Genomic DNA, 42178 nt, shown 5'->3' with positions numbered 1-42178 from the left:
GTAGCTGGTGCATTAGTAGCTGCTGGAGCTTCTGTTTTTGATGCTTCTGGTGCCGCTGTAGGAGTTGTAGCTGGAGCTGCTTCTCCACCTGCAACCTCAATCGTACAGATAATTTCACCTACTGCTAAAGTTTGATCATCTTCAGCAAGTAATTCTTTAATTACACCTGTAAATGAAGATGGGATTTCCGCATTTACTTTATCAGTCATAACCTCTGCGATAGGGTCATATTTGTTTACGTGATCTCCTGGAGCCACTAGCCATTTGCTGATTGTGCCTTCTGTAACACTTTCACCAAGCTGTGGCATTGTCATTTGTTCAATAGCCAATGCTGTAACCTCCCTGAATTAATATTCCGCTAGTTCTCTCATAGCTTTTTCTACTTTATCCGGATTCACCATGAAGAATTTCTCCATAGTAGGCGCATAAGGCATAGCTGGAACGTCTGGACCAGCAAGACGCATAATCGGAGCATCCAATTCAAACAAGCAGTTTTCAGCAATGATTGCAGCTACTTCACTCATGATGCTTCCTTCTTTATTGTCCTCTGTAACAAGCAATACTTTACCAGTTTTAGAAGCTGCTTCAATAATTGCTTCTTTATCAAGTGGATATACCGTTCTTAAATCAAGAACATGAGCAGAAATACCATCGCTTGCTAATTTTTCAGCTGCTTGTAGTGCAAAGTGTACACACAGACCGTATGTAATAACAGTAATGTCTTCACCTTCACGTTTTACATCCGCCTTGCCGATTGGAAGTACATAATCATCAGTTGGAACTTCTCCTTTGATTAAACGATAAGCACGTTTATGTTCAAAGAAAATGACTGGGTCTTCATCACGGATTGCAGCTTTTAATAATCCTTTTACATCATACGGAGTAGAAGGCATAACAATTTTCAAACCTGGTTGACCAGCAAAAACCTTCTCAACGGATTGAGAGTGATATAAAGCTCCATGTACTCCACCGCCGTAAGGAGCACGAATTACCATTGGGCAACTCCAATCGTTATTTGAACGATAGCGGATTCTTGCAGCCTCAGAAATAATTTGGTTAACAGCTGGCATAATGAAATCAGCGAATTGCATTTCCGCAATCGGTCTCATTCCATACATTGCAGCCCCGATACCTACACCCGCGATAGCAGATTCAGCAAGCGGTGCATCAATTACTCGATCTTCACCAAATTGATCATATAGACCGTTAGTCGCTTTGAACACGCCACCTTTTTTTCCAACGTCCTCCCCTAAAACAAACACACGGGAGTCTCTTTCCATTTCTTCACGAATGGCCATCGTTACTGCATCAATATAAGAAATTACTGGCATTCTTCTTCCCCCTTACTTATCACCGTATACGTATTTCAATGCATGTTCTGGTTCTGCGTACGGTGCATTTTCTGCATAATCCGTTGCTTCGTTAACGATTTGCATTACTCCATCGTTAATGCTCTTCTCGATTTCATCATTCATTATGCCAAATTCTTTTAAGTATGCACCAAATGTAATGATTGGATCTTTTGATTTAGCCTCTGCTACTTCATTCGGAGATCTATATGCTCTGTCATCATCATCACTGGAGTGTGGAGTTAAACGGTATGAGATTGTTTCAACTAAAGTTGGACCTTCTCCTCTTCTACCACGGTCAGCAGCTTCTTTAACAGCTTTATATACTGCTAGTGGATCGTTACCATCTACTGTTACACCAGGCATTCCATATCCAGCTGCTCTGTCAGACACATTTTCACAAGCAAGTTGCTTTTCGATTGGAACTGAAATTGCATATTTATTATTTTCACACATAAAAATTACAGGTAATTTATGAACCCCAGCAAAGTTTGCACCCTCATGGAAGTCACCTTGGTTACTTGAACCTTCACCGAAAGTAGTGAATGTTACAAGGTCTTTACCTTCCATCTTCCCAGCAAGTGCAATCCCAACTGCATGTGGAACTTGTGTTGTTACTGGTGAAGAACCTGTTACGATACGGTTTTTCTTTTGACCAAAATGACCAGGCATTTGGCGACCACCAGAGTTTGGATCTTCAGCTTTTGCAAATCCCGAAAGCATTAGTTCCTTTGCTGTCATTCCAAATCGTAATACAACACCTACGTCACGGTAATATGGCAACACATAATCTTTTTCTCTGTCCAATGCAAATGCTGCACCTACTTGGGCAGCTTCTTGTCCTTGACAAGAAATAACGAAAGGAATTTTACCAGAACGGTTTAATAGCCACATACGCTCGTCGATACGACGGGATAGTAGCATGGTTTCATACATTTCTAATAGTGTCTCATTGCTAAGACCTAATTCTTCATGACGGTTTTGTACCATGAATTTCCCTCCAACTAAAGGATTATCTAATTTTATTTAAAGGCCGTTTTCGTTAATACAGTTACTATTGAGTATAGATGAGTGGTTGATTTCCGCTTCAGGCTGCTCGCTTTCCGCGGGGCGGGGGGTGAGCTCTTCGGCGCGCACTGCGCCTGTGGAGGCTCGCACCTTCCGCTCCAACCACCCTCTCTACAAAGTTTTGCTTTTAAAAACCTACTCTAAAAATAACACTCTAAAAGAAACGAGCCTATTTAAATTAATTTTTTATTAAGAATGAATTGCCAGTCCATCTACTGCTAAAGCAGCTTCCCCGATTGCTTCAGATAAAGTAGGATGTGGATGGATCGTGTGAGCAACTTCCCATGGAGTCGCATCCAATACTTTTGCCAGCCCTGCTTCTGAAATCATATCCGTAACGTGTGGACCGATCATATGAACTCCAAGGATGTCATCAGTATCTTTATCAGCTACAATTTTTACAAATCCATCTGATTCACCATATACTAATGCTTTACCGATGGCTTTGAACGAGAATTTACCAACTTTGACATTATGTCCTTTTTCTTTTGCTTCATCTTCAGTTAATCCAACACTTGCGGCTTCTGGAGATGAGTAAATACATTTCGAAATCAATGTGTAATCTAATTTGTGAGGCTTTAAGTTAGCAATATGCTCCACAGCAGTAATACCTTCATGAGAAGCAACATGTGCTAGCTGTAAACCACCAATTACATCACCAATTGCATAAATGTGGGATTCTTTCGTTTGATAAAACTCATTTGTTAGAATAAAGCCTTTATCAATTTCAATGGTTGTGTTTTGTTCGATCCCAATTCCTTCAACATTCGCTTGTCTACCAACAGAAACAAGCATTTTTTCAGCTGTAAATGATTTAATATCATTCTTTACTTCAGCTTGGATTACCACACCTTCTCCTTCACCTTTTTGTAAAGTTTCCGGCATAACTTTTGCACTTGTAACAAAAGTGATTCCTTTTTTCTTTAATACTCTCTGCATTTCTTTTGAAATCTCTTTATCTTCAGTAGGAATGATACGGTCTGAGTATTCAATGACAGTTACTTCAACACCGAAGTCATTTAGCATAGATGCCCATTCAATACCGATAACCCCTCCACCAACAATAATAATTGATTTCGGTAAATTTTCCATCGCCAAAGCTTCATCAGAAGTCATAACGTATTGTCCGTCGATTTCTAATCCTGGCAATGTGCGTGGACGAGATCCAGTAGCAATAATGACGTTTTTAGGAATCAACATTTCATTATCCGTACCATCATTCATTTCAACTGAAACAGTTCCTGGCATAGGAGAAAAAATAGACGGACCTAAGATACGACCAATTCCTTCATACACATCGATTTTACCTTGCTTCATTAGATGCTGCACACCGCGATGCAATTGGCTTACGATAGTTTCTTTACGCTCTTGAACCTTTGTAAAATCAAGGGATACTTCACCAGCGATTACACCAAATGCTTCACTATTTTTCGTTTGATGGTAAACTTCAGCACTTCTTAAAAGTGCCTTTGAAGGGATACAGCCTTTGTGAAGACATGTTCCACCCAATTTCCCTTTTTCTACAATTGCTGTTTTTAAACCAAGTTGTGAGGCACGAATTGCAGCTACGTACCCCCCAGTACCTCCACCTAATATGACCAAATCATATTCTTGAGCCATTTTGTCCCCTCCTTATTTCGTTTCTATCACTTTAGATATAGCATTTGGATATACCTTTGCTTCTTCTTCACCACGTAGAACTCGTAAAGCACCTTCTGTTAAGGCTTGCAATTCATCTTCTCCAGGTTGGACGATAACATCTGCTATCCAATTAATTCTTGATGAAATTTCGGCTACAAAATCCTTTCCGTAAGCTAAGCCGCCTGTAAGAATAATTGCATCAACTTTCCCTGCAAGGACTGCACTAGCTGCTCCGACTTCCTTAGCTACCTGGTAAGCCATAGCGGAATAGATTTTTTTAGCTTCTTCATTTCCATTTGCAATCATCTTTTCAACTTGAACTGCATCGTTTGTTCCAAGGTAGCCTACAAGTCCACCTTGACCAACTAACATCTTCATTACTTCTTCACGGAAATAATCACCAGAAAAACATAATTTGACTAAATCACCAGCAGGTACTGTTCCAGCTCTTTCAGGGCTGAAAGGACCGTCACCATTTAAACCATTGTTTACATCAATAACCCTGCCGTTCTTATGGGCACCAACTGTAATCCCGCCACCCATATGAACAACAATCAAATTTAAGTCTCTATATTTTTTGTTTAGTTCCTTTGCAACTCTTCTAGCAACCGCTTTTTGATTCAATGCATGAAAAATACTTTTCCGTTCGATTTTTGAAAAACCAGAAATTCTCGCAATATCGTCCATTTCATCTACGACTACTGGGTCAACGATAAATGAAGGAATATTTAGGCCTTGAGCAATTTCAAATGCCAATATTCCACCAAGGTTAGAAGCATGCTGTCCATTATAGCCAATTCTTAAATCATGAAGCATTTGATCATTAACGGAATATGTACCGCCTTCAATTGGACGTAATAATCCGCCTCTGCCACAAACAGCGCTTAATTTGGAGATATTGATACCTTCCTCATGCAGTGCCTCTAAGATGGTGTTCTTTCTAAATTCATATTGATCAATGATGTTATCGAAAGAACCGATTGTTTCTGCATCATGTCTAAGCGTTTTTTCCATAACGGACATTTCGTTATCAAATACACCGATTTTCGTAGATGTTGATCCGGGATTAATGACAAGGATGCGATGTTTTGTATCTTGCAACTTCTAAACCTCCAATATTTACTACCAATTTCTTCTGAAAGACCATTTTTAAGACCAAGAGCCAGGATTTCTTATATGCTCCATATTGAATTTTCAAAAGATGATTCTTCAATATAGTTGGGCAAATGAATCCTGGCACTCTTGTCATAACCAAGTTCATTCGAACTTAGCCTGGATTATTATTCTTTTTACTTCATGTTTTTAAAGACAGTTTATCTTTGGTTTAAGATATGTCTTGGGTTTTGTAAGAATTGGCTACGAGAATTTCTCATTCTTTCGATTCTTTCCTCAGCCATACGATCAGCAGCTACATAAGTAGGAATGCCATCACGTTTTGAAATTTCAATAACTTTCTCGATGTTATTGTAAATTCCTTCTACCTTTTTCAAAGCACGCTCTTTGTTATAGCCATAAAGCTCGTCAGCTACGTTAATAACACCACCAGCGTTAATTACATAATCAGGAGCGTAAACAATTCCCATTTCATGAATTAGATCACCGTGAGTAGTATCTTTTAACTGATTATTAGCAGCTCCAGCGATAACTTTTGCTTTAAGTTGTGGAATTGTTTGGTCATTAATAGTAGCACCTAATGCACATGGTGCATAAATGTCACAATCAACACTATAGATTTCATTAGGCTCAACAGCTTTAGCTCCGAATTCATCAACTGCACGTTGTACAGACTCCTTGTTAATATCTGTAACAATTAACTGAGCTCCTTCTTCGTGTAAGTGACGGCATAGGTTATATGCAACGTTACCAACACCTTGTACAGCAATTACTTTACCTTCTAAAGAATCAGTACCGAAAGCTGCTTTAGCTGCTGCTTTCATACCGCGGTAAACTCCATAAGCAGTTACAGGTGAAGGATTTCCTGAAGAACCGAATGCAGGTGAAATACCCGTAACATAGTTTGTCTCTTCATGAATCAAGTCCATGTCAGCAACAGTTGTACCTACATCTTCTGCAGTGATGTAGCGACCATTTAAACCTTGGATATATCTACCGAATGCACGGAACATTTCTTCGTTTTTATCTTTACGAGGGTCACCGATAATAACGGTTTTCCCTCCGCCTAAGTTAAGACCAGCTGCTGCATTTTTATATGTCATACCTTTCGCAAGACGTAAAGCATCTTCAATTGCAGCTTCTTCCGATTCATATGTCCACATACGAGTTCCACCAAGAGCTGGTCCTAGAGTAGTATCATGAATGGCAATGATCGCCTTTAAACCTGATGTTTTATCCTGACAAAATACAACTTGCTCGTAATCATATTTTTCTAAGTACTTGAAGATTTCCATATTGTATTCCTCCCTAAGATAGACAACTAATGTATTTATATTTAGACTGGCGGAACGCTTGGCGAACGAACCAGAAGTATAACCCTATTTATGCTTTTTTGAAGTGGAGCATACAGCCAACGCAAGAGAGTATAATTTACTTTCTGCTGAATCAGCTCTCGAAGTTAATACAATCGGCGCTTTTGCACCTGCGATTACTGCACCAACTTTAGCATTAGCAAAGTACATTAATGATTTATATAGTACATTTCCTACTTCAATCGTTGGCACAACCAATATGTCAGCAACACCAGCTACATCACTCTTAATCCCTTTGTGATGGGCCGCCTCTAAAGAAACTGCATTATCCAGAGCGAGTGGGCCATCAACAATACAATTCTTGATTTGACCCCTAGCACACATTTGTGTAAGGTTTGCAGCATCTAATGTAGCCTGCATCGCAGGATTGACCACCTCAACGGCTGCCAGTGGGGCAACTTTCGGTGTCTCCACACCCAATGATCTAGCTACATCTACTGCATTTTGAATAATTTGTGCTTTTTGTGTCAAGTCTGGAGCTATATTCATGGCAGCATCGGTTACAAAAAGAAGTCGATCGTATCCATTTACCTCAAATGCTGCTACATGAGAAAGTACAGATCCTGTTCGAAGACCATATTCTTTATTAAGTACAGCTTTTAAAATTTGTGCTGTTGGAATATTTCCTTTCATCAACACATCTGCTTCATTTAATCGAACAGCTTTAACTGAAAGCTCTGCAGCGGAAGGCGCGGAATGAGCATGTATAATCTGAATCTTTTCGTGTTTTGATATACCAGATTGTTTTTCATCCAATAATGCAGAGATTTTTTCTTTGTCTCCAAAAAGCTTAAAACTTGCAATTCCGAGATTCACTGCTTGAACAACAGCATCAATAACTTCTTCATCTTCAGCTGCTGCTACTGCGACAACTTTTTCTTCAAATTGGGTTGCTTGTTCTACTAGCAGTTGTAAATCCATATTATGACATCAACCCTTTCTACGAATGTTACTTTATTCAACATATTTCTTATATGCAAGTATCGTGCCAAAATGAAAAACTTATAAAATAAAACGTTTTCATAAATTACAGGGAGATAAAATTTGCAATGAATTGCATGGTATGAAATTTATTGCATGCTATTTTCTTCAATGTTAAATTTTTCGATTTTATAATAGAGGTTTCGTAGGGATAATGATAATTCTTTAGCAGTAGCTGTTTTATTTCCCTGATTTTTACGCAAGGTTTGTTGGATGATTCTTTTTTCATAACCTTCAACTAAATCTGCTAATGAATGACCTTGATGATCCAGTTCAAAGGTTTCTTTTTTCTGTTGTGTATCTGACGAAGGCAAGAAGTCAGGAATATTATGTTCATCAATTACCATCTCATTATATTTCATAAAGATCATTGCTCTTCCAAGTACATTTTCTAGTTCCCTAACGTTCCCTGGCCAATCATATGCCTTTAGTTTTCGTAATGCCTGCTCTGTCATGCCTTCAATATTTCTTCCATACTCCTGGTTTAGCTTGTGCAATAAATGTGTACACAGGGAAGGAATGTCTTCTTTCCTTTGGCGCAAGGCCGGAATATGAATAGGCATTCTACTAAGACGATAATATAAGTCTTCTCTAAAACTCCCGTTCATAATCGCTTTTTCCAAGTTCAAGTTCGTAGCAGCAATTACCCTTACATTAACAGGAACCGGTTTCGTTCCACCTACACGGACAATCTCATGCTCTTGAAGAACCCTTAGTAATTTTACCTGAATGGTTAAAGACATTTCTCCAATCTCATCTAGAAAAATACTTCCATTATGAGCTTCTTCGAATAAACCTCTTTTCCCGCCTCTTTTAGCTCCTGAAAATGCCCCTTCTTCGTATCCGAACAATTCACTTTCAAGTAACGTTTCCGAAATCGCTCCACAGTTTACTCTTACAAATTTGTTGAATTTCCGGTCACTTCCGTTGTGAATAGCATGTGCAAACAATTCCTTTCCTGTACCTGATTCCCCTCTTAGTAGAACAGTTGCTGGTGTCCTAGCACTTAATTTCGCTTGATCCTTTGCTAATTGCATTTCTTCTGAATCCCCAACAATATCTTCAAACGAATATTTAGCTTCTAATGTTCGAATGATCTGCCTAGCACGGTTCAATTCTTGTGTAAGTTCTTTAATTTCAGACATATCATGAACGACACCGACACTTCCCTTTAATTTCCCATTGACGATAATCGGGGCAACGTTTACGATAACTTCCTTTTTATACGGCCCAACCCGCATCTTTACCCCACGAACAGCTCTTCTCGTTTGTAGAACTTGCATATGCATACTTTCACCTTCGGATATATCTGCAGTTGCCGGTTTTCCGATGACCTCATCTTGAGTGAGTCCAGTTATCCTAGAGTAAGCAGGGTTAATTAAAATTCCTCTCCCTTGTTCATCTACTACAGAAATGGCATCATCACTCGATTGTATAATAGCTTCTAACATAGTTTGGATTTCTTTAAGGTTCGTTATTTCTTCTGCTAGGTTCACGACTTCGGTAATATCCTTAAACACAGCGAAAGCACCAATCACATCGCCATCATCGTTCAAAATCGGGAATCTTGTCGTTATGATTTTCAGCCCATTATCTAGGATTTGTTCTTGGTTTGCCTCAACCCTTTTAGTTTCAAGGATTCTTGGTAATTTACTGGATGGGATAATATCTAAAATATTTTTACCCAAAGCTTCATTTTGGTTTTGTCCAATCATTCTTGCTGCACTTTTATTGAACAAGATAATTTTACCTTTAACATCGATGACTACCATCGCATCTTCTGTTGAGTTAAAGATTAAATCTCGTTTATGGGATTCTTCTTTCAACTTTTCAATCAAGTCTTCTTTTTCTTCAACAAGTCTTGCTAATATGAAAGCTACTGTGCCAGGTACCAATACTGTATTTTTGTTTTTTGTAGCTCTAATTTCCTCAAATACAGTCATATTTCCGGTCACTTCAATGACGATATCAAAGCTGTCATCTAAAATCCCTTTCCATTCAACATCCGTCCTAATGCCTAGTTGATTAGCCAGGGTGACACCTTCAGCATCACGGTTTCGATCTATAACTGCATCAACTTTTAAAAAATCAGTTTCTAATAATATTTTTAATATAGCTGTGCCCCCTTTACCAGCACCAACTATCATTACTTTTTGCACATTACACCCCTCCAAAAACGGGTATTTGAAAAAAATTGCACATATAGAATGAATTTTTTTTCATAGCAATTTAACTATATAGCAAACCTGGTTCCTTGACAAATATAGATATTAATTTACAATTTCGATTAGGAAGTTTGTCGAAAGGGAAATGAAAATGAATAGATTGATTGCGTTTTTAATTTTATTTGTACCAGGAGCTCTTGCTGCTTTTGGAATTAAGCTTATGAGAGATATGTTATTCGGGATATTACAAAGTCCCTTTCCTGCACTATGGATCCAATTCCTTGCTGGACTTTTTTTCTGCATTGGTGGAATAGGGTTTATAGCTGGATTTGTTTTACACCGCGACCGAAAACGAAATAAAGTCCAGGATAGATTTAAAAAGTAAAAAAAGCTGTGTCAATCCGATTGGATTTTGACACAGCTTTTTTTACTTGAGATTCATTCCATTCTATTTCCGCAAATCGATAGCCTTTTTAGGAAAGTCCGTAATAATTCCCGAACATTTTATATCATAGAGAGCTTTCATTTGTTTTTCTTCATTAATGGTATATGGACGAACTTTAATTCCTGATTCCATTCCCTTTTTTATGATATCGTTTGGTGCTGCTTTAATAGACGGATGGATTGCCTTCGCCATGATAGATTGCGCGTAGATCCAAGGCATAAAAAGACCATCCCTATATAGCGGGGCTGTTTCAACATCAGGAGAAAGTCGGTAACAATACACAAGACTATAATGATTGAACGAAGACCATGTTACTCTGTCTTGCATCGAATATTTCCTTACTAAGGCAATCGCCTTTTCTTCCATCCCCGGATACGGGAAACGAGTATTCTTCAACTCTATAATCAATTGCAAACTATTTCCTTGCATCCATTGAAGGACTTCTTCTAAAGTCGGGATAGATGTTTTTCCCCACTTAGATGTAAAAGAGAAGCTAGCGTTAAATTGCTTCAGTTCATTCAGGGTATAATCTTTAACAAAACCTTTACCGTTCGTGGTGCGATCTATCGTTTCATCATGGATCACAACTAATTGGTTATCTTTAGTTAGTTGGATATCTAACTCTATCCCATCAGCACCGACTCGTGCTGCTTCTTGGAATGAAATCATCGTATTCTCCGGATGCGTTCCTGCCGAGCCTCTATGGGCGAAAATCATTGTAGTGTCCATCGGCTTCCTCCTTCGAAAGCTGTCAATTTATCTTAAACACTAATTTATATTTCCGCATAGGGATATTGAAGAACCTCTATTTGATTTTCCGGATTGATAATTACCTTCCAACCATCTCCCTCAGGAGGCTGATGATTCGTACTTAGAAAAAATTCATAACCCGAAAAACTAAAAACATTTTCGTTTTTATCAGCATCGGATTCATCAAATGGAGAGTTTTGTTTTTTTCTCCAAAAAACGAATAATTCCTCTTCATTGACTTTTCTTCGCATCAAAGAAGACTCTAATTCATCTATAAATAAATCTTTCTCACTTTTTTTCGCTATTGATGAAAGTTCCATATGATGAATGATTGGACGCATATTTTGTATCAAGGTATCCACAATCAATAACTCTTCTTCATTCACCACTTTAGAGGTTTGAGTGATTACTAAAACGTATGAGCCACCTTCTTCTTCTGGTTGACAGATCTTTTGTTGACTTGTAAATGGCACAACAATTAGGCAGTTCATCCCATCTCTTTCTTTGTCTATCCATTGCCCCGCCATATAGCGAGTAATTGCCGATGATTGATATTCTACAATCATTTGATTAATCTTCGTTTTAAAACAAAAACGTTTTCCGATCAAATCTGTTGAAATAGACTGTTCAATGCAAAACGAATCATTTTCATCTCTTTTCGCAAAAAATGCTTCCTGTATTCCAAAGCCAAGTTCTAAAGTCTGAAGAGAAAGTTCAAATAGCTCAGATAAACTTTCACAAGTATTGATTGTTCTTGAAAGTTGATTAAATAGATTTAAGTATTCAAATTTCTTCTCTGCTTGTCTTTGTTTTGTTGATATTTCTTCAAACAGCATTGCATTAGTTATTCCTATGTAAGTGGAGGCAGCAAGGGTTTCAATTAGCTCAAATATCGAGTCATCATAAGGTGCTCCATTTCGAGTTTTACCGATTGTCACTAGTCCTAAAATTGAATCTTTAACAATGAGAATAATATATTCAGTTCCTAATTCCTCAAATTGTTCCCAATTAGAAAATAAATCCTTAATAATCTCGTTATCCTTCTTTATATGAAGTACGATTTTCTGACTATGATACACTTTTTTCTTCAACTTAATTTCTGCATAGATTCTATCGAAGGAATTCACATTTTTATAACCGATAATTTTGATATGATCGGATATGGAGTCATATAGCCCGAACGAAGTCACGTTGCTTCCTGACACTTCACTAAAAACATCAGTCGCGATATTACATAGATTTTCTAAATTTAACTGGGATAAAAGGGCTTTAGTACTTTGGTTAATGACAAACAAATTAAAAATTTTATTATCGAGATTATTACAAACTTTTCTAAAATCAATCAACCTTTGATTTGTTTCAATTGAAACATTCATTAACTTCATGAGTGTATCTGCGTAAACTAAATCTTCTTCAGTTAGCACTCCATTCTGTTTTCCATTAGAAATAATCAGTCCAATAAGGTGGGTATCATTTATTAGGGGAACAGCAATCTGTGCATCGTAGTTATGAATCATTTCGAGCGGCAGGTAGGATTCCATATCATTGGTTAGAATTCTTCCGTAATACAGGGGTAGATCATTTAGCTTCTGGCTAATTGCGTAGGATTCACTTACATGCGAATCCTCTTTATTAAAAGGGACCAAATCCCAATCTTTTCGCACAAAAAGGATCGCTTGATCTAGTTCCAACAATCTTCGCATAAATGAGAGACTGTATTCCAAAATTAAATCTAAATGGAAACGTTGGGTAAAGAATTCAATAGCTTCAAGGATGATATTGAATTTTTCTTTTGTATCCTCTTGTTTCAACATCTTTACCCCTCCATTCTACTCATAATGTAATGAATTTCCTTGCGCATAAAAAGTACCTTTAGTCGCATGGTTCAGCCTTTTATTTAGATTTTTTATATTGAACAATGTTTCTGGGAAAGCGATTAATCCTATTGAAATTTCACCTTCTCCTTTTGTTTCAAGCAACTCTAATAAAGATTTTTTTCGTTCTTCGAATTGGAAAATTTCAATCATATTTTTATCAAATTCTCTTTTCACTTCTATGTATTGGCTATGTTGAAGTGCATTTAATTGCTCTAAAAAGCTTTCAAATATATCAAGTTTTCTCTTCAACTTCTCAACAACTTGAACGATTTCTTTATACGAGGAAATAATATTTTCTAACTCCAGTTGGATTTTTTCCCGATCAAATCCACTAACATTGAGTATAGTTTTTCTTTCTAATTTATTTCCAATAACACCCGTACGGATTCTCCCAGTTGCTTCAATTATTCCACCGATTAATTTCCCATTTTTATCATCAGTAAGAATATTTTTGGCTTTTAGCACACTTCCCACTGAGTAATATCCAATATTGATATTATCCCCGGCTTCTAATATCGCTTCGTTCGTGTACTTCACGAATATATTCTTGGCTGCTTTGACTACCGAGGAACCTTTTCCAAAAATACCGCCTTTTATAAAAACATCCCCGTTTAATGACTCAATTCTGTTAATACCACTGACGCCTAATTCACTCATAATTGAGATATCTTTAGTTGCCTTTACTGAATAGCCCTCTTTAACAATCCCCTTAATTGTGATGCTGCCTTGAAACTCAATATTCCCCGTTTCAACCCCTACATCCCCCTGAATAATCAGATGGTCACCTACAACTAAACGGCCAGCTTGATAATCAACTACTCCATCAAGAAGAGCACGAAGGATAACCTTCCCCCCTTCCTGATACTCCCCTACGGAATGTGGGTCATAAAATAATTTTTTGTCCCTACCTTTTTTAGGTACAATGATTTCCCCAGTTACGGTTTTACCAGGCTTACCTTCAGTAGGTGGTATCTTTTCACCTAAAAAGTCTCCCTTTTTAACTTCATCTATGAAATTCATATCATAATAATCGGCTTTTCCGTCATCCTTAATTGTCGGTTTTCTTTCAGAACATTGATAAAGATTCACAATTGCATCTTCTCCATCTTGGGGTTCAATTCCCTTGGCAATTACAATCTCTTTAACTGAGCATAATTCTTGTTGTAAGACATCAGCTAAAATTCCTTCTCTTACATTGTTCGAGTGTAGGATATCCAGCACTTTTGATACAACATTTGCGTAGTTCTGATTTAGTTCATCTTGATTAATATTGATTTTCACCTTCACCGTCATCGCATCGTTGGAAATGATACATTCTATTTCAGGTTTAAGTTCCCCGACTTCCACCAATTCACCACTCGCTTGCGTAATCGCTTCTTTTAGCTGCATGAACTTTGTAATAGAGACCCTAGGATGATTATTTAAAACTGCGTTTAACAATAATAGTGGATATCCAGCTTTAAATACATTTATGTAAATTTTCTCTTTTTCTTCATGGAGAGAAAAGTGTTCATTTTGTAATATTTCCACGCGCGCTCTTTCCTTCCTAAAGAAAAATAGTTTATTTTTATAGGCTCATTCCGTAAAGATTTTTTAATGTTTATTATTGGATTTAGTTCGCCGGTTGATCTCCACTCCAGGCAGTTGCATGTCTCTTTTCGTGAGAGTCTGTGCCATCTATACAATCAAAGTCAGACGTTTAAATTTAAAAGGAACAAAGTTTACGAAAAACCTCTATCATATGAATATTATAATGAAAAAATTAACATTTTTGTGGCTAATTTTTAAAAAAACTGAAATTTTGTTAACTATGAGCTCTGTTATAATGATTCTCTATATATTAAAAAGACACCACTAAATTGGAACTTGTAGTATCCAATGGTGGTGTCTTGATCATATATAGTCGAAATCAGGATTCCTTACCCTCTCATGAAGCTTTATGCTCTAATCTTAATTTATCGGCAACCATTGCGATGAATTCTGAATTGGTTGGTTTTGCTTTAGACATGGATACCGTGTAACCAAACAAAGAGGAAATTGAATCAATATTCCCACGACTCCAAGCGACCTCAATAGCATGGCGGATCGCTCTTTCAACACGGCTGGCCGTTGTATTGTATTTCTTAGCTATATCCGGATAAAGGACTTTAGTAATAGATCCCAATAATTCAATATCGTTATATACCATAGAGATTGCTTCTCTTAAATATAAATATCCTTTAATATGGGCAGGTACACCAATTTCATGAATGATGCTAGTAATACTCGCATCAAGATTTTTAGTTTTCGGTTCAAAAGATGATCGATACGAGGTAGAAGTGGCCGATTTCTTTTGCATAACAAGCTGGGATCCCTTGTTGCTGACTTGACGGATATGATTGCCTAGGTTCTCCATATCAAATGGTTTAAGGATGAAATATGACGCACCCAATTCCACAGCTTTCTTAGTCACATCTTCTTGTCCGAACGCAGTTAACATGATGACATTTGTAGTAGAAGCTCTATTTAATTCACGAATTTTGCTCAGTACTGCTAAACCGTCCAAATGTGGCATGATAATATCTAATACAAGGACATCTGGCTCACAAACCTGTAGCATACTTAAACAGTCCTGACCATTGTACGCTACACCAATAACTTCCATATCATCTTGGGAAGATATGTATTCTTCTAATAAGCTTACTAGCTCTTTATTATCATCAACAATGCAAACTTTAACTTTGTTCACCCAGATTTCCTCCTCGAAAGCTCATACTTTTTCTTTTTTTCTCTGTGTATAAAATTTTCGACAACGCCGGAATAATTCCTCTTTATTTTTTAAAAAATATCCAAAATCTTTAATTATCTCTGTTTTCCTTTATTTTTCGACGAAATTCGCCCTATTACGTATTATTGAAAAGTATTTGTCGAAAAATCATTATTCCTATTGTAACATATCCTTTCTAAAAATATTGAGGACGTATTGATTATTTAAATATTTCGGAGGTAAAGTACAATTTTAACTTATACTATACTTGCAAGAAGAAAAAACTCAAAAGGCCGATAGCGACCCTTTGAGTTGTTAGCTAGCTTTTGGTATCGTTGATTTTTCATAAATATTAATTCCAGCTTCGTTTAGCATCCATTCAATATGAACACCATAACCACTTGTAGGATCATTAACGAATACGTGAGTTACTGCTCCTACTAGTTTTCCGTTTTGGACAATTGGACTTCCACTCATCCCTTGAACGATTCCACCTGTTTTCTTTAATAATTTTGGATCAGTCACTTTAATGACCATTCCTTTTATTGCTGGGAATTTTTGCGGGATTGTGCTTACAATCTCAATATCGAACTTCTCCACTTGAGATCCATCTACAACAGTCAGTATTTGTGCAGGTCCTTCTTTAACTTGATGAGAAAGCGTGATTGGCATCGCTTCATCCATAATACCATTTGGAATGGATTGATTTAATTTTCCAAAAATACCAAACGGGCTGTTCCTATTAATGTTCCCGATAATTTCTTTATCAGGGGAGAACCTAGCTAATTTTTCACCAGGGTCACCATTGCTACCTTTTTCAATTGAAGTGACAGTTGATCTTACCACTTCGCCATCTTTAACCACTATAGGCATTTTTGTATCCATATCTGAAATGACGTGGCCAAGTGCGCCATATTTTTTCGTTTGGGGATGATAAAATGTCATGGTTCCAATTCCAGCCGCTGAATCACGGATGTATAAACCAAGCTTATAAATGTTTTCATTTTTATCTTTTAATGGGGTTAATTTTGTTTCAAATGACTTGTTTTCTCTTGTGATGATAAGGTCAAGAGGCTTACCTTCTTCACCAGCTTTTTGCACTAATTCCGTAACTTCATTCATTCTTTTCACTTGATGTTGATTGATTTCTGTAATCATGTCCCCAATTTGGACACCTGCAATTTCCCCTGGTGACTTCTTTCCTTTAAGTGTATCCACCAAATGATGCCCTACTACTAAAACACCCTTTGTATTAAGTTTTACACCAATAGATTGTCCTCCAGGTATCACTTTAAAGTCTCTAAGGACTTCAACGTCTACTTTTTTAACCGGTAAACCTGCAAAATCAAGAAGTAATTGATTGGTACCAGGTGCTTCGGCATCAAGTGTTAAAGAATCACCGCCACTTTGAATAGCTAGTCCAGAACCAGTTTTTAGTGAAGCGGATACAGGTGCTGCTTTAGGAAATTGAATGGTCTCTCCTTCAAATAAAACCAATTTTTTAGGGATACTAATATATTGTTGAAATGGTTTATTGAAACCTAAGAAAAGGAGCGAAACAAGGAGAACTCCACCGATGATTTTTTTGATCCAAGTAAGTTTCAAACTATTCACTCTCCTCGCTTCTAATCCACACACACTGTTTATGGCTACACTTTTAATCTTGCCTTTCAAAACCTCATTTATAACCCTAGAAACAAATAAAAGCTATCCGTTTTTGGATAGCATTTCATTTAATCTGTTAGTATAAATTTGATTTGGTGGATTATACTTTTAAACGGATAGGTTGGCAAAACGCTCTTTGAGCAATCCCGCTTGCTCAAGAAGTTCCTTAGCATGTTGTTTTGTCAATTCAGTTATTTCTACACCAGAAATCATCCGACCGATTTCTTTAATTTGTTCATCTTCATTTAAAGCCTTAACACTTGTTCTAGTTCTACCCTTTTCCATTTCTTTAGATATGAATAGATGCGTGTCCGCAAGTGCGGCAACCTGTGGCAAATGAGAAATACACAGGACTTGCGAATCAACAGCAACTCGGTAGATCTTCTCTCCTATTGACTGAGCGACTCTTCCACTGACACCAGTATCTACTTCGTCAAAAATAATGGACGTAATACCTTGATGTTTCGAGAATATATTTTTTAAAGCGAGCATGATACGCGAAAGCTCACCACCTGAGGCTACTTTGGACAAAGGTTTCAATGGTTCACCAGGATTGGTTGAAAGAAAAAACTCCACTTCATCTAAACCATTTTTTCTGATTTGGATGTTGTCTTCATTCTTATCACTTCCCTTTTGCAAGAAGCGAACCTCAAAAACGGTCTTTTCCATATATAGCTCTTTTAATTCTTGATGGATATATGTCGTCAAATTATCTGCAAATGACTGTCTTAGCTTCGATAAAGTAGCTGCTTTAAACAATAAATCGCTTTTCACTACTGAAATTTGTTTTTCTAGTTGACTAACATGCACTTCACGGTTTTGAATGGTTTCCATTTCACTTTCTATTTTATGGAAATAGGCCAAAATATCCTCAATACTTTTCCCATATTTTCTTTTTAAGCCGTTTAATTCATTTAATCGGCTTTCAATCATTTCTAGACGCTCCGGATCATATTCCAAAAGATCTAGATTGGAACGTATAGTTGACGCAACCTCTTCTAATATGTAGAAGCTATTTGAAACCTGCTCAGAAGAACTTTTATAATTAGGGTCAAGTGCCGCTGCCTCGTCGAGCTCTTCCATAGCTCTTGCAAGCCAATCCATCGCACGTTGATCACCCCGTAAAGATTGATAGGCAGTAGTCAACCCCTCATAAATCCGTTCAAAATTATTAATTTTCTTTTTTTCTTCAAGAAGTTCATCATCTTCATTTAATTTCAAGTCTGCTTTTTTTATTTCTTCCACTTGAAATTTAATTAAATCCAATCTATGGGCCATTTGTTGTTCATTTTGATTCAAATTTTCCCATTGCTTTTTCAGTTCATCATAATTCCGGTACAACATTTGATAATCTTGTAGCGCATCTGTGATTTTCTCTGCTCCAAATTGGTCTAAAAGTGGCAAATGGAAACTATTGGCCATTAACTCTTGGTGTTCATGTTGGCCATGAATATCAATAAGCGATCGTCCAATTTCACGTAAAATGGAGAGTGTAACTAATTTTCCGTTTATACGACAAATACTTTTTCCTGACTCTGAAATATCTCGACGTAAGACGATCATTCCTTCTGATATATCTATGCCAAACTCATCCGCTTTATCTTTTACCTGATGTTTCGATTCATCAATTGAGAAGAGTCCCTCTAATTCAGCTTTTTCTTCTCCATGACGGACAAATTCTGATGAACCACGTCCACCAGCTAACAAATTGATGGCATCAATGATAATGGATTTTCCGGCACCTGTTTCACCAGTCAATACAGTTAAACCCTTCCTAAAAGAAATGGAAAGGGCCTCAATGATAGCAAAATTTTTGATCGATAGCTCAATTAGCAAATTATATCACCTCTATTTTTTAGAGCATGTCTAGGAAACGTTGTGAAATGATTTGTGTGTCCTCGGGTGTCCTACAAATGATCAAGCACGTATCGTCGCCACAGATTGTCCCAAGGATTTCTTCCCAATCTAAATTATCAATCAAAGCTCCAATCGCTTGTGCGTTTCCTGGCAATGTTTTCATAACTAATAAATGACTTGCATAATCAATACGAATAAATGCATCAATTAAGGATCTCTTTAACTTTTGCAGTGGATTAAATCTTTGATCAGCAGGTAGACTATATTTGTATCTACCGTCCATTAATGGTACTTTCACAAGATGCAGTTCCTTAATGTCACGTGAGACGGTTGCCTGCGTAACGTTAAAGCCCGCATTCTTCAGTTCATCCACTAAATCATCCTGTGTTTCAATATCGTTATTTGCAATAATTTCACGTATTTTAATATGGCGTTGTCCCTTGTTCATTAAGCACCTCTAAATATGGCATGTTTGAAGAAAAATTATCTTGTTTCGCATAAAATGATACCCTTTTTTTCATACCTTGTATACGTAATTATACAAGATTCAACCTTAAACGTCATATTCCGGTTATTTTATGAAGTAATCAAAGATAAAATTAATATCGGAGTGATAAGAAAATCCGGGTAATCCCTGCTCATTCTATTTTGATTTGGGGTTAACCCAAGCCGTTTTCCCTCATTCGCTTCAATCAACAGTATGCATAAATCAAAATATTTTTTGGTTTTAATGGAATTCCGAAATTTTGTACTTTTAACATATACGCTCCTGTAGAACTTTGGATTCACTTGTCCTCCAAGACACGAAAAAATGGGGAATTTGGACGCTTCCCCTTCATACATCAAACCAACTATATAAATTCTGTTATTATGAAAAAGGCCTGATTCTAATTAGAATCAGGCCTACTACAATGTTATGTTTCGCTTGTCTCTTTTTTTAATTGGGCATGGGCGCTATCTACAACTTCCTCAATAGAAGCTGGTATTAAAACGGCACCTTGTTCTTTATCGCCTGTCCATGAAAGGTGAACTAAGAATTCTATATTGCCATCTCCACCCGTAATAGGGGAGAAAGAAAGATTTTTCACATCATACCCCAACCCGACAGAGAAAGTGATGATTTTATCAATAACCTGCCGGTGAACTTTTTTATCCCTGACAATCCCCTTTTTCCCTACTTGATCCCTACCCGCTTCAAATTGCGGTTTGATGAGGGCTACCACATCACTATTTGGGACTAGTAATGTCTTCAATACAGGGAGAATTAAGGTCAAGGAAATAAAAGAAACATCGATGCTTGCAAAATTAGGCATTTCTCCAGCCAAGTCCGCAGGAGTAACATATCTGAAATTTGTCCGTTCCATTACAACTACACGTTCGTCTTGTCGTAATTTCCATGCCAACTGGTTATATCCCACGTCTAATGCATAAGACATTTTCGCACCATTTTGCAATGCACAATCAGTGAATCCACCAGTTGAAGCACCAATATCTAATAGTACTTTGCCATCTACCATTAGGTCGAATTCTTTTAATGCTTTCTCAAGCTTAAATCCACCTCTAGACACATAAGGCATCACTTGTCCTTTTACAGTAAGGATGGAGTCAGCCGGGATTTTTTCTCCCGGTTTATCTAAGCGCTCTTCGTTACAATAAACTAAACCAGCCATTATAGCTCTTTTAGCTTTTTCTCTTGTTTCAGCAAGACCTTGCTCAACAAGTAATATATCAATTCGTTCCTTTTTTACTTTCATTGAATTATGCCCTTTGTTGTTTTTTCTTTGGAACCATAGCTGTAATTTTTTCACTAATTGCTTTAGATGTTAGATCAATTTCTTCTAAAAGTTGGTCTACATTGCCATGTTCAATGAAACGGTCAGGAATTCCCATTCTTCTAATCGGATGACCATATACTCCCATTTCTTCAGCATGTTCTAAGACACCACTTCCAAAACCACCTTGTAGGCAAGCCTCTTCAACAGTTAATATCGGAAGTCCTTCAGCAAAAATTGATTTTAACATCTCTACATCCATCGGCTTAATAAATCGTGCATTAACAACTCTGACTGAAACCCCTTGTTTTTCAAGGAGCTCTGCGGCTTCCATACACATCGGAATGGTTGTTCCAAAAGTTAGAATGACAGCGTCAGTACCTTCTTTTAGCACTTCCCATGTACCAATAGGAATTTGTATTAATTTTTCATCCATTTTTACGCCATAACCATTACCTCTTGGAAAGCGCAGTGCGATAGGTCCATCATCATAATTAACAGCTGTGTTGACCATATGTTGTCCTTCATTTTCGTCTTTAGGCATCATAAGAACAAGGTTAGGAAGATGTCGCAAGAAGGCAATATCAAATACACCCTGATGCGTTTCTCCATCTGCTCCTACAAGACCTGCACGATCAATACCTATAAATACATTTAAGTTTTGCCTACAGATATCATGAACAACTTGATCATATGCCCTTTGCAGGAATGTGGAATATATTGCAAGGAATGGTTTCATATTTTGGGTTGCAATTCCTGCTGCAACTGTTGTAGCATGCTGTTCAGCAATACCTACATCAAACATACGATCTGGAAATTCAGATGCAAACCCTTCTAATTTCGATCCAACTGGCATAGCAGGTGTTATAGCTACGATTCGGTCATCTTCACGCGCAAGCTTTCTCACGGTTTCACTTACCAATGAGCTCCATGCTGGAGGTGCTTGTTTCGGTTTAACAAAATCACCTGTTTCAATCTTGTATGGACCGGTACCGTGCCATGTACCTGTTTTGTCCGATTCAGCAGGGTGATAACCTTTTCCTTTTTTCGTAATTACATGTAAAAGTACAGGACCTGATGTTTTCTTTGCATAATGAAGATTTTCAAGCAAGTCTTCATAATTATGTCCATCAACAGGCCCTAGGTAGGTAAAACCTAATTCTTCAAAAAACATTCCAGAGACAAATAGGTATTTCAAACTATCCTTTACACGTTCAGCAGTTGAAGCTAGTTTTCCTCCTACAGCTGGAATTTTCTTCAACAAGTACTCAAGTTCATCCTTCACCCAATTGTATTTCCCTGCAGTCCTCAGTTGACCAAGGACATTATGCAAGGCTCCAACATTAGGCGCAATCGACATTTCATTATCATTCAATATGACAATCATATCTTTCTTTTCATGGCCAATATGATTCAGAGCTTCTAATGCCATTCCCCCCGTTAAGGCACCATCTCCGATGACAGGCAAAACATAGCTCTTTTCATTTTTTAAATCTCTTGAAATGGCCATTCCCATGGCAGCAGATAAAGAGGTTGAACTATGACCGGTTTCCCATACGTCATGTTCGCTTTCGTTCCGTTTAGGAAATCCGCACAACCCTTTATATTGGCGAAGTGTATCAAATTCGCATGCACGGCCAGTCAGAATTTTATGAACATAAGATTGATGTCCAACATCCCAAATAATTTTATCTCTTGGACTTGTAAATACTTTATGTAAAGCGATTGTCAGCTCTACAACACCAAGATTTGGACCGATATGACCCCCTGTTACGGATAACTTTTCAATAAGGAACTGGCGAACTTCCTCACTTAATTTTTCTAGTTGTTCTATATTCATGTCCTTTAAAAAGCGCGGGTCTTTTATCGACAGAAGATCCAATAGGATCACTCACTTTCTATTTTTCTTAATATGTAAGAAGTTTTTAGTAATTGGGTTTATATGTTTATTACATTAGTTTGATAGAGTAAACTAAACTAAAAGGCTTGCTTTATTGCAAGCCTAAAGGGAAATTTATTTATTAATATAACATATAATGGATTTCTTCTCAAACCATGCCTTTTAATGATCACGCTCTGCAATTAAATCGACTAACGAATGAAGTAATGGAGCATTCAGACCAGTATTTGTAATATGATCTTTTGCTGATAATACTTCACTCACAAGCATTTCCTTAGCACCTTCCAAACCTAATAACGATGGATAAGTACTTTTTTGATTAGCGATATCACTGCCGACCTTTTTACCTATTAATTCTTCCAGCCCTTCTATATCTAGGATGTCATCCTTTATTTGAAAAGCTAGTCCTACATGCTCAGCAAACCGTTTTAAGTGATAGACTTGTACGTCGGAAGCCCCCGCTAGAATAGCCCCAGCCATAACTGAAGCAACAAGAAGCTGGCCGGTTTTATGCTTATGGATATAACGTAATTCTTCTAAGGTAAGCTGTTTATTTTCACCTTCCATATCAGCAACTTGTCCACCAACCATGCCCGATGCACCAGCTGAGTTAGAAATTAATTGAATAAGTTTGATTTGAATTTCTGATGTAAGAGCGCTATCATTTTTCGATAAAATCTCAAAGCTTTGGGTTAATAAAGCATCTCCTGCGAGGATTGCCATCGCTTCACCAAAAACGATATGATTGGTCGGTTTACCTCTTCTCAAATCATCATTATCCATGCTAGGCAAATCATCGTGTATTAATGAATAGGTATGAATCATTTCAATAGCACATGCAGCTGGAATCCCGAGTTTTAAATCCTTCTGGAAAGAAGCCAAGACTGCAAATAATAATAAAGGACGAATTCTTTTTCCCCCTGCTTCAAGAGAATAGATCATGGCTTCTTTCAAAGTCTTGGGAATTGAAAGTTCATTAACAAAATTCAGCAATTCCTGATCCACTGTTTTTTTACAATGGTTTGCAAAATTAGAAAAAGAAGAAAAAACCATGACTTTCACTCCTCTTTCATGACAAATGGCTGTAATTCACCATCTTCATTCATTATTTCAACCAATTGCTTTTGGACAGATTCAAGTTTTTGGTGACAAAGCTTAGATAAATCCATTCCTTTTTTATATATGGCAATTGCTTCTTCTAGAGGTACATCTCCTTCTTCTAGATGATCTACGATCGTTTCTAGCTCTTTTAATGCTTCTTCAAACGTTAATTTTTTTTCTTTATTCATATATTACACTCTCCTTAATATCCATGACCTCACACTCAAGTTTTCCATCTTTAAGGACCACTTCGATTGTATCACCTTTTGAAACTTGTGATTTACTTTTGATTAATTCTTCATTTTGCTTAAAAACAACACTATATCCTCTTGCCATTATGCTCAGTGGATTAAGCGTGGATAGCCTACTTACAATATGGATTAAATCTTTTTCTTTAGATGTGGTTATCGATTTAAAATACTTATCTAAATTTTTACCTAATGTTTCAACATTTTGTTTGGCAGTTTCAACGGATGCAAGTGGATGATGACGCTTAAGAGTAGCTTTAAGAGTTTCAAACTGCTCATTTTGCTGTTGAAAATACCTTGTACTCCCTTTTATTAACCGTTCTACTTCTTTATCTAACTGTTCTAACTTCTGCTCATACAGTTTTTTTGGATATCGAAAGGCATACGATTTTTCCAATTGAAGGACTTTCGATTGGGCTTGGACAAATAGTTTGTTCATGATCATTCTATTTCTTTTTTGCAGGACTTGAATTCGATTTAAGAGTTCTTCTTTGGATGGAACCGCCATTTCAGCAGCACCGGTTGGAGTGGCAGCTCTTATATCAGCCACCATATCCGCAATCGTTGTATCCGTTTCATGACCAACTGCTGATATGATTGGAATATCTGATTGAAAGATTGCTTTTGCCACTTTCTCTTCGTTAAAAGCCCATAATTCTTCGATGGAGCCACCACCGCGACCAACAATCAATACATCTAAATCTTCCCTGGCATTAGCTTTTTCAATCGCTTTACAAATGGAGTCAGGAGCATTAGGCCCTTGGACTAATGCAGGGATTACAATAGCCTTCACTAATGGGTATCTACGTTCGATTGTAGTTAATACATCACGAATGGCAGCTCCTGTTGGTGAAGTGATGATTCCAATCGCTCTTGGGAATTTTGGAATTGGCTTTTTATATTGTTGAGAAAATAATCCTTCATCAGATAATTTTTTTTTCAGTTGTTCAAACCGAACAAATAAATCGCCGATACCATCCGTATTCATTTCTTTTACATAGATTTGGTATTGGCCACTTTGTTCAAAGACTGATATTTCACCTCTGACTAAAACATTCATACCGTTCTCTGGCTGGAAAACCAATGAAGAATTATGATGATGAAACATAACTGCTAATAATCTGCTTTTTTCGTCTTTTAAAGTGAAATACATATGACCGCTAGAATGTCTTTTGAAATTGGATATTTCTCCTTTTACATAAACATCCTGCAAATGATGATCCACATCAAATTTTCTTTTGATATATTTAGTCAATGCAGTAATTGTCAAATATTGTTGTATGCCCAATAAAAAAAACTCCTTTTACCTAGTGCTTTACTACTTATCGTATCACGAAAAGAAGGTCTATATAAAAGCCCACTTGTTCATTATAAACAAGTGGGCTTATACATTACAGAAAATCTGTTTATCAGCACGTTAAAGTATCAAGTTTAAGTGAGTATATGTTCTTTGCAGATTTTAAAGTATTGAATAAAAGCATAGTAATGGTCATAGGACCAACCCCTTTTGGAACTGGGGTGATGTAAGAAGCGATTTCTTTTACACCTTCGAAGTCAACATCACCACAAAGCTTGCCATTATCATCTGTATTCATTCCAACATCGATAACGACTGCTCCTGGCTTTACATGCTCACGTCGGATAACATTCCTTTTCCCAACTGCTACAACTAATAAGTCGGCATTTTTCGTAAATGCTTCAAGATCTTGTGTTTTGGAATGACAGTAAGTAACCGTAGCATTTTGATTTAACAACAATTGACCTTGTGGTTTCCCAACAATATTGCTACGACCAACAATAACCGCATGCTTGCCTTCAGGATTGAAACCAATCTTTTCAAGCATCACCATAACACCATAAGGAGTGCATGGATAGAAAGTATCTTGGCCAGTCATCATTTTCCCAATATTGATTGGATGGAATCCGTCTACATCTTTTTCAGGAGAAATAGCATCGATTACAGCGATTTCATCAATTTGTGAAGGTAGAGGTAGTTGCACTAAAATACCATGGATGGCATCATCATGATTTAACTCCTCTATTTTTAGAAGCAATTCTTCCTGAGTCAGTTCTTCAGGAAACTCTATCAAGACTGAATGCATCCCTAAATCCTTACAAGCTTTAGTCTTCATCGTTACATATCTTCTTGAAGCCTGGTTGTTCCCAACTAAAATCACAGCCAAACCTGGAACAATGTTTTGATCCCTTAGCTTCTTAACCTCTTCCGCGATTTCTTGGCGAACTTCCTGAGCAATGCTTGTACCATCAATAATTTTTGCAGACATCATATACTCCCTCTCTCTCGCTTTTAAAAAACGCCCAACTTTTCTTATTTGTTTAGAGCAGTCTTAACCTTTGATAAAACAGCATTGATAAATTTAGGAGATTGATCATCACCATATAGTTTTGCAATCTCAATCGCTTCATCCAAAACAACATTGATAGGCGTATCGTTTACTTCCATCATTTCGAAAACTGCCACGCGTAAAATGTTGCGATCCACATTTGCTAAACGCTCAATCTTCCATTTTTCAAGGTTTTCCTTTAGTAACGCATCAATTTCGGTCTGCTTTTCGACTGTTCCTTTCACAAGGAATTCGAAATACTCATCAGATCTTGAATCATCAAGCACACTAGTGATTGCTTCATCTATTTCGGCTTTTGCTAAATCAATTTGGAAAAGAGCTTGCAAAGCCTTTTCTCTTGCTTCTCTACGCTTCATCATATAACTCCTTTTATACTACTCTTTCCCCTGATGATGATAATTCACTAACAATGTTATGATATCATAAACGAACATTTAACGGAATATCCTTTTGTAACGTTCATAAAATTTCAATTTTTAATTATTTTTTTATATAAATAATCAATTTTATATGTCAATTTCCGGATATTAAGAGAAAACGAAGTCAAGAGAGAGTGGGAACCCCGCTTTACTCTTACCTATTTTATCAACATATAATCTCATTTCATCATGAATGGGGAAGCATCATCTTATTGTAATGCTAATGGAAACGAACTTCAACTACTCACTAATATCACGTAATGATAGCAGGCAATATACTTGCTTAAAATCAAACAGTGTCAAAGTCAAAGGTTAGAATATCTGGCTAAATCCAGCCTTAGCTGGCGATAGCCTAGTTACTCTTATGCTTTATTCCTAAAATTGTTCACTACGTCAACATACTTCTTTGCTACCTATTTATTCTTTACTAAAGTGCAAAAAAGCCCAAAAAGTCTTTGATGACCTTTTGAGCCTTTTTTTATAATTCCGAATCTATTTCCACTTCTTGTTTTGCGTTTTCGAATTGAATACCTACTACGTGTACATTCACTTCATCCGCTTCTAAGGCAGTCATGTTCAATAGTGCTTGACGAATGTTGTCTTGAACTTCTTGAGCCACCTTTGGAATAGAAACACCAAATTTCATTACACAGTAAACATCAACTTTGATACTTTCTTCAGTAAGTTCGACTTTAACACCCTTACCGTGGTTTTTCTTTCCTAATCTTTCTACAACACCAGTTGCGAAATTACCACGCATTTGAGCAACGCCTTCTACTTCTGAGGCAGCAATCCCTGCTATTACTTCTATAACTTCAGGAGCAATTTCCACTTTACCTAATCCGTCATGATTACTTGCCATTTCTAACATATTATTTTCAGCCATTTACGGTACCTCCCAAATACAATTATGAATTCATAACATCATACAATTCGAGGAACTTTGTATTAAATTCACCTTCTACAAACCTCTCATGCTGAAGTAACTTCAAGTGAAAAGGTATCGTTGTATGGATGCCTTCTACCACAAATTCTCCTAAGGCACGTTTCATGCGATCAATCGCTTCTTCACGTGTCTTTCCATAGGTGATTACTTTTGCAATCATAGAATCATAGTATGGAGGGATCGAATACCCTGGATATGCAGCAGAATCAATCCTTACACCATAACCACCTGGTGGAAGATACATATTGATTTTCCCTGGTGACGGCATAAAGTTTTTCTCTGGGTTTTCGGCGTTAATTCTACATTCTATCGCCCAACCATTAAAAGTTACTTCATCTTGAGTTAAACAAAGTTTTTCTCCTGATGCAACTCTTATTTGTTCCTTAATCAAGTCAACACCTGTAACCATCTCAGTAACTGGATGCTCTACTTGAATACGAGTATTCATTTCCATGAAATAGAATTTACGTTCTTTATAGTCGTAAATGAACTCAACCGTACCTGCTCCAGTATATTCAACCGCTAAGGCAGCTTTTACTGCGGCTTCTCCCATTTCTTTACGGATCTCACCATCAATCGCTGGTGATGGAGTTTCCTCAAGAAGTTTTTGCATTCTACGTTGAATTGTACAATCACGTTCTCCAAGGTGGATTGTGTTCCCATAGTTATCAGCCATCACTTGGATTTCAACATGTCGAAAATCTTCGATGAACTTTTCAATATAAACTCCAGGATTACCAAAAGCAGTCATTGCTTCCTGCTGAGTCATTTGGATACCCTTGATCAACTCTTCCTTCGTACGTGCTACCCTAATTCCTTTTCCACCGCCACCAGCAGTTGCTTTGATGATGACTGGATAATGAATTTTTTCAGCTAATGCTAGAGCTTCTTCAATATCCTTTACAATTCCTTTTGAACCTGGAACGATAGGGACCCCTGCTTCACGCATTGTTTCTCTTGCTACGTCCTTAGTTCCCATTTTAGAAATCGCTTCTGGATTAGGTCCTACAAAAGTGATGGAACATTCTCTACAAAGTTCAGCGAAATCTGCATTTTCAGCTAAAAATCCGTAACCAGGATGTATCGCATCCGATCCGGTCAATTTCGCCGTGCTTATAATATTAGTGAAGTTCAAATAACTTTCCTTAGATGTTTTCGGTCCAATACAATACGCTTCATCAGCCAATTGAACATGGAGGGCATCTCGATCCGCTTCTGAAAAGACAGCTACTGTTTCGATTCCAAGCTCTTTACAAGCACGGATGACACGTACTGCAATCTCCCCTCTGTTTGCTACTAACAGTTTTTTGATCATTTGCGTTTCGCTCCTCACTTAAGCTTTTACCAAAAATAAAGGCTGACCGTATTCAACCAATTGACCGTCTTTCACTAATACTTCCACGATTTCTCCTGCAACTTCTGATTCTATTTCATTGAATAGCTTCATAGCCTCGACGATACATACTACTGTATCCTTATTTACTTTACTTCCAACCTTAACGTATGCATCCGTATCAGGAGATGGTGACTGATAGAATGTACCAACCATAGGTGAAACAATTTTATGTAAGTTTTCATTAACAGCTTTCGGTTCTTCTTTAACTGGAACTTCATTTACAACAACACTTTCTGCTTTAGGTGCTTGTTGAACAACTGGAGCCTGGACAGCGACTTGCTTTTCCATTACTGGCTGAGAAGCAACCATCACACCGACTTGATCAGCGCCTGCCTTTTTCATTTTGATTTTAGTGCCTTCTTGTTCAAATTCAAATTCATCAATATTTGAGTGATCGACTAACTTAATAAGTTCTCTAATTTCTTGTACCTTTAACATTACCTTGCACCCCTGTTCGCGTGTTTGTAGGTTAATTGGTCTTGATTTGAGTTAATAGTTTCCACAATCTATCCATTATTAGAACGGTGAAACTTTTTTCAACAGTACTTTCTAAAGAAAATTAGTACTAGATACTAATATCATACGATAATATCTAGTGAAAATTCAACCTAATCCTCTCCAGATATATCTATAATAAATCATTTTAATATTTTATAATACATTTGTGAATATTCTGAAAGGAAAAACAAATCTCCTTATCGAAACTATAGTAATAGGACTAATATATTATTATAGTAATGATTAGTAGATAGAATGGTTTTTAGTCATTAAAAAGGTGGGGTATTTTTGAGTAAGGTAGAACAAGTAAAAAGGGATAATCTAGTCCAAAAGAACAGCCTTGTGGTTAAAGCTACTCTAGTTTCTGTTATATTGGCAACTGTAGTAGACATTATTATGAAAAAAGATTTGGCTGTAATCCTGTCTATTGTCATTGGAGGTATCATAGGAGTAGGAATGATCGCATTCCTCCATTACACACGCCGATGGATTCACATCATACCATATTTAGCAGCTTTGCTCGTATCAGCAGTTATTTTTATCATTATGGAAAATAGTGTATCTCCCACTGCAATGGTGCTGGTTTACTTTATTATAGCTACCACTGCCATATATATGGATAAATTCATATTACTGCTCGGTTTTATATCAGGATTAATAGTATTAGGATTATTTGTATATTTCCATCATGACACATTGCCTCTTGAACCTAAAAATTATGTGACCATTTTCCTTTTACATACTCTAGTTAGTATTTTACTTAGTTTTCAGCTCTCCATTTCTAATAAAATGGCAAGTAGCCTAACAGAAATTCAGCAAGAAACAGAACACTTATTAAAAAAGGATCAAGAAACAAGTAAAGTATTAAAAGAAAATACGATGGTGTTAAATAATATGATGTCCATCGTAAAGTCAAAAAGCTACGAGAATCATGCATCAGCGAACGAGATGGCCCTTGCAATAAACGAACTTTCCTCTGGGGTACAAATTCAAGCAGACTCCATCCAGGATATAAATGAAGCTTTCATGCAAACAATCAAAATGGTAGGACGGTTGTCCGAATTATCGATGCATCTATTAAGTGATTCAGAAGAAACAGAAAAAGCTAGCTTCACTGGTCAATCTATTATTGAATCATTAGAAAGACAACTGGAACAATATTCCATATTAAATAAACAAATCGTTGAAAGAACTGAAGTATTAGAGAGTGAAGTATTAGAAGCAGTAACATATGTTAAAAACATTCAACAGATTTCCCAACAGACCAACTTATTGGCATTGAATGCTTCTATTGAAGCAGCTCGTGCAGGGGAGAGCGGAAAAGGATTTGCTGTAGTTGCTGAAGAGGTAAGAAAATTAGCTGAAATTACTAGTCAAACTGCTAACCTAATTTCAAGCAACCTTGAATCCGTGAAGGAAGAAACAGAAGAAACGAACGAAAGAATCCACGAGGCAACAGCAATTATTCATCAAAATGTTTTGTTAGCCCAGGAATCAAAAGCAGCCTTCCATGAAATTTACAAGCATATCGTTTCATTAAAAGAAAAAATACAAGGCTCACATCTTGTTATTCAATCTATCGATGGAATTTCCAAGAACGTAAGTCATTCAGTCAATGAATATAGTGCTATTATCGAAGAAGCAAGTGCACAATTAGAAGAATTAGCTTCGAATACGCATTCCCAAAGTCTACAAAATAGTTACCTTCTAAAATCAGTAGAAGATGCACATAATTCCTTGGAAAACATTATTCATTTGTATGATCAATCTGAGGTGAAAAACTCTTAATAAGTTCAAAAAACCTTGTCACTTTGACAAGGTTTTTTGAATACTTTCTTACTTCTTAGGATGGAACTCCACGGCTACGTTCTGAACGCCTTCCATTTCTCCACTAACAAGTCGGATAATATCATTAGCTTTACTTTGGGAAAGTTTGTCTGCCTTTACAGTTACACTTACATTATTTCCATCCGCTCTTACTAGAGCTGCATCGAAGCCCATGGATATGATTAGAGATTCTAAGATTCCTTCTTTTGTATTTAACTCGCTTAATTGTTTTACAGTTTCATATGCCTCGTTTCGTTCTTCATTAGTTAGGTCTGTATTTGCCATAAGCACCGTTAATTCTTCCATAAGCTTATTACGTTGATCTGTAATTTCCATACGAGCTACTTCAAACGTTTCATCATTTGTAGGTGTTACAACTGCTTTTGATTGCCCTTCTTTATCTGTAGTTGTTTTTGCTACCTCTTTTTTAGCACTTTCTTTTTGTTCAGATGCCGTCATGTTTGTCGAGGTCTTCTCTGGAGTCGTAACATAATAAACCGATAGAACAACTACCAAACTCAACATTGTTAATAACCAAACCGTTTGCTTTTTTAATAACATCTAAAATTCCTCCCTATTTTTTCGGCATTACAGCAACACGATGGCTAGGAACATCCAAGGCCCTTGTCACTGCTTCGACTATCCATTTTTTGATTTGAATATTATCTGCGCCTTTTGCAACAACAAGGACACCTCTAATATTTGGTTTTTTTGTTTCTTGGACAAGCGGTACTTCTTTTTCACCATTTCTGATTATGACCAGTTTTTCATCCTTGGAGGAGTCTTCTACGACTCTTTTTCCACCCTCACGATCGGTTTCGTCTGTAACCTGTTTTTGGGTTACCAAATTCTTTTCATATACCTTACGTTCAGATGAATCAACATTTACCACAACCGTTACATCCTCCACACCAGCAATGGTTTCTAAAGCCTCTTTAATTTGGTTTTCATAGGATCTCTCATAATCTGCTATGGTTTGATCAGCTTTCTGACCACTATGTCCAAATACCTCTACGTCTTTGGATTGCTCTTCTTTAAAAACCGGTAATGAACTTTGAGATGAATCATCACTACTTTTCGTAATAAAATTACTAGCCATCATAAATGCGGCACCTACTACCAGTACTACTAACACATATAAGTGCAAGGATGGCTTCTTCTCTTGTTCAGGACGGTCTCCCTCTTCTTTCTTTTTAATAAACAGGCTTTGAAGCCAGGAAAGAGGTCCTTTTTCATTTTTCACTTTTTACCGTCCCTCCTTTCCCCTTCAATTTGAATCTGATTTTCTTCAATGCCCCATTTAGATGCAAGGAACACTTTAATATCGTTCCATTCATCAGTCGGCTCTTGGACTGATCGACTAGTATCAATATCTACCGTCGTAACAGTCTCTATTGCATCTATTTGTTGAGTTTCACCGGAAGCAAGCGTAATGGAAACAGTGTGTAAATCATCTGGAAGTTTTGGTTCGTCTGTTTCTAACAATTGTAATTCGACCGATTTAATTTGCATTTTGAACTCATCCATCAACTCCTCTTCCACTCCTGTCCTAAGTTGGACAGCCATCTGTTCTAAAATATATGCATCCATTTGGGCTTGTATTTCTTTTTTCTTAAATTCTGTTGAATTTTCTATCAAACTATTTTTTGCTTTATTCTGTTCATCCATTGTAATTTCTAAAATCTGCTCGAAATCGCTTGATAACAGTTGAAAAATGGGGGTGATGATAATCGCTATTAACAATAAACCGATGACCATTTTCGCATATTTTTGAAAGCTAGAGCTCGGTAATAACATATCGATCACGGTAGCAAGCAAAACAAACAGAATAATATTGGTGATCCAATTTGTTAGGAAATCCATTTGTCACCCTCCTACCGAACCATTAGTGTCACATTGCCAGCAGCAATGATTACGGTAATACTCAAAAAAAACATAAATGAAACGATTGCTAGAGCCGCAAATATGTAGATCATACTTTTGCTAATAATGTCTAGACATTTTATGACTGTCCCTCCCCCTAAGGGCTGCAACAATGCCGCGGTAAATTTATAAACAAAAGCCACGACAAGTATTTTTATCGCAGGAAAAGTAGTGATTAATAGTAAGATGATAACTCCTGCTAAACCTACTGTGTTCTTTAATAGTACCGAAGCGCTAATGACTGTATCTGCAGCATCCGTAAACATTCGACCAATTACAGGGATGAAATTACCGGTTACAAACTTCGCTGTTCTGATCGTGATACCGTCGGCTACAGCTGAGGATGCCCCCTGAACCGAGATAACTCCCAGGAACACTGTCATAAATACTCCAAGTAAACCGATACTCCAATTTCGCAACAGCTGTGCTAATTGGGTTACTTTATAGTTGTCCGATAATGTACTGACTATGTTTAACAACGCCGCTAAAAATAACAGCGGCAAAACAACATTCTGAACTAGAACACCACTAGTATTCATTAAAAAAAGTAAAACAGGGTGAAAAAAAGCCGCCGAAACAATTCCTCCTGATGCTGCAATAAGTGCTAGTAATAAGGGTATTAAGGCTAGTAGGAACGAGATCATCAGCGAAATCGTTTCTTTTGTATATGTGATTGCGACGTGAAAACTATTAAGTGCAATGATGATTAGTACCATGAATACTATTGCGTAGGCTACTTTACTTATGGAACTATTTTCGAAGGAGTTTTGTAAGGATTGAAGAAACATACTGAATATCGTCAATAAGATGAGGGTTCCAAGAAGTTTTCCATTCACTAATAATTCATGAAAAATAAATTTCGCAATACCTTTAAACCACTGTGAAAAGGAGAATTGTTTTTCACCACTTACAAAATCAAAAAAACTTCCTTTTTGACTTTCCGGAAGAAACCCTCCATATTCGGTGACTATACCATCCCAAAAGGCTTTAAGCTCTTCAAGCCCTAGTTTATCCATTTGAGCTTTTACAAGTTCAGTTTGTGCTTCTTGAAGATTTAGATTTTGTTGATTCTGTTCTTGGATTTGATTTCCTACTTCGCTTTCGGCTTGTACGGTTGAAGTGAAATAAAGTAGTACAGTTCCTATGATCAATATAGAGATTATCCATTGCTTCAAAATAATTTCACCTCCGATACTCTTCTAGACTAACTTGGTATCATTTTAATCACCGTTTCAATGATGACGGTTAGAATCGGAATAGCCATTGCTAATATCAGGATTTTTCCGGCTAATTCTATCTTGGACGCGATTGCTCCTTGCCCGGCATCCTTCGTCACTTGTGCAGCGAACTCAGCGATGTATGCAATTCCAATGATTTTAAGAATGGTCTCTAAGTAAACCATATTCACGTTTGCACTCTCGGCAATCTTTTTTAACATTGAAATGATTTCTTGGATTTGACCTACTAAGAATAAAAAAATGGAACATCCTACAAAGACCACTAAAAGAAATGCAAAATTAGGTTTCTGTTCTTTGACTATTAAGGCCAGAAACGTTGCTATTAACGAGAGTCCGACAATCTTTAGAATTTCGATTGAAAACCCCTCCCTATCCTTGGAATAGGAAAACTGATTTAATTTTCTGGAATAGGTCGTCCATAACATTTGCAACCATAAAAAGTATATAAATAAACCCAAATAAAGTGACCCATTGTGCATATTCTTTCTTATTGATTTGCTCTAGCAAAGTATTTATAAAAGCAATAACAATCCCTATACCAGCGATTTTAAAAATTAAGCCAACTTCAATCCCCATGACTTATTAGCCTCCTTAATTGCTTACACCAATAAAATAATCAGTAGTAACCCTGATAAAAACCCTAAACTTTTCACCATTTTTTCATATTTTCCTTGCTTTTCAATTGCGTCCTGTTCTTCCCTTTCCAAGTGAGTCATAGTCAACAAAATTTGTTTTTGTTGCTGGTAGCGGTCATGTTTGCCTAATGTTGCACCAAATTGGGATAAAATTTCGAATTCCCCCTGCTTTAAAGAAAGCCATTTCCAAATTTCATTCAAAGAATCATTCCATGCCTCACTGACGTTAGTATCAGTCCGTTCAAGTTTTTTTGCGAAAGAATCAAACAACCAATTGATTGGTTTGGGCATTTGTTTGGATAGTTTCTTAGATGCTTCTTTTAATGGGGTATGAGCATACATGATTTCGGCTTCTAATGATTGCAGGGCCGTCTTCATTTGCCTCAATTGTCTAGGACGTTGACTGAATTGCCGCGACAATTCAAAACCAATCCACGTGGAGGCAATTAATATCAGTGCTGCTCCAACCAATTTCATCACTTAAATCACACTCATTTCTTTTGTTAATCTCGTTAATGGATTACCATTTCCATCCAGTATTTTTATTTCTATCCCATTTTCATCATCTCTGTTCAACTCAAGAACCCTCGTAAATATATCTAACTGAATCATATCTTTTATCGTTGGACGTTTTTTCACATCAATGAAAGAGTAGCCATGCGTTGTAACCATCAAAGTGATCCCTGCATTGGCGGCATCAAGTACAGCTTCAGTATCTTCTGGCCTGCCTATTTCATCTGCAATAATGATTTCTGGAGACATCGAGCGAATTAACATCATCATTCCCTCAGCTTTAGGACAACTATCGAGCACATCAATTCTCGGTCCAAAACTTAATTGGGGTACTCCATGTACACATCCCGCTAATTCTGAACGTTCGTCTACGATTCCAACCTTAACAGGAGGCAGGTCCATAGAAGGGATACCAGATGATAAAACCCTAGCAATATCTCTTAACAGAGTGGTTTTCCCTGTTTGTGGTGGTCCAATAATCAGTGTATTTTGCCATCTGCTATTATATAAGTAAGGTAGCAGCCCTTCGGATACACCGAGTTTTTCTCTTGCAATCCTAATATTGAAAGAAGAAATATCTCGAATCGATTTCACGTGACCTTGGTCAAGAATCACTTTCCCAGCTAGTCCGATTCTGTGGCCCCCTTGAATCGTTATATATCCACGCCTAAGTTCTTCTTCAATTGTATAGAAAGAAAATTGACTCACATTGTTCAATAATTGATGAGCATCTTCCTCATTGACAATCAAAGATAGAAAGCTTGGCTTCCCAGCCACTCCAATTTCAATCGGTCTCCCAATTCGAATCCGTATTTCCTCTAACTTATTTTGGACGGATTCAGGTAAAAGCCGGATGGGTTCAGCTAATCGTCTAGGCAAAATAGACAAAATACTTTCCATGCATCACGCCTCCAAACAGCCTGTCTATTAATTTATTTGTATGGTCGAGGATTACACAATATTACTAATAGAAGATTTAAAGTAGGTTTGAAACTTTTCAAGTGCTATTCTGGAGATGCTCTTTGAAGGGTTGAATAAATGAGAGGCTAGTACAGAATTATTTTTTAACTAAATTAGATCGTTATTATAGGGGGATAAAAAGGAAAATTACATTATAAAAAACAGACAAAGAAAAAGACTGCTACCTCTAGGATATTAAACCTAAGATAGCAGTCTTTTCTATTATCTATTATGCACGAGAAACGTAAGAACCATCAGTTGTGTTGATGATTAGTTTATCGCCTTGGTTAACGAAGAAAGGAACTTGGACGTTTAATCCAGTTTCTACCATCGCGTTTTTAGAACCACCAGAAGAAGTGTCGCCTTTGATGCCTGGCTCTGTCTCTGTAACTTCTAAAACAACCGTGTTAGGAAGCTCAACACCAAGTGTTTCATTTTGGTACGTCATGATATAAACTTCCATGTTTTCTTTTAAGAATTTCAATTCGCGCTCGATTTGAGTAGATGCTAATTCAATTTGCTCATAGCTTTCACTGTCCATGAATACATGGTTGTCACCGCTTGCATACAGATATTGCATTTTACGGTTTTCAATGTGTGCTTTTGCTACTTTTTCACCAGCACGGAATGTTTTTTCATTTACAGCACCTGTTCTTAAATTACGCAGTTTAGAACGTACGAATGCCGCACCTTTACCAGGTTTAACGTGTTGGAAGTCTAATACTTGCCAAATCCCGTTGTCTACTTCGATTGTTAATCCAGTACGAAAATCATTTACAGAAATCATGTTAAAATCCTCCCAAAGCTTTTACAGTATAATGAGTTCTTTTGTTGAATAAGTAAGTGATTCATTGCCTTCAGCCGTAATGATCGTGTCATCCTCGATTCGGACTCCACCCAAACTAGGCACATATATTCCTGGCTCTACCGTTACAATCATGCCAGGTTCAAGCACTGTATCACTCTTAAATGAAAGTGCTGGCCCTTCATGCACCTCTAGTCCGATTCCGTGACCAGTAGAGTGACCAAAATACTTACCATAGCCTTTTTCCTCAATCAAATTACGTGTCAATGCATCCGCTTCTTTACCTGTCATCCCTGGTTTAATACCAGCCATTCCACGTAATTGTGCCTCTAAGACGATATCATAAATCTTTTTTAGTTCATCTGAAGGTGCACCTACTGCAACTGTACGAGTAATGTCTGAAACATATCCATTGTAATATGCTCCGAAATCTAATGTTACGAAATCACCTGTTTCAATAACTTTATCACTTGCTACTCCGTGCGGAAGAGCAGAACGATGTCCTGAAGCTACAATGATATCAAATGATGAAGATGTTGCTCCTTGCTTCCTCATAAAGAACTCAAGCTCATTGGAAACCTCAAGCTCAGTCAGTCCTGGTTTAATATAACCAAGAATATGCGTAAACGCTGCATCTGCAATCTGGGCAGCTTCCTTTAATATCTTAATCTCTGATGGTGTCTTAATCAAGCGCAACTTCTCAATTGCACCTGATAAGGGAACAAGTTCGCCCTCAAAAGCTGAATTATATTGATTGTATGTAGCGAACGTAACATGGTCCTGTTCGAAAGCAAGACGCTTCATCCCCATAGATTTTGCTTGATGCGCCACTTCTTCATGGATAGCAGCAGTATGTTGGACGATTTCAAATCCTCTACATTGTTCTTCAGCCTGTTCTACATATCGAAAATCAGTAATGAATTTTGCTTCGTTTGCAGAAATTAAAACGACACCAGAAGAACCTGAAAAACCAGTTATGTATCTTCGATTATGCTTACTTGTTATTAAAATACCATCTACATTTGCGTTTTCTAATGAAGCGCGTAGTCTCTCCAATTTCTCCATTAATGAATCCCCCTTATCATCCTATCTAATGCTAATATTGCAAGCTGATAACCATAATCCCCTAATCCGACAATTTGTCCTTTTGTAACAGCTGCAGTTACAGAGGTATGGCGAAAACTTTCCCTGGCATGGACATTTGATAAATGCACCTCAATAACTGGTGTAGTTATACTCGAAATTGCATCACGAATCGCATAGCTATAATGGGTAAAAGCTCCAGGATTTAATACTATTCCATGATAACCTTCAATTCCACCCTTATGTAATTGATCGATAATAACACCCTCATGGTTGGATTGCATACATTCCACATCATGACCGAGTGAAGATGCGAGTTCTTTTACTTCATTTTCAATGTCCAATAGAGATTTGTGTCCATAATGATTGGGTTCTCTTTTGCCAAGCATGTTTAGATTAGGACCATTTATTAACATGAATTTCCCCATTTGCTTCACCTAATCCTTGGTTAATAAAGCATACGCCAATACTAATATTCTATCATATACTCAAAAATTCTTACTACTTTTTTCAATCAACCTATCCCTAAGAGGACTGATCCTTATTTTGATTTTGTTGTTTCTTACTATAAAAATTCCTCTCATATTCGTCATAGGAAATACTGTAACCTATGAAAGCTCCATATAATAGATATAAACAAAACGTAGTAATAAGAGTATTCGTCTCCATTTTTCCAACTTTGTCCATTTTATCTAGGAATGGATTTATTGCAAAGAAGACCACTGCCCAAATCGCCACTCCAAATCCTACTCCTGCAAATATTGTATTCACCTTTCGAAGTGTTACATAATATACTAATGCAACAATAATTGAAATTACTCCTATAATAAGAAATGAAACTAGTGCACTTACCCAACCTTTACTGATATTTTCAGAAACCCATGAAGGCACAATGATTTTCGGGCCTAATTCTGAAAAATTAAAGTAATACGTAAATTGACCAATCGCACTAAATAATAATCCTCCAAAAAAACCTATTAAGATTGCATTAAATAATGCAGAATTCGGTTTTTCGGAGTGATCTTGTTCCGTTTTGATGTTTTTTCTATCATCTTGATTACTCTGTATGCCATTTTCTTTATTCAATTCTTGTTTGTCCATATTGGCACCTCCCTCCTTTATTATTCCTATTTGTAACCAGAATATATTCAGACTGCTAAGTGACAACTCTATAGGCTTTCTGTAAAATATGGAATAAGAGACACAGCAGCTCTTATGCAGGATTTTTTTCAGCTAGAAAAAAGAAAGCTATAGAAAAGTTGCAGTGAATAACAGCATAGGTTGGTGTAGGAATGAGTAAGGAAACAAAGCCTGTATATGGTGGTCAAGCAGTTGTCGAAGGGGTAATGTTCGGCGGAAAACAACATACCGTTACCGCGATTAGAAGGAAAGACGGCAGCATAGAATATTATGAACTACCAAGACAAAGTTCAAAAACATTATCCTCCTTAAAAAAGGTTCCTTTTTTAAGAGGCATCGTTGCAATCATTGAAGCGAGTGCCAATGGTTCTAAACATTTAACATTTTCAACAGAGCGTTTTGATGTAGATCCAACTGAAGACGAACAGATTCAAGAACAAGAAACATCTAAACTTTCAATGATTTTAGGTGTTGCGGCAATCGGAGTCATCTCATTTTTGTTTGGGAAATTTCTTTTCACCTTAATACCTGTATTTCTTGCAAATTTAACAAAACCGATTTTCAGCAGTGACTTATCCCAAATTTTTATCGAGAGTTTGTTTAAATTAATCCTTTTATTGGCATATATTTATTTCGTTTCTCTTACACCTTTAATAAGAAGGGTGTTTCAATACCACGGTGCAGAGCATATGGTTATTAATGCATATGAAAATGGGTTGGCCTTGAATGTAAAAAATGTTCAGGCACAATCCAGACTGCACTACCGTTGTGGCAGTAGTTTTATACTATTTACGGTTATCGTAGGATTCTTCGTATATATGTTAGTTCCTACTGACCCACTATGGTTACGTGTAGTTAACAGACTTGCGCTAATCCCTGTAGTGTTGGGGATTTCCTTTGAAGTCCTTCAATTGACGAATAAACTTCGTGATGTACCTGTCTTAAAATATCTTGGATATCCTGGATTATGGCTTCAGCTATTGACGACAAAACAACCTTCTGATGATCAAGTGGAAGTAGCAATTGCCTCATTCGAAAAGCTTCTAGATATTGAAAAAGAAGCAAAAAAAGGTTTAAACGAAGAAGAGATTGTGTAAAAAAATAGAAATTTGGTTAAACTTACTAGAAACTCGAAAAACGTAGGATTATCGTTGAGATTAATATATTGAGCTTTGCTTATGATTCTCTTAAGGAGGTGGCTTTGTTGATTCGTCCAGTTACATTGATTGTATACGGTTTAATCGTATTAGGGATAATCGGCATTGGGAGTAGATTGTTTACTGACCCAATAGGGGCTCTAAAGAGTATGCTTATCTTTGCAATTGTATTGGGTGTGGTTGTTTTTATCGTAAAACGATTGACAAAGGATCATCCGAACAAAAGAGATCAGAAGGCTTATTCTAAAGCTGTAAGAAATTCAAAAAAACGACTGAAACAACGTGATAGTGATAAAAAAACAAATAAAGTTGCAAGCTTCTCTCTCGCACAAAAAGCGAAAAAAGTTAAAACTAAGACAAAATCAGAAACACATTTGACTGTTATAGAAGGTAAAAAAGGCAAAAAGAAAAATCGGGCATTTTTTTAATGTCCGATTTTTTTTTCGTTAATAGGACCATTTCTTTAAAAAGACTTCTGCATATTCCCTACCTCTTTGTATCAGCATCGCTTTTTTTTCATCTGTTAATTGAAACTCGGTAGCCATCACTCCTTTCATCGGAATGAAAATGATATTCTTTTCATGTTTTCGTGATATATATCTTGAATCATGTGCATCCTTCATGGTTTCGAATAAGGCTCCGAACATTTCTATCGCATTGTCAATCTCTTTAACTGGACGATCATGATCCTCTCCACTTAATTTGATGCCAATTACAGGCCTAACTTTCTTCACATTTTCTTTATCGAACAACCACATAGGAAAATTGCTTAATACTCCACCGTCTACAACTAAATTTGCATTTGTAGCTGTTTTTAACTTTACTGGTTCAAAGAAATATGGAATGCTACAACTCATCCTTACAGCTTTGGCAATTGAAAAGGTCGAAGGATCAATCCCATATTTAGGCAAGTCATCAGGTAAGACCAGCAATTTCCCATTTGAAATATCTGAAGCAACTACACGTAAACTATTAACTGGTAAATCTCCAAAAGTGGAAACACCCTTAAGGGCAAGTTTATGGTTTATCCAATATTCCATAAAATCCCCTTTAAATAATCCCATTTTCCAATACAATAAAAGCCATCTTAATAATGGAACTTTTAATATAAATCTAGAATCAAGAAAGGCATCCATTTCTGCTTCATTCATCAGTTTTTCAATTTCTATTGAGGTATAGCCTGCAGCGATAAAAGCTGCAATGATTGATCCAGCACTGGTA

At 36.9% G+C, this 42178-nt stretch carries 41 protein-coding genes and 1 pseudogene; 4 read left to right on the top strand and 38 right to left on the bottom strand.

Going from position 1 to position 42178, the window contains the following annotated elements; genetic code table 11:
* The 8 genes and pseudogenes from DBX25_RS21305 to DBX25_RS11075 all read right to left on the bottom strand — a co-directional run.
* Positions 1 to 329: pseudogene (locus DBX25_RS21305) on the bottom strand (biotin/lipoyl-containing protein); the annotation flags it as partial.
* 18 nt (positions 330 to 347) lie between these two features.
* Positions 348 to 1331, bottom strand: coding sequence for an alpha-ketoacid dehydrogenase subunit beta (locus DBX25_RS11105; protein ID WP_108670864.1), 984 nt, complete (start codon positions 1329 to 1331; stop codon positions 348 to 350).
* 12 nt (positions 1332 to 1343) lie between these two features.
* Entirely contained in the window at positions 1344 to 2339 is a 996-nt protein-coding gene (locus DBX25_RS11100; protein ID WP_108670863.1) for a thiamine pyrophosphate-dependent dehydrogenase E1 component subunit alpha, read from the bottom strand.
* Positions 2340 to 2606: 267 nt separating this feature from the next.
* Positions 2607 to 4037, bottom strand: coding sequence for a dihydrolipoyl dehydrogenase (lpdA, locus tag DBX25_RS11095; protein WP_108670862.1), 1431 nt, complete (start codon positions 4035 to 4037; stop codon positions 2607 to 2609).
* Positions 4038 to 4049: 12 nt separating this feature from the next.
* A complete protein-coding gene (gene buk / locus DBX25_RS11090) occupies positions 4050 to 5159 on the bottom strand; it encodes a butyrate kinase (RefSeq protein ID WP_108670861.1) in 1110 nt (369 codons plus the stop codon).
* Positions 5160 to 5371: 212 nt separating this feature from the next.
* On the bottom strand, positions 5372 to 6466 hold the full coding sequence (gene bcd, locus DBX25_RS11085) for a branched-chain amino acid dehydrogenase (RefSeq protein WP_108670860.1): 1095 nt from the start codon (positions 6464 to 6466) through the stop codon (positions 5372 to 5374).
* A gap of 84 nt (positions 6467 to 6550) precedes the next feature.
* Positions 6551 to 7465 (bottom strand): phosphate butyryltransferase, encoded by a 915-nt coding sequence (yqiS, locus tag DBX25_RS11080; protein ID WP_108670859.1) that lies wholly within the window; start codon positions 7463 to 7465, stop codon positions 6551 to 6553.
* A gap of 149 nt (positions 7466 to 7614) precedes the next feature.
* The gene (locus tag DBX25_RS11075; protein ID WP_108670858.1) at positions 7615 to 9684 is read right to left on the bottom strand and encodes a sigma 54-interacting transcriptional regulator; all 2070 of its coding nucleotides are present in this window, start codon (positions 9682 to 9684) and stop codon (positions 7615 to 7617) included.
* Between the two features lie 157 nt (positions 9685 to 9841).
* Here DBX25_RS11075 and DBX25_RS11070 point away from each other — a divergent pair, with 157 nt between their 5' ends.
* The gene (locus tag DBX25_RS11070) at positions 9842 to 10075 is read left to right on the top strand and encodes a DUF2627 domain-containing protein (protein ID WP_108670857.1); all 234 of its coding nucleotides are present in this window, start codon (positions 9842 to 9844) and stop codon (positions 10073 to 10075) included.
* Positions 10076 to 10138: 63 nt separating this feature from the next.
* Here the strand turns inward: DBX25_RS11070 and DBX25_RS11065 are convergent, their stop codons facing one another.
* The 17 genes from DBX25_RS11065 to accB form a co-directional block, all read right to left on the bottom strand.
* A complete protein-coding gene (locus DBX25_RS11065) occupies positions 10139 to 10864 on the bottom strand; it encodes a glycerophosphodiester phosphodiesterase (RefSeq protein WP_108670856.1) in 726 nt (241 codons plus the stop codon).
* A 44-nt stretch (positions 10865 to 10908) separates the two neighbouring features.
* Positions 10909 to 12699: a GAF domain-containing protein gene (locus DBX25_RS11060; protein ID WP_108670855.1), complete on the bottom strand. Its 1791-nt coding sequence runs from the start codon at positions 12697 to 12699 to the stop codon at positions 10909 to 10911.
* A gap of 15 nt (positions 12700 to 12714) precedes the next feature.
* Positions 12715 to 14292 carry a DUF342 domain-containing protein gene (locus DBX25_RS11055; RefSeq protein WP_108670854.1) on the bottom strand — a complete coding sequence of 526 codons (1578 nt, stop codon included), beginning with the start codon at positions 14290 to 14292 and terminating at the stop codon, positions 12715 to 12717.
* Between the two features lie 397 nt (positions 14293 to 14689).
* Positions 14690 to 15490 carry a sporulation transcription factor Spo0A gene (gene spo0A, locus DBX25_RS11050; RefSeq protein ID WP_108670853.1) on the bottom strand — a complete coding sequence of 267 codons (801 nt, stop codon included), beginning with the start codon at positions 15488 to 15490 and terminating at the stop codon, positions 14690 to 14692.
* A gap of 333 nt (positions 15491 to 15823) precedes the next feature.
* The gene (spoIVB, locus tag DBX25_RS11045) at positions 15824 to 17113 is read right to left on the bottom strand and encodes a SpoIVB peptidase (RefSeq protein WP_108670852.1); all 1290 of its coding nucleotides are present in this window, start codon (positions 17111 to 17113) and stop codon (positions 15824 to 15826) included.
* Between the two features lie 168 nt (positions 17114 to 17281).
* The gene (gene recN, locus DBX25_RS11040; protein ID WP_108670851.1) at positions 17282 to 19009 is read right to left on the bottom strand and encodes a DNA repair protein RecN; all 1728 of its coding nucleotides are present in this window, start codon (positions 19007 to 19009) and stop codon (positions 17282 to 17284) included.
* A gap of 19 nt (positions 19010 to 19028) precedes the next feature.
* Positions 19029 to 19478: a transcriptional regulator AhrC/ArgR gene (gene ahrC, locus DBX25_RS11035; RefSeq protein ID WP_108670850.1), complete on the bottom strand. Its 450-nt coding sequence runs from the start codon at positions 19476 to 19478 to the stop codon at positions 19029 to 19031.
* 466 nt (positions 19479 to 19944) lie between these two features.
* Positions 19945 to 20784, bottom strand: coding sequence for a TlyA family RNA methyltransferase (locus tag DBX25_RS11030; RefSeq protein ID WP_108670849.1), 840 nt, complete (start codon positions 20782 to 20784; stop codon positions 19945 to 19947).
* 4 nt (positions 20785 to 20788) lie between these two features.
* Complete coding sequence (gene dxs, locus DBX25_RS11025; protein WP_108670848.1) at positions 20789 to 22684, bottom strand: 1-deoxy-D-xylulose-5-phosphate synthase; 1896 nt, start codon at positions 22682 to 22684, stop codon at positions 20789 to 20791.
* Positions 22685 to 22864: 180 nt separating this feature from the next.
* On the bottom strand, positions 22865 to 23755 hold the full coding sequence (locus DBX25_RS11020) for a polyprenyl synthetase family protein (RefSeq protein WP_108670847.1): 891 nt from the start codon (positions 23753 to 23755) through the stop codon (positions 22865 to 22867).
* Positions 23756 to 23760: 5 nt separating this feature from the next.
* Complete coding sequence (locus DBX25_RS11015) at positions 23761 to 23991, bottom strand: exodeoxyribonuclease VII small subunit (RefSeq protein WP_108670846.1); 231 nt, start codon at positions 23989 to 23991, stop codon at positions 23761 to 23763.
* Complete coding sequence (gene xseA / locus DBX25_RS11010) at positions 23984 to 25339, bottom strand: exodeoxyribonuclease VII large subunit (RefSeq protein WP_108670845.1); 1356 nt, start codon at positions 25337 to 25339, stop codon at positions 23984 to 23986. Before xseA ends, DBX25_RS11015 begins: the two co-directional genes overlap by 8 nt.
* A gap of 121 nt (positions 25340 to 25460) precedes the next feature.
* The gene (gene folD, locus DBX25_RS11005) at positions 25461 to 26336 is read right to left on the bottom strand and encodes a bifunctional methylenetetrahydrofolate dehydrogenase/methenyltetrahydrofolate cyclohydrolase FolD (protein ID WP_108670844.1); all 876 of its coding nucleotides are present in this window, start codon (positions 26334 to 26336) and stop codon (positions 25461 to 25463) included.
* A gap of 44 nt (positions 26337 to 26380) precedes the next feature.
* On the bottom strand, positions 26381 to 26773 hold the full coding sequence (gene nusB, locus DBX25_RS11000) for a transcription antitermination factor NusB (RefSeq protein ID WP_108670843.1): 393 nt from the start codon (positions 26771 to 26773) through the stop codon (positions 26381 to 26383).
* Positions 26774 to 27314: 541 nt separating this feature from the next.
* A complete protein-coding gene (locus DBX25_RS10995; RefSeq protein WP_108670842.1) occupies positions 27315 to 27722 on the bottom strand; it encodes an Asp23/Gls24 family envelope stress response protein in 408 nt (135 codons plus the stop codon).
* 22 nt (positions 27723 to 27744) lie between these two features.
* Entirely contained in the window at positions 27745 to 29097 is a 1353-nt protein-coding gene (gene accC, locus DBX25_RS10990; protein ID WP_108670841.1) for an acetyl-CoA carboxylase biotin carboxylase subunit, read from the bottom strand.
* An 18-nt stretch (positions 29098 to 29115) separates the two neighbouring features.
* Positions 29116 to 29616 carry an acetyl-CoA carboxylase biotin carboxyl carrier protein gene (accB, locus tag DBX25_RS10985; RefSeq protein WP_108670840.1) on the bottom strand — a complete coding sequence of 167 codons (501 nt, stop codon included), beginning with the start codon at positions 29614 to 29616 and terminating at the stop codon, positions 29116 to 29118.
* Positions 29617 to 29964: 348 nt separating this feature from the next.
* On the opposite strand from accB, the gene DBX25_RS10980 reads away from it, so the two are divergent.
* Positions 29965 to 31464, top strand: a complete 1500-nt coding sequence (locus DBX25_RS10980; RefSeq protein WP_108670839.1) for a methyl-accepting chemotaxis protein — start codon at positions 29965 to 29967, stop codon at positions 31462 to 31464.
* A 48-nt stretch (positions 31465 to 31512) separates the two neighbouring features.
* Here the strand turns inward: DBX25_RS10980 and DBX25_RS10975 are convergent, their stop codons facing one another.
* From DBX25_RS10975 to DBX25_RS10920, 12 genes are all read right to left on the bottom strand, one after another.
* Entirely contained in the window at positions 31513 to 32064 is a 552-nt protein-coding gene (locus DBX25_RS10975; protein ID WP_108670838.1) for a SpoIIIAH-like family protein, read from the bottom strand.
* Between the two features lie 13 nt (positions 32065 to 32077).
* Complete coding sequence (gene spoIIIAG / locus DBX25_RS10970; RefSeq protein WP_108670837.1) at positions 32078 to 32746, bottom strand: stage III sporulation protein AG; 669 nt, start codon at positions 32744 to 32746, stop codon at positions 32078 to 32080.
* Entirely contained in the window at positions 32743 to 33366 is a 624-nt protein-coding gene (spoIIIAF, locus tag DBX25_RS10965) for a stage III sporulation protein AF (protein WP_108670836.1), read from the bottom strand. Before spoIIIAF ends, spoIIIAG begins: the two co-directional genes overlap by 4 nt.
* An 11-nt stretch (positions 33367 to 33377) precedes the next feature.
* Positions 33378 to 34601, bottom strand: coding sequence for a stage III sporulation protein AE (spoIIIAE, locus tag DBX25_RS10960; RefSeq protein ID WP_240620247.1), 1224 nt, complete (start codon positions 34599 to 34601; stop codon positions 33378 to 33380).
* A 29-nt stretch (positions 34602 to 34630) separates the two neighbouring features.
* On the bottom strand, positions 34631 to 35020 hold the full coding sequence (gene spoIIIAD / locus DBX25_RS10955; RefSeq protein WP_240620253.1) for a stage III sporulation protein AD: 390 nt from the start codon (positions 35018 to 35020) through the stop codon (positions 34631 to 34633).
* A 13-nt stretch (positions 35021 to 35033) separates the two neighbouring features.
* A complete protein-coding gene (gene spoIIIAC, locus DBX25_RS10950; RefSeq protein ID WP_108670834.1) occupies positions 35034 to 35240 on the bottom strand; it encodes a stage III sporulation protein AC in 207 nt (68 codons plus the stop codon).
* A 23-nt stretch (positions 35241 to 35263) separates the two neighbouring features.
* Positions 35264 to 35779, bottom strand: a complete 516-nt coding sequence (gene spoIIIAB, locus DBX25_RS10945) for a stage III sporulation protein SpoIIIAB (RefSeq protein ID WP_108670833.1) — start codon at positions 35777 to 35779, stop codon at positions 35264 to 35266.
* Positions 35780 to 36712, bottom strand: coding sequence for a stage III sporulation protein AA (gene spoIIIAA, locus DBX25_RS10940; protein WP_108670832.1), 933 nt, complete (start codon positions 36710 to 36712; stop codon positions 35780 to 35782).
* A 289-nt stretch (positions 36713 to 37001) separates the two neighbouring features.
* On the bottom strand, positions 37002 to 37559 hold the full coding sequence (gene efp, locus DBX25_RS10935) for an elongation factor P (RefSeq protein ID WP_108670831.1): 558 nt from the start codon (positions 37557 to 37559) through the stop codon (positions 37002 to 37004).
* A gap of 21 nt (positions 37560 to 37580) precedes the next feature.
* Positions 37581 to 38642 carry a M24 family metallopeptidase gene (locus tag DBX25_RS10930; protein WP_108670830.1) on the bottom strand — a complete coding sequence of 354 codons (1062 nt, stop codon included), beginning with the start codon at positions 38640 to 38642 and terminating at the stop codon, positions 37581 to 37583.
* Positions 38642 to 39088, bottom strand: a complete 447-nt coding sequence (gene aroQ / locus DBX25_RS10925) for a type II 3-dehydroquinate dehydratase (RefSeq protein WP_108670829.1) — start codon at positions 39086 to 39088, stop codon at positions 38642 to 38644. Before aroQ ends, DBX25_RS10930 begins: the two co-directional genes overlap by 1 nt.
* A gap of 97 nt (positions 39089 to 39185) precedes the next feature.
* A complete protein-coding gene (locus DBX25_RS10920; protein ID WP_108670828.1) occupies positions 39186 to 39761 on the bottom strand; it encodes a YqhR family membrane protein in 576 nt (191 codons plus the stop codon).
* A gap of 191 nt (positions 39762 to 39952) precedes the next feature.
* Here DBX25_RS10920 and DBX25_RS10915 point away from each other — a divergent pair, with 191 nt between their 5' ends.
* Positions 39953 to 40897: a DUF1385 domain-containing protein gene (locus tag DBX25_RS10915; protein WP_108670827.1), complete on the top strand. Its 945-nt coding sequence runs from the start codon at positions 39953 to 39955 to the stop codon at positions 40895 to 40897.
* A 107-nt stretch (positions 40898 to 41004) separates the two neighbouring features.
* Positions 41005 to 41385, top strand: coding sequence for an SA1362 family protein (locus DBX25_RS10910; RefSeq protein ID WP_108670826.1), 381 nt, complete (start codon positions 41005 to 41007; stop codon positions 41383 to 41385).
* A gap of 18 nt (positions 41386 to 41403) precedes the next feature.
* Here DBX25_RS10910 and DBX25_RS10905 read toward each other — a convergent pair.
* Positions 41404 to 42178, bottom strand: a 775-nt coding sequence (locus DBX25_RS10905) for a patatin-like phospholipase family protein (RefSeq protein ID WP_240620246.1), incomplete at its 5' end; no start/stop codon positions are given.

The sequence above is a fragment of the Peribacillus acanthi genome, assembly GCF_003073175.1.
Classification (GTDB): Bacteria; Bacillota; Bacilli; order Bacillales; family DSM-1321; genus Bacillus_BN; species Bacillus_BN acanthi.
Note: the sequence above shows the minus strand (reverse complement) of the source record. Positions and strands in the feature narration are given on the sequence as shown.

Excerpts from the sequence above, each read along its gene's own strand:
- DBX25_RS10975 (WP_108670838.1), bottom strand. The coding sequence starts at position 32,064 with ATGTTATTAAAAAAGCAAACGGTTTGGTTATTAACAATGTTGAGTTTG.
- DBX25_RS11100 (WP_108670863.1), bottom strand. The coding sequence starts at position 2,339 with ATGGTACAAAACCGTCATGAAGAATTAGGTCTTAGCAATGAGACACTA.
- folD (WP_108670844.1), bottom strand. The coding sequence starts at position 26,336 with ATGTCTGCAAAAATTATTGATGGTACAAGCATTGCTCAGGAAGTTCGC.
- DBX25_RS11030 (WP_108670849.1), bottom strand. The coding sequence starts at position 20,784 with ATGAAAGTAAAAAAGGAACGAATTGATATATTACTTGTTGAGCAAGGT.
- DBX25_RS10930 (WP_108670830.1), bottom strand. The coding sequence starts at position 38,642 with ATGGAGAAATTGGAGAGACTACGCGCTTCATTAGAAAACGCAAATGTA.
- DBX25_RS11070 (WP_108670857.1), top strand. The coding sequence starts at position 9,842 with ATGAATAGATTGATTGCGTTTTTAATTTTATTTGTACCAGGAGCTCTT.
- DBX25_RS10920 (WP_108670828.1), bottom strand. The coding sequence starts at position 39,761 with ATGGACAAACAAGAATTGAATAAAGAAAATGGCATACAGAGTAATCAA.
- spoIIIAF (WP_108670836.1), bottom strand. The coding sequence starts at position 33,366 with ATGGATTTCCTAACAAATTGGATCACCAATATTATTCTGTTTGTTTTG.
- bcd (WP_108670860.1), bottom strand. The coding sequence starts at position 6,466 with ATGGAAATCTTCAAGTACTTAGAAAAATATGATTACGAGCAAGTTGTA.
- DBX25_RS11015 (WP_108670846.1), bottom strand. The coding sequence starts at position 23,991 with ATGAATAAAGAAAAAAAATTAACGTTTGAAGAAGCATTAAAAGAGCTA.
- DBX25_RS11105 (WP_108670864.1), bottom strand. The coding sequence starts at position 1,331 with ATGCCAGTAATTTCTTATATTGATGCAGTAACGATGGCCATTCGTGAA.
- DBX25_RS11060 (WP_108670855.1), bottom strand. The coding sequence starts at position 12,699 with ATGTTGAAACAAGAGGATACAAAAGAAAAATTCAATATCATCCTTGAA.
- accB (WP_108670840.1), bottom strand. The coding sequence starts at position 29,616 with ATGTTAAAGGTACAAGAAATTAGAGAACTTATTAAGTTAGTCGATCAC.
- spoIIIAC (WP_108670834.1), bottom strand. The coding sequence starts at position 35,240 with ATGGGGATTGAAGTTGGCTTAATTTTTAAAATCGCTGGTATAGGGATT.
- lpdA (WP_108670862.1), bottom strand. The coding sequence starts at position 4,037 with ATGGCTCAAGAATATGATTTGGTCATATTAGGTGGAGGTACTGGGGGG.
- DBX25_RS11020 (WP_108670847.1), bottom strand. The coding sequence starts at position 23,755 with ATGGTTTTTTCTTCTTTTTCTAATTTTGCAAACCATTGTAAAAAAACA.
- DBX25_RS10995 (WP_108670842.1), bottom strand. The coding sequence starts at position 27,722 with ATGGCTGAAAATAATATGTTAGAAATGGCAAGTAATCATGACGGATTA.
- ahrC (WP_108670850.1), bottom strand. The coding sequence starts at position 19,478 with ATGAACAAGGGACAACGCCATATTAAAATACGTGAAATTATTGCAAAT.
- nusB (WP_108670843.1), bottom strand. The coding sequence starts at position 26,773 with ATGAAGCGTAGAGAAGCAAGAGAAAAGGCTTTGCAAGCTCTTTTCCAA.
- spoIIIAA (WP_108670832.1), bottom strand. The coding sequence starts at position 36,712 with ATGGAAAGTATTTTGTCTATTTTGCCTAGACGATTAGCTGAACCCATC.
- aroQ (WP_108670829.1), bottom strand. The coding sequence starts at position 39,088 with ATGGGGAAATTCATGTTAATAAATGGTCCTAATCTAAACATGCTTGGC.
- yqiS (WP_108670859.1), bottom strand. The coding sequence starts at position 7,465 with ATGGATTTACAACTGCTAGTAGAACAAGCAACCCAATTTGAAGAAAAA.
- DBX25_RS11065 (WP_108670856.1), bottom strand. The coding sequence starts at position 10,864 with ATGGACACTACAATGATTTTCGCCCATAGAGGCTCGGCAGGAACGCAT.
- efp (WP_108670831.1), bottom strand. The coding sequence starts at position 37,559 with ATGATTTCTGTAAATGATTTTCGTACTGGATTAACAATCGAAGTAGAC.
- accC (WP_108670841.1), bottom strand. The coding sequence starts at position 29,097 with ATGATCAAAAAACTGTTAGTAGCAAACAGAGGGGAGATTGCAGTACGT.
- DBX25_RS10915 (WP_108670827.1), top strand. The coding sequence starts at position 39,953 with ATGAGTAAGGAAACAAAGCCTGTATATGGTGGTCAAGCAGTTGTCGAA.